This window comes from Nocardia arizonensis (genome assembly GCF_001310275.1).
GTDB lineage: Bacteria > Actinomycetota > Actinomycetes > Mycobacteriales > Mycobacteriaceae > Nocardia > Nocardia arizonensis.
In genome coordinates this window covers 1-55,378 of record NZ_LGYZ01000061.1, presented here as the reverse complement: position 1 = coordinate 55,378, position 55,378 = coordinate 1, and the positions used below count along the sequence as shown (strand labels likewise).

Genomic DNA, 55,378 nt, shown 5'->3' with positions numbered 1-55,378 from the left:
ATCTGGCCTTTCCTCTATGGTCCGGCCTCCACGATATGAGGGGAAACGCAAGAACACGTGAAGAATCATGATCGCAGGAAGAGGGCTGCGGAGGTTCTGAGCGTGGTTCCGAACCTGAAAGTTTGCTACGTTTTCGCTGTCAAGAGCGAGCTGGATCCTGCGTCGTACGTCTGCGACCCTCAGCGGTTCTACAACTATCTTGCGTTCAAGATGTACAAGTCGATCAGTTGGGCAGCGCGGAACTGGCACGGGAGCGGTACTCGTCTGTGGACTCGGTTCGGCCATGTAAGGCACCACGATCACTCCGCCACGGAGCAGTACATCCGGTCAGAGGCGCAGAAGGACCCCAAGGTCCCCTTCCACATGGAGCAGGCGCTCAACTGGGTGTCTGCGGACAAGTACCTGGAGAGTCAGGCAGCGGACCTCTACGGCGGCTTCTTGAAGGCTGCTATCTGGCCGTCCGGCGAGTTCAGCTATGTCGAGCCCGCATACCTGCTCAAAGTCTGGCATCAGCTGCTGAACAGCGAAAACTGTGCAGTGCCTCTGGGAATGATGTCGATGCCGCACAACAGCATTGTGTGCGGGATGGATTGGTTCCCGTGCCTTCGATGTCCACAAGCAAAATAACAGGTCCTCAAGAGCCTCCGCGGGCCGATCCACTGAAGGAGGGCGGTGGCAGCACCGCTGGCGTTCCGCGGCAGGCTCTTGAGGACCTGTTGGCTACCACCATAGCTCAGATGGCCGACGACTAGGGGATTTCCGATGGGTTTGTGATGCTTGACGCATGGCTCTGACCTGGGCAGATGTCGTCGTTACCCGATCGTTATCGAATGTATGTTCGGCAGAGGCCGGGCTGACGACTTGCCGGCTCTATGCCTGGATGCTGCCGGATTCACGTGGGACTACAGCCGGACGACGGCCAGCGTCTTGTCGTCGTGTCGCTTCGATCGCGGTTGATGGAAGCCGTTCGGATCGCCATCGGCTTCCCAGCGGTGACAGCGTTGTAGAAGGACGGCTAGATCGTCGGCACCAAGATGTGCAACGTATGGCCTGAACCTCAGTGGGTGGCCAAGCTGAAGAAGGCGGGCCACGAACCGAGTTACGTCTACGCGCTGCATTCGCGCCTGTCGCAGATCATGGGCGACGCGGTGAGTGATGGCCTGGTGCTTCGAAATCCGTGCTCGCGCAAGATATCTCCGCCGAACGGGAAGCAGAAGGCGTACGTGGCGACCACGGGAGCAGGTGTGGGCGCTGTACGAGGCGGTGCCCGAGCATGTTCGTCCGGCAATTCTGCTGGGCATGTTCGCTGGTCTGCGGGTGGCTGAGGTGTCGGCGCTGCGCGTGGCTGACATTGATTTCGTCCGCGGTGTCGTGTACCCCAAGCGGCAATGGCCGGACAAGCCGTTGAAGACGGCGGCCAGTGAGACGCCGATTCCGATTCCGCGTGAGCTGACGTTGCTGCTGTCGGCGGTCCACGAGAAGTGGTCGCACGATCACATGGTGACCAACGGGGAGGGTATGCCGCTGCCACCGTGGATCATCGAACGGCGTGTCCGCGAGCTGCGAGAAGCGGGGGCGGTGCCGGGCCTACCTGATGAGTTCAGCTTCCACGATCTGCGGCACTTCTTCGCGTCGCTGCTCATCTCCAAGGGGGCGCCGACATCAAGACGGTTCAGGCACGGGTTCGCCACGCCAGCGCCAAGACGACGCTCGACACTTACCGGCACCTGTGGCCGGACGCAGACGAGTCCACCCGCTTCGCGATCGGTGAAGTGATCACGAAACGGATGGACTCGCTGAAACCTACTGCGGACGAGCTGCGGACGGAGGGGGAGAACACTAGTTGCTCCGCCGCAGCTCAGACACCCGGAACGGCTTACACGTCGAAGTAGAGCTCGAACTCGTAGGGGTGCGGGCGGAGGTTGACCGGGGCGATCTCACCTTCGCGCTTGAGGGTGATCCAGGTCTCGATGAGGTCCTCGGTGAAGACGTTGCCCTCGGTGAGGTACTCGTGGTCCTGCTCGAGGCGGTCGATGACCGCCGCGAGGCTGGTGGGGGCCTGGGGGATGTTCTTGGCCTCCTCCGGCGGGAGCTCGTAGAGGTCCTTGTCGACGGGGGCCAGCGGCTCGATCTTCTTCTTGATGCCGTCGAGGCCCGCCATCATCATGGCGGCGAAGGCCAGGTACGGGTTGCCCGAGGAGTCCGGCGCACGGAACTCGAGGCGCTTGGCCTTCGGGTTGTTGCCGGTGACCGGGATACGGACCGCGGCGGAGCGGTTGCGCTGCGAGTACACCAGGTTGATGGGGGCCTCGTAACCGGGGACGAGACGGTGGTAGGAGTTCACGGTGGGGTTGGTGAACGCCAGCAGCGACGGCGCGTGGTGCAGGATGCCGCCGATGTAGTGGCGCGCCAGGTCCGACAGGCCGCCGTAGCCCGCCTCGTCGTGGAACAGCGGCTTGCCGTCCTTCCACAGCGACTGGTGCACGTGCATACCCGAGCCGTTGTCGCCGAAGAGCGGCTTCGGCATGAAGGTGACGGTCTTGCCTTCGGCCCACGCGGTGTTCTTGACGATGTACTTGAACAGCTGGAGGTCGTCGGCCGCGCCGAGCAGGGTGTTGAACTTGTAGTTGATCTCGGCCTGACCGGCGGTGCCGACCTCGTGGTGGCCGCGCTCGAGTTCGAAGCCCGCGTTCTGGAGGTTGGTGGCGATCTTGTCGCGCAGGTCGACGTAGTGGTCATACGGCGCGACGGGGAAGTAGCCGCCCTTGTTGCGGACCTTGTAGCCGCGGTTGAGGGTGCCGTCCGGGTTGAACTCCGCGCCGGTGTTCCAGGAGCCCGAGATCGATTCGATCTCGTAGAACGCGCCGTTCATGGCCGAGTCGTAACGGATCGAGTCGAAGATGTAGAACTCCGCCTCGGGGCCGAAGTACGCGGTGTCGGCGATGCCGGTGGAGCGCAGGTACTCCTCGGCCTTGCGCGCGATGTTGCGCGGGTCGCGGGAGTACGCCTCACGGGTGAACGGGTCGTGCACGAAGAAGTTGAGGTTCAGCGTCTTGGCGGCGCGGAACGGGTCGATGCGCGCGGTGCTGAAGTCGGGCAGCAGGAGCATGTCCGACTCGTCGATCGACTGGAAACCGCGAACGGAGGAACCGTCGAACGCTAGCCCTTCCTCGGCGAGGTCGGCGGTGAAAGCCTTTGCCGGGATCGAGAAGTGCTGCTGCACACCGGGAAGATCGCTGAAGCGGATATCGACGTACTCGATGTCCTCTTCCTTGATGTGCTGAATGACCTCGTCGGCCGTGCTGAACGTCACTTGTTCTCCTTACGGATCGGTTCCCAGCCAGTGTCGATTGCATGGGTTCGTCGCGTCCAGACGCTATGGACGTGGTGTTTCCCAGCTATCAAGGCTGTGTTTCGCCAGTGTTACACGTGCGGCTGGCCCGGTGTGGATGGCCACCCGGGCGCGACCGACAGTCCAATCCTGCCATTCGCTCGCGACGGCGCGACGTTGAACTCCCCTTATGCAGTGCCCGGGCGACGATGCCCGCAGCCTACTCTGGATGCCATGGCGCGTCTCACCGGTTCCTGGCTATCCGCACCCTCGGCCGAGCCCGGGGGCTCGGCTACACCCGAGTTTCCCGGCGAACATCTCGGTCTCCCCAGGACGGGCGCCGGGTCCATCGCGGGGCAGGCCCGCCGCATCGCGGCGATGTTCGCGGACTGGCTGATGGCGGTCGGAGTCTCGCTGTTGATCCTGCGGCACGTGAACGCGAACCTGCCGCTGCTGATCTGGTTCGTGGTGGGTGTGCTCGCGGTCACCCTGTTCGGCTTCACGCCGGGTCAGTACTTCCTGCGCCTTCGGGTGATCAGGGTGGACCAGTCGGTGGGCGTGGGTTTCGTGCGGGCGCTGGCGCGGCAGGTGCTGCTGATCTTCGTGGTCCCCGCCCTGTTCACCGATGCCGACGGCCGCGGCATGCACGACCGCGCGACCGGTACCGCGGTGGTCAACGCGCGCTGACCGCCGCCCGGATCAGCGCCTGCGGATGGTGCGCTGCACGCCGCGCATCTTGGCGCCCGCGGGCATGGGGCCCTTGGGCAGCGCGGGTCCGCTGCGCGCGCCGAGTGCCGACAGGCGGCCTTCGATGAGGTCGATGCGCTTGGCGTCGATATTGCGCGGCAGCTTGGTGAGATAGCGCTGCAACTCCTTGAGCGGCACCTGACCCTCGTCGTTGCCGATGATCACGTCGTAGATCGGGGTGTCGCCGACCAAACGCGCGGTGCGTTTCTTCTCCTGGGCCAGCAGCGTCTTCAACCGCTGCGGCGATCCCTCGGCGACGAAGATCACGCCGGGCAGCCCGATCACGCGGTGCACCGCGTCGAGCTGGGTGGTGGCGGCGACGCCGTTGCTCACCCGCCACTTGCCCTGGAGGTTGTCCAGCACCCAGGCCGCCGCACCCGCCTGGCCCTCGGCCTTGGCGTAGACGTTCTTCTGCACCCGGCGACCGAAGAGGATGAAGGCCGCGAGCACGCCGAGCAGGATGCCGAGCGGCAGCAGGAACCATTGCAGACCGGTCAGCAGGCCGACCACCAGGAAAACCACGGTGATGCCGACCAAGGCGCCGATCATCAAGGGCAGCAGCAGCTTGTCTTCCTTGCGCTGCATCTGGAACGCCTGCCAGAGCTGCTGACGCCGCTGCTTCGACGCGGCCTTGCGAGCCGCCTTCGCCGCGGCCTTGGCTTCCTTCGACGGCGTTGCGCCCTTACCCACTGCCATGCGTCCCAGGATAGTGGCAGCGTACGGGCCGGTCGGCGGCGGGACGCGGGGGTCGGGTGCGCCGGGCGCGGTCAGTGCGCGCGCAGGTCGGCGTCGGTGCGAACGGCTTGCGCCAGCTGGGCGGGCATCGGCTCGTGCCGGACGTAGGCGCGGCCGAACTCCCCGGAGCCGTGTGAGAGCGAGCGCAGGTCGATGGCGTAGCGGCTGAGTTCGAGTTCGGGAACCTCGGCCAGGATGCGGGTGCGTCCGTGAGCGTCGGGTTCGGTGCCGAGTACGTGCCCGCGCCGCCCGGACAGGTCGCCGAGCACCTGACCCAGATAGTCGTCGGCCACCGCCACCCACACCCGCGCGAACGGTTCGAGCAGGTTCACCCCGGCCCGCGCCGCCGCCTCCCGCAGTGCCAGCGCGCCCGCGGTCTGGAAGGCCGCGTCGGAGGAGTCGACCGAATGCGCCTTGCCGTCGAACAGCGTGACCCGCACGTCGACCAGCGGGTATCCGGCGTCGACGCCGCGTGCGGCCTGGGCGCGGACCCCTTTCTCGACCGAGGGGATGAACTGCCGCGGCACGGCGCCGCCCACCACCTTGTCCACGAATTCGATCCCCGATCCGCCCGGCAGCGGCTCCACCTCGATCTCGCACACCGCGTACTGACCGTGCCCGCCGGACTGTTTGACGTGCCGTCCGCGCGCCCGCGTCGTGGACGCGAACGTCTCGCGCAACGCGACCCGGTGGTCGATCACGTCCACGTGCACCCCGAACCGTTCCCGCAGTCGCTCCAGTGCGACATCGCGGTGCGCTTCGCCCAGACACCACAGCACCAGCTGCCGGGTCTGGTCGTTGTTCTCCAGCCGCATCGCCGGATCCTCGGCGGCAAGCCGGGCCAGACCCTGGGAGAGTTTGTCCTCGTCGGATTTGGCGTGCGCGCGAATCGCGATGGGCAGCAACGGGTCCGGTATCGGCCACGGGGCGATGAGCAGCGGCGTGCCGGTGCCGGACAGGGTGTCGCCGGTTTCCGCGTGTCCCAGTTTGGTGACACAGCCGATATCGCCCGCGATCACCTGTCCGAGCGGGCGCTGCTGTTTGCCGAACGGCGCGCTCACCGCGCCGACCCGTTCGTCGAGGTCGTGGTCGGGATGTCCGCGTTCGGCGAGTCCGTGGCCGCAGATGTGCACCGTGTCGTCGGGGTGCAGGGTGCCGGAGAACACTCGCACCAGCGACACCCGCCCGACATACGGGTCCGAGGCCGTGCGGATGACCTCGGCCGCGAGTTCGGCCGCCGGATCGCACGCCAGCGGTGTGGGTGCGCGGCCATCGGAGGCCGGTGCCGCCGACACCACGTGTTCGGCGGGGCTCGGGAAGCCGCCGACGATGAGGTCGAGCAGTTCCACCGTGCCGAGACCCTGGCGCGCGCCGTCCGGTGCGGGGGCGGCGAACAGGACCGGATGGAAGCTGCCGCGAGCGACGGCGTGTTCCAGGTCGGCGACGAGGGTGCCGAGTTCGAGAGCCTCCCGGCCGAGGTAGCGCTCCATGAGGGTTTCGTCCTCGCTCTCGGCGATGATGCCCTCGATGAGCCGGTCGCGCGCCCGGTCGAGCGTGTCCGCCTCGCCCGGAGTGGGGTCACGGCGGACCGCCTCGCCTGCGGCGTAGTCGACCGCGTAGCGCGGCAGCAGTTCGATCATGCCGGTGACCGGCCGGTGCCCGTCGGCGCTCGCGGGTCCGTGCACCGGCAGGTGCAGCGGCAGGATCGTCTCCGACGCGCCGTCGCCGAGAACCGTGTGGAAGGTGCGCACCAGGTCGTCGAAGTCAGCGCGTGCGGTGTCGAGATGGGTGACCACGATCGCGCGCGGCATCCCGACCGCGGCGCATTCCTCCCACAGCGCCCTGGTGGCCCCGCCGACGCCCTCGTGCCCCTCGGCCGCCGACACGACGAACAGCGCGGCGTCGGCGGCCCGCAGTCCCGCGCGCAGTTCGCTCACGAAATCCGCGTAACCGGGGGTGTCGATGAGGTTGATCTTGATACCGGCCCACCCCATCGGCACCACCGACACCTGCACCGACCGGTGTTGGCGATGTTCGATGTCGTCGTAGTCGGACAGCGAGGTGCCGTCCTCGACCCGGCCCGCTCGATTCACCACCCCCGCGGTGAGCGCCATGGCGTCCACCAGTGTGGTCTTGCCCGCGCCGCTGTGGCCGACCAGCGCCACATTCCGAATGTGCTCGGGCCGGTCCACCGTGATCGCCGCGCCGGTGCCCGCGGCGGGTCCGCTCGATTTGTCCACCATGTGTCACGCGTCCTTGCCTCGACACCGCGGTCCTTCGAGCTTCCCACCATCGCGGGCGCGCCGCCACGAATTGACGGGACGGGGCAACTTGACGGGACGGGGCAACTCGGTCAGGCCGTGATGACACCGCCGTAGGCGCTGAAGCTGCGGCCCTTGGCGGTGCACGTGAAGCTACCGTGGAATCCGTACTCGCAGCGCGCGCCGGCGAACTCTACATACGGTCCCCACTGGCCGTCCCCGGTGCGGACCTGGTCGAGGGGCGGATTACCGCCCGGCCGGGTGTAGTGGTCGATCGTGGTGAAACTCGGGCGCGCGGGCAGCCAGCTCTGGTCGATCACGATATCGCGCACGGTCAGGGTGATCGGGAACGTACCGTATCGCAGGGTGGTGGGGGAGACGATGTCGCAGCCCATCGAGCCGTCGGTGGCAATCGCGCACTGGAAATTCCCCGCGGAGAAATACACCGGGCCGTCGTCGGCCTGTGCCGTTCCCGTGACCAGTGCGGATGCCGCCGCCAAGAGCCCTGCCGCTGCGGCTGTGCGTTTCACCGATTTCTTCATGCGCACTCCTTCGACAAATCTCGACGATGCCGACGTCGGTATATGTGTCGGCCTTGTGACCGTTATTCGTTTCGGCGGCCCGTTCGGACCGTAACCGCCGGTATGGAATACCCGCCGACAACGTTTCGAGTCGTGGCACCCTCGGGTGGTCGGCATCCCGGCATCGTCGTGGCGAACCGGTCCCTCTCGGTTCGGCGCACTCGCGGCGTCTTCGTCGAGTTGACGAATGCCGAAGAGTCATCCCGTTGTGGCGACACTCACATTGCCACACGCCAGGCTTTCTGTCGCCAATGCCCTGCTCTTACAGTGCCTTTCGGGGTTCGGCGCGATCGACGGCTGAATACCGTTGAGTGGTCGATTGTGCGAGCGTGATGGAGGTGACCGCCGATGCTGGTCATCAACGAACGGGCGGCGATGCCGCGGTCCGAACAGCGAGTCCTCGACTGGATGCGGACCTGGAAGGGCCAATACATCATTGTCGGCCTTGCGATCTCGGGATGTCACGTTCCCCGGCGCCATCGCAAGGGCGGCGACACCCAGGAAGCTGATCTCGTGCTGATCACCCCGCGTGCCGTGGTGGTCATCGAGGTCAAGGGCACCGTCCCCGACGCGACCAGCGGCGTGCTCTCGGTGCAGGCCAACGGCCGCTGGCGGCTATCGGGCTTCGACGGCGACCCGATCCACGTGCGCGACCAGGACACCAGTCCGTTCGACCAGGTCACCGACAATGTCTTCAATCTGAAGGAACTGGTCCGCAAGCACCACTCCGACGCCTATGTCGACGGTCTGATCGTGGTGGTGCCGCCGTGGGAGTCCACGGTGACCCTCGAGGTCGAATCCCGCCGCCACGGTTGCGGTGTCGTCCTCGGGTCCACTCCCGGCGAGCTGCGCGCATGGCTGCACCGCACCTCGAACCGGAAGCTGCTGTGGACCGCCGAGGCGGTGCACGCGCTGCTCACCGACCTGAATCTCGACGATCTTCTGACGATCGAAGATCTTCTCGCCGAGGGGTTCCCGTCCGAGACCGGGCGTCGTCCCAAGCCGGCGTCGCCGGTCGAGGCGAAACCGGCTCCCGAGACGCCCGCGCGGGAGTCGGCGTTTCCCGATCATCTCTCGAAGCCGCTGTACGAGCGGGCCGCCGCGGCAGGCGCGCCAACGGGTATCGCCGCCGAATCCGCCTTCCCCGAATCGGTCTCGGAGCCTGCCGAAGCCCCGGGAGAAGTACGGACCTCGACCGGCGGCGATGCACTGCCTTCCGAGGCGCGTGGAACCGCCCCCGACGACTCGCGGCGCGAAATGGATTCGCCGTCGCCCGACCCGGATTCGGATGCGATCTCCTCCGCGCGGCAGGGTTCGCGGGTAGCCGCCGAAGGCGGCGGTGCCGAATCGGATGCCGCGGCACCGGAGTTCACGCGGCCCGAGGAAGCGGCCGAATATCGCGGCGTGCGGCTCGACCGTGTTCCGGGGCACAAGATTCGGATCTCGGAGTATCCGATCGAAGAAGGCGCGCCATCACATGTCCCGGTAGTGTCCGACGAGGCACGCGGCCCTTCCGATGCGGATATGTCCGATGACGCCGTTCGCCGGGTGCTCAACTACACCGCGCCCGCGATCGAGCCGGCGGATATCGGCGCCGAGCCCCATCGGACTACGGTTCTGCACGGCGCGTCGGCCGGTTCGACACCGGCACGCGACGGGGTGAGCGCCGCGCCCCACCCGCGCGACGACGCCCACGACGGGCACCCGGAATACCCTGGGCCGCACGGTGACCTGTCACCCGCGCAACGACGCCACGTCCCCGACTCCGGCGGGCAACGCCCGCACCACTCCGCACCGCACCGCACCGACTACGACCCACCGTGGATCGCGCCGGACGACAATGACCCACCCAGGATCGCGACACCCGACTATGTGCGCCCGCCGTGGATCGCGCCGGACGAGGAGGCCGTGCGACCGATCCGGCCCGCCCACGACCCGAGCGCCGTTCGTGAGGTCGACTTCCGGGGTGACTACGATCCGCGGTCGGAGTATCCGGCCGATCCCGAATCATCGGGAGAGTTCCGGGATGACAACGACTACGACGATCACGATCCCGACGAGGTTCTCCCGCCCGCATCGGCGTCACCCTCCTCCTACACCGACCGATGGTCGTCCTGGATCGAGCCGCGCTACGGTGCCCCCGCCGCACCGCTGCGCAGGCAGGTTCCGCTCCGCACCGTCGCGCCTCCCGCACCCCAGCAGACGGCACCGGGACTCCTGGACCCTCCGCGACCTCGGCATCAGGACTGGATGACCGCCGTCCGCGACCGTATCCCCACACGCTTGATCCCGAAGGTGAAAGCCGACGGCGATCTCCCGCAGCAAATGGGCGCGGTCATCGTCATCGCCGCCGCGATCGGCGCGATCTGGATTCTGGCCTCCGCCTGCACCGCCACCTACCGTGACGCGGTCCAACAGCAGCAACCCTCCGGCACCTCCGAAGTCGAGCCCCAGGGCGTCGAAAAGGCCAAACGGGCCCCCATCGCCACCCTGCCCCTCTGTTTCCCGCGCCCGACCGACTGCTGACCGTCGCCGAATCCTCATTCGGACACCACGGTCTTCCGCGTGACGGTATTCGGATCGTGACACACGCCCTTCGCCGGGGAAGGACACGGACCGAAACCGAGTCGTTGTTCTTCCCCGCCGACGTGCCGGTGTTCCGAAAGCGTGGATTCGCAGTAGCATTCGTGCCCGAGGCGCTCGGAATCCGCTGCGCCGCATAATCCGACGTGCGTTAACCGCGGGGCACTGTGCCGTGGGCGCGGCGTCGATGACGTGATGAAGGAGTACAGCGGTGGCATGGGAGGACTCGGACGGAACGGCCGAGGAAGTCGAAGCGCACGAGTCGAAAAACGAGATTCTGCTCGAGGTGCTGCTCGAACAGGGCGCGATTCTGGACGCACCGCGCCCCATCGACTGCCATTTCCGCGCGCACACCTACGAGTCGGCTCAAATCCTGGCGACCAAGTTACTCGACAAAGGGTTCGACAATATCTCGGTCACCTCGCCGGACAATGCGGCGCCGTGGTCGGTGGAAGGACAATTCTACGAGTCGGCGCGGGTCATGGCGGGCAGACAGGTCACGCAGATGTTCATCCGCCTGGCCGCGACCTGCGGCGGGAGTTACGGCGGGTGGGGAACCGTAGTGCACGAGACCGAACCGAGTCGGTAGCGGCGGCGAAACGGCGTCGAATGGATTTGCGATTTGCCCGCGAATAGACGGCGTCGGGTTCTGTCGACCCGGCCGCTGATTCCCGACCGCGCGGCACGCCGTGCCGATCCTGTCGTGCGGTGATCGGTTCGACGTCACCGCAGGCTCACCGGATGGTGTCGGCCACCACTCGGTGGTTCGAAAGGTGGGTCAGCAGAGCTTGATTGGCTTCCCAGCCGTCGGGGAACTTCACCTCGACACCGAGGTGCACCGGTTCGGCCGACGGGTGGGCGTCCAGTAGTTCGGGGATGCCCGCTCGGCCGACCACGACGCAGGCGTGGCGGTGGCGGGAGGTGAGCACGCACAGGCGGCCCGCTTCGAGGTGGAAGGCTCCGGCGTCGCGGCGGCCGGACAGGGGATGCAGGACGAAGGTGACGTCGTATTCGCGGCCCTGAAGACGGTTGGCGGTGTCGACGGTGACGGTGGCGGCGGGGGTGTCGCGCAGGGCGGTGCGCAGGGCTTCGGCTTGGTCGCGGTGTGCGGTGCCGATGGCGATCCGGTCGGCGGTGACGGGGCGGGTGCCCTGTTCGGAGTGTGTCGTGGCGCCGCGGGCGAGCAGACGGTTGGCGAGGGCGGCCAGGGCGCCGACGGCCTCGGTGTCGGTGCGCAGGGTGTGGCGGGCGGGCAATTCGTACCATGCCCAGCCGGAGCGGGCGGCTTCGTCCAGAGCGTCGTCCAGTGGGCCGAGGAAGCCTGCGGTGGTGAATTCCATTCGGCGCGTGCCGGGTTCGGTGCCCGCTCGGAAGCCGGTGAAGGGGTAGAAGGCGGCCGAGACGACGGGGGCGGCGGAGGCGGGCAGCCGCCAGGAGACGGGGAGTCGGTGGATGGGGATGCCGGGATTGTTCGCGAGCATGACGCTGACGGCGCTCATGGTGGGGTCCCATGACAGGCCCTTCCAGCGGTCGACCTCGACGGTGGCGAACGGGTCGAGTTGGCCGGGATCACCCACGAACAGGCCGTGTTCGAAGCGATTCGCTATGCGCAGCAACATATCCGAGCGCATCTGATACGCCTCGTCGATGATGGCCCACTCCCAGGTGCCGTCATCGACGGTGGCCCACTTGGCGGCGGTGCCGATGACGATGGCGCGGTCGGCGAGATCGGCCGCACGAGAGGCGACCGTGACATTCGGGTGGGCGGCAACGCGGTCGGAGGTGACGTAGTTGGCGGCCGAAAGACGGCCGATGCGCAGGACGGCGTCCGCCTGTGCGAGACGGTCGACGAGATCGTCGACCTGTTCGTTGGTCTGGGCGACGATCACCCGCTGCGCGCCGTCGGCGGCGAGACGGCGGGCCGCGCGCACCACCAGCGTGGATTTGCCCGCACCGGGCGGGGAATCGACCACGATCGCGCGATGCGAGGGATTGTCGAGGTCGGCGAGGATATCTGTGGTGACATCATCGGCGGATACGGTCACCAGTGCTCCTCGGTGTGGTCGGGCTCGAACTCCGGTGGGGGACCGCCGTGGGTCCACGGGGTGTCCTCGGGCTCGGGGAGCACGAGTTTGCCGCCGGAGGAGCCGAGGGTGAAGCGGGTGAAACCGACCGAGTCGCCGACCTGCGGGACGCTGCCGGGTTTCGCGGTGCGGCCGTTGCCCATGCCGCCGGACAGCTCGAGAGTCAGTGCGCCGCTCTCGAAGTCGAGGACCCTGGCCTTCTGGTTCGGGCGTTCGGCGCTGTGCAGGGTCTCCCCGGGCGCGGGGGTGAACGGATCGGTGGTCTCGACGCGGATCAGCGGGCGCAGCACGGGGCGTTTGCCGGAGGTGTCGACACGGTCGGGTTCGCAGGCAACCACCGTGGCGCGCAGGGCGGAGCCGGCCAGGCGATATTCGGCCATGACACGCGGGTCGTCGTAGGCGCGCTGGGCCTGGAATGCCTCGGCGGCGGCCTCGCGGTCGAGCAGGCGGCGCACGGCCGAGACGGCGGCATCGCGGCGGGCCTGGGCGAGGCCGTCGTCGATCGTGTCGGCGAAGTAGGTGAACGAACCGCGGTCGCGTTGCCAGCGGGTGGGGACGTTCGCGGCCTCGGGCAGCTCGGCGAGCAGGTCGAGTCCGCGCCACATGAGCCGCCACGTCGGTTCCAGCTGGGCGCGCAGTGCCTGTTCCAGCCGTTGCGCGGCAACGGTTTTCGCCGTTCCGTCGATATCGTCGACGGCGGTGTCGTACGCGTCGACGAGCGGGGCGAGTTCCTCGTTGTCGAAGCCCGGATCGGTGGCGGGGCCCGCGGGCGGGCTGATCAGCGGGTCCTCGGCGAGTGCGGCGGCACGCGCGCCCGATAGTCCGGGCGGCGGTGCGATCCAGCCGAGCAGGGCGGCGAGGTTGGCGTCCTCCAGTGCGGATTGACCGGTGGCCCAGTGCATGGCGAGAACCGATGTCATGGGCAGGAGAACCGCCGATCCGGGACGTTCGGCGCGTTCGGCGAACCATGTCAGCCACCGGCCGAGCAGCGGGATCTCCGGCGGCACCGGATTCGGCCCGTCCACTCGGTGGTAGCGCACCGAACGGCCGAGCAGGCGAAGGAAATCCACGCCGCCGGTGTTCGGAACCCACAACTGCGCGGCATCCAGGCATCGCCGACCCACCACCTCGCCGGACCGGTCGGTGATGTCCTCCGCGGCATCCAGATACGAGGCGATGTGGGGCAGTACGTGTCCGGCCAGTGCCTCGACGAAACGCAGCCGCAGCACGCGGTCGCGGGGCTGGGGCACGATCATGACCGTCGGATCGTCGCGGTCGGTACCGAGCATGACCGCGAGCGGTGCGGCCGCCTCGCCCGCCAGTCGCAAGGGGATCAGCACCAGCGGACGGTCCGCGAGATGGTAGTGCCGCACCGTGGCCAGCGGTTCGGCGCGACCGGCGTGCGCGGCCCGCACCCGGGCCAACGCGGTCAGCACACTCATCCGGCGACCTCCAGCCGCAGCCGGTGCGCCGCGCGCAGGACCGCCGCGATATCCGCGTGCTCGGGACCGGGAGCGAAGGAACCGTCGGCCAGGCCGAGTGCCGTGGCGATACTGTCGATGCCCCCGAGGTCGTCGCAGACGCCGCGGCCGAGCGCGTCGACCGAACCCGCGGCGCGCGCCTCGTCGCGGCACGCGAAGGCCAGATCGCAGTGCGACATGCAGTCGGGGGCGTAGCGGGCGGGAACGGCGGCGACGGTGTCGGCCAGATCCGGACCGGGGGCCAGGGTGGCCCCGGGCGGCAGCAGGTCGAGCAGGTTCTCGACGGAGGTCATACGCGAGAGCTGCCGCGACACCACCGCCAACTGTTTGCGCAGGTCCACCACCGCGGCCGTCGGCCGGTTGGAGAAATCGCGGGCGCAAACCAGGATCGCGTTGTGCGACACCAGTTCCGTACTCTCGCCTAGTTCGGTGAACAACTGCCGCAAGGCGAGCGCGTATACTGCGGCCTGCTTCGCGGCGGTCGCGACCTGGGTGGGATCGGCCTGCTGATCGATGACCGGGAACGACTTGATCTCGATCACGTGGAACTGCCCCTCGATTTGGACGGCCACCACGTCCGGCTCCAGATAGGCCGGGGCGCCCGCGATGTCGAGCCGCAGCAGCGGGTGGTCGAAAAGGGTCGCGTCGTTGTCGCGGACGGCGCGGCCGAACAACTGGCGGGTGCGCTGGTGGCGTACGGCATTGGAGGCGTTGTCGCCCACCGTGTTCAGGTCGAGATAGCCGACCTCGGGAATCGACAGGCCCAGCGTCTCGCGCAGCAACGCCACCAGTTCCGCACAGCCGTTGGCCTTCACCATCGCCTCGAAGGTGTTGCCGCGGGTGATGGCGAACTGTGACTGACCGAACCGCGGTGGATCGCCAAGCTCCCGAGCCAGCGCCGCCTTGTCGACCGCCGCCGCGTCCAGCAGCGCGCGGCGCGCGCATCCGGGATTGGTGGTCAGCGCCGCGATGGTGCGGGCATTGTGCCTGCACGTCGGTGCCGTATCGCGAACCCGCTCCAACCTGGCCGAGAGATCGTTCATCACAACTCGTTTCCGCGACGGTCGGCCGCGCGCAGCCGAACACCGAACAGTTGGCCCGCCGCGTCGTCGAGCTGACGGGCCACTCGTCGTGCCGCCTGCTCGCGATGATCGGCGTCGGTGTCGGCGTGCACGGCCAGCTCCCGCCGCGCCGCCTCCGATACCGCCCCCGGGTCCAGCGCGTCCGGCGACCCGGCCACCCCCGGCACCGATACCGCCAGCCGCCACAGCACCCGCCGCGCCGCCGCACCCGTCCGACCCTGATCGACCATGTGGTCGCAGAGCCGGATCACCGCGGTCAGCAAATCCACGCGCGGACTGAGCGGCCCGATCATCCGGCGCGACAAGGGCCACGTGCTCACGGCCAGCAGCCCGCGTGCCGGTGCGACCAGGTCCGTGGTCAGCGCCGCGCAGATGTAGAACGGCCTGCCGAAGGGGGCGGCGCGGAACGAACGCTCCTCGTCGCGGCGCAGACTGGTCAACCGGGCGGCCACCAACTGACCCGAGAAGAACCCCTCGTGCACCGCCATCACGACCTTCGGCGAGGCGGGCGCCGACAGCAGGGTCAGCGCCCGGTGCACGTGGTCGCGCACCGCCACCACGGGCGCACCGTCACGCGGCCCCTCCTCGACCACCTCGCCCGTTGACCCGGCCTCGCCGAGCACCGCCGTCTCCCACAGGTTCTCCACCCGCCGCAACTCCGCCCGCAACCTCCGCGCGGTCGCCCGATCGCCCCCCGCCGCGGCCCGCCGGACCTCCGCACGCAGCCCGGCGATCCGCTCCTCGAGTTCGACCGCGGAATCCGTCATGCGGGCAACGTACGCACGGGTTCCAGTGAAGTCCAGTATTTACCAGTCTTCTGCGTGTCGCCGGTTGCGGGAGTTCAGCTGCCTTCCGGCGGGTGGGAATCGGTCGCGCCGTTCGAGGGAGCGGCGACGAAGGATTCCTCGGCGACCATGTCGCGGAAGAGGCTGTCATCGATGGCGGACATGACAGACGCGGTCTGACTTGCCATGGCGCGCAACGCGGTGATCTTGCGGTCGATGGCCGTTCCACGCAACTCCACGTGCACCGTGAGTTCCTCGCGCGTGACGCCTTTCGGGCGTTCGTCGCTCATGTACATGTCCCACTCTTCGTAGAGCGGCATGAAACGCTGTAGCTTCTCGACCGTCGCGGCCGCGTAGAGCAGCGTGCCGCGGCATCCGGCCTCATGCCAGGCGTGGGTGACCCAGCGATGGACGGCGATGTGGTCGAGGTGGAAGGTCATGCCGTCGGGCCCGAAGGTGAGAATCGTGTCGGGGCGGACCTTCTCGATCAGACCTCGTGTCCAATCCATGCCCGCCAGATCGTGCCGCGGCAATTCGCCGTCGGGCAGGTCGTAGACCTCGTGCTCGTCGACGCCTAGCACGGCCATCGCCGCCGCGGCCTCCCACCGGCGGATGCGGCCGAGCCGGACGGGAGTCCAGGTCGCGGGGTCGGAGGCCCCCATCTCGCCGGCGCTGGCCGTCGCGCAGACCACCCGTTGGCCGTTCTCCCGCGCCGCCGCCATGATTCCGGCGGCCAGATACGTTTCGTCGTCGGGATGGGCCCAGATGGACAGTATCGTTCCGAGTTCGGTGCTGTGAATCATGTTCCGACTGTGGGGTGCGCCCATGTCACCGCGCTGTCGGCGGACGATGTCGCGCCGCACACGGCTGACAGTGAGCTGACAGGGGCGACCGCGACGCTGTGCCCATGACGAACACCATCGCAACCAAGTCCATACCCACCGAAATGCTGGAAGGCTTCCGTGCCCGTGCGGGGGGACACGACCGCGACAACACCTACTTCGCCGAGGACCTCGCCGAATTGCGTGCCATCGGCTACCTCGCCGCGGCGGTGCCGGTCGAACGCGGCGGCTGGGGACTGACCCTGCCGGAGTTGGCGCACAGTCAGCGTCGCCTGGCTCGCTACGCGCCGGCTACCGCGCTCGCGATGACCATGCACTCGTATTGGATCGGCGTCGCCAACGAAGTGGAACGCGCGGGCGACCGATCACTGGAGTGGATCCACCGGGCGGCGCTCGCGGGTGAGGTCATCGCGGCCGGGCACGCCGAGGCGGGTAACGATCTTCCGGTGCTGATGTCGACCTGCCGGGCGCGGCGGGTCGACGGCGGCTACCTGCTCACCGGCCGCAAGCAGTTCGGCTCGAACGGTCCGGCCTGGGCCTGGCTCGGCGCGCACGCCATCGACGTCGACGCCGACGGCGGACCGCACATCGTGCACGCCTTCGTGGCGCGCGAGAGCGCCGGTGTCGAGGTCGTCGACACGTGGGACACCCTCGGTATGCGTCCCACCCAGAGCCACGACACCGTGCTCACCGATGTCTTCGTGCCCGACGCGCGCGTCGGCTGCGTGGTGCCCGCGGGTGACGGCACCCATCCCTTCCTGGTCGGCATGACGATGTGGCCGCTGTCGCTGATGGCCGCGGTGTATCTCGGCATCGCGGACCGGGCGCTGGAGTTGGCGTGCGAGGATGCGCGACGCAAGAAGTCGGTCGCGATCGAACGCGGCGCCTACGCGTACAACCCGTTCGTGCAGCATCAGGTCGCCGAGATGTACCTGGAACTCGACGCCGCCTCCGCGTTGCTGGAGTGCTTCGTGCGCGACTGGGTCGGAGGAGTCGACCACGGTGCGGAATGGGTGTCGAAGGTGTATTCGATGAAGTGGCGGGCCGTCGAGGCCGCCAAGCGGGTGGTCGACACGGCGCTCGACGTCAGCGGCGGTGCCGCGATGTTTCGCGGCAACGAGTTGGAACGGCTGTATCGGGACGTGCGGTGCGGCGGATTCCATCCGGCCAACGACGCGTTGACCCACGAAATGGTCGGCAAGGCGGCACTCGGCGTGCTCGGTGAGCAACCGCGCTGGTGAAGGGAGCCGTCACAGGCAGTCGAGGACGTGACCGACCAACCGGTCGTTGTCCAGGTCGGCGCCTCGGCGGCGAGCGGTCTCGAACCTCTCGTCGCCGAGCGCGGCGCGCAGTCGGGCGGCGAGTTCGTCCAGTGCGGCTTGGTCCGCGCCCGCCACGCGCTGCCCGGTGGATGCCGCGCGGATCGCGCCCTCCAACAACGCGGCGTCCTCGGGCCGGTCGAGACCCTCGAACAGCAATGCGATCGAACGCAGCATCACCCACTGCTTGGCCCACATCCCGACTCGACGCCAATGGTCGACGAGTGGTCTGTATGCCCGTGTGGCGGCGGCCAGTCGCCCCGCGCGAACCTCCAGCGAGGCGCGCGAGGCGGTGGCGACACCGGTGACCAGCGCGGTGTCGGTCGATTCCGCGATGCGGATGGCGCGATCGAGCCGGTGCGCGGCCGCGTCAGGATCGGTGTCGAGCACCGCCTCCCCGGCGCAGTACAAGGCGTAGGCCGCGTAAGGCGATGTGCTTTCGCCGATTTCGGCGACCAGGTCCGTCGCCGCACGCGGGGTCTCGGGATCGCCCGTGTAGCCGCGCACCATGAGATGGGTTCCGCGCGGGATCAGGCGATAGAACTCGTCACCCACGGCGACGGACGCCTCCTCGGCCTGCCGGTACCGTAGCGCGGCCGCGTCGAGCCGTCCGGCGAACAACTCGTACACCCCATTCGCGCTGAATACCCGGGTGGGCGCCGTCCCGTTCGGGGCGACGGCGATCTCGAGCGATCGGCGGGCACGCGCGCCGGCGGCCTCGACATCGCCCACCATCCACGCCGCGTACGTCGCGGCCGCCCACATCGTCGCCACCAGTGACGTGTCCTCGGGCGGCGATGCCGTGCCGCCTGCCCGCGGTGCCGCGTCCGCGTCCGGCAGCGCCGCGATCACCCGCTCCGACCAGCCGAGCACATCCGGGCGGAGCCGCAGCACCCCGTAGTCGAACAGCGCGTCGACCAGCCGGCCCGCGGTCCTGGCGTCGCCGTGCGCCAGCAGCCAGTCCAGCGCTCGACGCAATTCGCTGACGGCCTCGTCGATCTCGCGTATCGAGGAGCTGTCCGACAGCGCGAGCCGTTCGTGCGCTCGCCGCGCCCAGGCCAGCATATGCCGGGCATGTCTGCCGCCGACGGCATCCAGTTCGTCGTTCTCGCGCAACCGGTCGCGCCCGAACGCGCGCAATGTCTCCAACAGCACGTACCGCCGCCCCGGATAGCGCATCACCAGCGAGCGCTCCACCAGTTGCGCGAGCAGGTCCGCCGCCTCGGGCGGCGGCAGCGCGCACACCGCGGCCGCCGCGGCGGTGTCGAACGGTCCGCCGAGGATCGACAGCGCCGTGAAACCTCGCTTACGCGGCTCATCCAGCAATGTGTACGACCACGCCACCGTGGCGAGTAGGGAGCCGTGCCGCTGTGAGGTGCGATATCCCATCGACAGGAAATCGAATCGACTCTCCAGACCCGCCGCGATCTCGGTCAGGTCGTGTGAGAACATCCGCGCCGCAGCCAATTCGATCGCCAGCGGGAGCCCGTCCAGGCGCGCCACGATAGCGGCGATCGCCTCGGTGTCGCGGGTCGGCTCCGCCACCGCCCGCGCCCGGTCCACGAACAACCGCACGCCGGGGGAATCCGGTCCCGCACACGCCAGCGGCGGAATGTGGCGCACGTACTCGCCCGGCGCGCGCAGGCGTTCCCGACTCGTCGTCACGATCCGCAGACCGGGGCACCGCGCCATTGCCTCCCCGACGAATTCGGCGACCTGGTCAACGACATGCTCGCAATTGTCGAGCAACAGGACCAGCTCGGTGTCACGGAGCACGCCCGCGATCCGGTCCACCAGCGGCACGCCCGGGCGCACATCGATGCGCAGGGCCGCCGCGATCGCCGCGTCCGCCGCCGTGTCGATCCGCCCCAGTTCGCACAGGACCACCGCGACATCCGTCCGCGCCGCCGCGAGCCGGTGCCCGAGCTCGAGCAACAGCCGAGTCTTGCCGACCCCACCCGGTCCGACCAGCGTCAGCAGACGACATTCCGCCGCGAGCGCCCGCAGGTCGGTCAGTAGCTCATCACGACCGATCAGCGAGGTCGCCGGTACGGGCACCCGGCTGCGCGGCTCCCACTCGCCCAGTCCCGCGGAGTCGAGGATCGCGCGGTGGCGCGCCATCAGCTCGGGCGACGGATCGACCGCGAGTTCGTCGGCCAGCAGACGGCGGAACTCGTCATAGACGCGTAGGGCCTCGGCCTGCCTGCCGGTCGCCGTCAGGACATCCATCAGCAACGACCGCGGTCGCTCACGCAACGGGTACTCGTCCGCCAGCGCGCGCAAGCGAGCGGCCAGACCGTCGGTCGCGCCCTCGGCCAATCTGTATTCGGCCACGAATTCGCGGGCACGAGCGCGCAATTCCTCGAAAACCGTGACATCGGCTCGTGCTTCGTCGCATTCCTCCAGTTCGGGGAGGACCGGACCGTGCCAGCGATCGAGTATTTCCTCGACCAGTCGGACCGAGTCCGAATCGGCCGCTTCCGCCAGCAAGGAAGTGAGCAGATCGGCATCCACTTCGATCCGCGTCGGGTCGAGACGGTAACCGGTCGGCACCGACACGATCACACCCGGCAGAGATCGCCGCAACCGCGCCACATGGCTGTGCAGCGCCGCCACCGGATCCGCGGGCCCGTCGCCGCGCCACAACAACTCCACCGCGGCGTCGACCGTGACCGTAGTGTCGCGCCGCAAAGCGAGGAAGGCGAGCAGCCTGCGGGGCAACCCGCCACCCGGTGTCACGTCGACGCCGTCGGGAGTCCGGGCTCGGAGCGGACCGAGCACATCGATCCGAGACCGACCAGATTGCTTCACCGAGCTGCCACTCCCGGGTTGCTGCGAAGGACGAGAACGAGTCTATCCGGATGGCGCTGTGGCCGACGAGCGCGCCGTCGGGTTGTTCACCGAGGGGATTTGTCGCGGTAGATCGTGGTCTTGCCCATCGACCTGTCCACCAGATCCACCAGCCGTCGGGAGCGGTCGGCGTAGAAGGCGTCGAAATCGGCGGCGCGGAGGGTGGCGGGGTCGATGAGGTGGGTGGCGAGCGCGGCGTCGACCCACGCGGCGTTCGCGCCGGTATCCGAGGCGAGGACGTCCAGATAGGAGGCGGGGGAGCCGACCATGCCGCGGCCCGCTCGATAGGACAGGGGGGATTTGTTGACGATGGAATTCGCCCTGGTGTGGCCGCCTGCCTGGCGTTGCAGCCATGCCTTCGGGAAAATCTGACGGATGTCAACGGCGTACTGGAGCACGGCTCCCGGATTCAGCGGTTCGTCGCTGTAGTACCAGTCGACGGCACCGTGTTTGATCAGCAGGGCGTATATGCCCTTGTAGGCCGCGCTGTTACGGGTGGTGAGGGTGTCGAGGCGGTCGGCGACGAAGACCGCCTCGGCGACGGTGTCGGGTTCGGGGGCGTCGGGGTCGGTCCAGGCGATGAGTTGTTCGACGTCGCGGGCGAAGCGGCTCTCGGTCGCCCCGCTGTACATTTCGCCGAGTACACCGCACCAGTACCAGCGGGTCACACGTTCGCGCATGGCCGGGTCGTCGATGGTCTCGCCGAGGATGGCGCGCACGGCCGCCAATGGGATGAGCTGGCTACGGTAGGGCAGGTCGTTGACGCGGACGATGCATTGTTCGGTGAGGAAGCCGCCGACCCATTCGAAGGCTTCGGTCAGGCGCGGGGTCAGGCGGTCGAAGTCGGCGAGGGGGAGTTCTAGCAGGTCGCGGCGTTTACAGGAGATGGCCGCGGTCGGGCGGTCGCGGCGGCGCTCCCAATTGCGGACCAGGGTCACCGCTTGGAGGAAATCGCTGGTGCTCAGACCGTCGTCGACGCCGGCTTCGATGCGGCCCAAGACCGGATAGGCGGTGGCGAGCCCCTTCTTCACGTCCTGCCAGATATCGGGCAGCCGGTAGTAGTCGCCGTGGCTGTCCTCGTAGGCGCGGTCACCGGCGTAGGTGGCGGTGAGCAGTTCGAAGACATTGAGCGGCACACCCCCGGTATTGACCCGCTCGAATACAGAACACACCGCGTCCGGTGTGGTGTGCGTGCCGAGTTTGATCATCGGGATCAGGAACGAGCGGACATGCTGGATGACATCCTGCTCGAAACGCGACCACAGATCCCAGTTCTCGTCGTCCACGCCGACGAACGCGCGCTGCCACCTGTGCACGCGCCGCACGTCGAAGACGATGTTCAGTGGGAAATAACCGGTGCGGCACTCGGCTTCGACATCGGTGAGGTCGAGCGGCTCGCGGCGCGCGGCATCGCGGCGCAGCACCCGGTCGGCGGGCACGGAGACGATGGCCTCGTCCCGATCCGACGGCGAGTACACCGATTTGGCGATGTCCAGGTAGTACCAGCGCTGCAACTCGTTGCCGCGGCCGTCGACGGTCTGCACCGGGCGATCCAGGTAGAGGGCCTGGAACAGCGAGGTCAGGCGCTGCTGACCGTCGAGCAGCAACATGCCGGGATCCACCGGACCGGCGGTGGACGCGCCGGTCAGCGGCCGCGCCCGGAACCGTGACCGGGCACCGGTCTCGAGGGTCATCACCACACCGAGCGGATAGTCGAGGGTGACGGTGGCGAGAAGTTCGCGAATCCGCTGATCGTCCCATTTCCACTCGCGCTGGAAATCGGGCAACTGCATGAAGCCGGACCTGATCTGCTCCAGCACGTCCTGCAACTTCGGACTGTCAAGTGCCACTTGGGATCCCTCGTCGAAGTCGATGTGCGGGCCCGGTGACGGCTTCGGTACCGGGCACCACATTGCATCAACAATCGAAGGCGGCCGTCAAGGCGAAGGGCCTTGGCTGCCTGCGCGAATGCGCGAAACGGCGGTGTCAGCTCCCGAAACGGGCCAGCACCGAACTCGCTTCCTGCGACGCGCTGCCTTCCTCGGCGAGATGGGCCATGGCGGAGGGGATTTCGCGACCGTGGTGGGTCATCGCCTGCGCGTAGAGCCGACCCGCGCGATACGAGGAGCGCACCAGCGGACCCGCCATGACACCCGCGAAACCGATCTGCTCGGCGACCGCCGAGTGCTCGACGAACTCCTCCGGCTTGACCCAGCGGTCGACCGGATGGTGGCGCGGGGACGGGCGCAGGTACTGGGTGATGGTGAGTATGTCGCAGCCAGCCTCGTGCAGGTCGCGCATGGCCTCGGTGACCTCGTCCGGTGTCTCGCCCATGCCGAGAATCAGATTGGACTTGGTGACCAGGCCGGCCTCGCGGGCGGCGGTGAGCACGGCCAGGGAGCGCTCGTAGCGGAAGGCCGGGCGGATGCGCTTGAAGATCCGCGGCACCGTCTCCAGATTGTGGGCCAGCACCTCGGGGCGGGCGGAGAACACCTCGGCCAGCTGCTCCGTATCGGCGTTGAAATCGGGGATGAGCAGTTCCACGCCGGTGTGCGGATTCAAAGCCTTTATGGCGCGGACGGTTTCGGCGTAGAGCCAGGCGCCGCCGTCATCGAGGTCGTCGCGTGCGACGCCGGTGATGGTGGAGTAGCGCAGGCCCATCGCCTGGACGCTCTCGGCGACCCGGCGCGGCTCGTCGCGATCGAGCGCCGCGGGTTTGCCGGTGTCGATCTGGCAGAAATCGCAGCGGCGGGTGCACTGCTCACCGCCGATGAGGAAGGTGGCCTCGCGATCCTCCCAGCATTCGAAGATGTTGGGGCAGCCCGCTTCCTCACAGACCGTGTGCAGACCCTCGCGTTTGACCAGGCCCTTGAGTTCGGTGTACTCGGGGCCCATCGTGGCGCGCGTGCGGATCCACTTCGGCTTGCGCTCGATGGGGGTCTGGGCGTTGCGCGCTTCGATACGGAGAAGTTTGCGTCCCGCAGGTACTTGAGCCGAGGTCACGAGTCCGACCTTACGCCTGCCGCACTCGGGACCGTCTCCGGTGTGCGGTGCGCGATGTCGTGGGCGGCCACCGGCAGGTCGCCGTCGAGCGCGCGCACGATCGCCGCGGCCACCAAGGGCTTGACCTCCGCGACCGTGACCTCGCGGCCGAGTTCGCGGGTCAGGGTGGTGACCCCGGCGTCGCGGATACCGCACGGCACGATCGCCTGGAAGCCGTCCATCGCCGAATTGCAGTTCAGCGAGACGCCGTGCAGGGCGACGCCGCGCTGCACGCGCACGCCGATCGCGGCGATCTTGCGTTCGGCCTGCGCGTCGGTGGCGGGCAGCCAGACCCCGGAGCGGCCGTCGACACGCCCGCAGGTCAGGCCGAAACCCGCGACCACCGAGATGAGCGCCTCCTCGAGCCTGCGCACGTAGTGCACGACGTCCACCGGTTCGGCGAGTCGCACGATGGGATATCCGACGAGCTGCCCCGGGCCGTGCCAGGTGATCTTGCCGCCGCGGTCGACCTCGATGACGGGGGTGCCGTCGATCGGCAGATCCTCGGCCTCGGTGCGGCGCCCCGCCGTGTACACCGAGGGGTGTTCGAGCAGCAGCAGGTGATCGGCGCCGACGCCATCGGCGCGTTGCGCCGCGTAGGCGCGTTGCACATCCCAGGCCGCGTGGTAATCGATGAGTCCGAGATCCTCGATCACGACCGGGGTGGTGTCGAATCGAGCGGACACCGCGGTGCGCGTGTGGTTCACGGTGGTGCGCGTGTCGTTCACGGTGCCGACGTTACGCCGACCCGGCACGGCGCTGAATCCGGTGTCCGGCGTCGTGTGCGCAATGCCACAGGTCGCTAACCGTCGGGGTCGACGGGCAGGGTGAGCTGCATGAGGGTCAGATCCATCCACCGGTCGAACTTGTAGCCGACCTCGGGCAGCTGCCCGACCACCGTGAATCCGAAACGCCTGTGCAGGGCCACCGACCCGGTATTGCCCGATTCGATGGCCGCGATCATGGTGTGCACGCGGCCCGAGCGCGCGGCGCGGTCGATGAGTTCGGTGAGCAGGGCGGTGGCGAGTCCGCGGCGATGGAAGCGGTCGGCGACGTACACCGAGTTCTCCACGCAGAAGCGGTATCCGACCTTCGGCCGCCATTGACCGTAGCCTGCGTATCCCGCGACCGCACCGTCGATCTCGGCGACGACGATCGGCATACCGGCGGCGGTGCGATCGCGGAACCAGGCCATGCGGTCCTCGATGCCGACCTGTTCGACATCCCAGATGGCCGTGGAGGCGGCGATGTTCGCGTTGTGGATGTCGAGGATGGCGGGCAGATCCTCGGCGCGCGCGTCCCGGATCACGGCGCCGGTCACCGGTCGTCGCTCTCGTCGCCGAACGCCGCGGCCAGCGCCGCGCCGATGGTGGGATGGCGGAAGCGGTAGCCCGCCTTCTCCAACGCGGCGGGAATGGCGCGGGGACCGGTCAGCAGCGCTTCGTCGGCGATCTCCCCGACCAGCGCGCGCAGCGCGAATCCCGGGACCACCAGCGGGACCGGACGGTGCAGCGCCCGGCCGAGCGCGCGGGTGAACTCGGCATTGGTCACCGGGGCCGGACCCACCGAATTGACCGGACCCGACAGGGAGTCCTCGGTGAGGGCGAAGACGATCGCGCCGACCTCGTCCGCCAGGGAGATCCACGGCGAGTACTGCCGTCCGTCACCGAGGCGCCCGCCCAGACCGAGCGAGTACAGCGGACGCAGCGCTTGCAGCACCCCGCCGCTGCCCGAAAGCACCACCGCGCTGCGCATCAGCACGGTGCGGACGCCCGCCGCGGCGGCGGGTTCGGTCGCGGCCTCCCAGTCGCGGCACAGAGAGGCCAGGAAACCCGTTCCGGCGGGGGAGGATTCGTCGACGACGCGGTCACCGTTGCCGCTGCCGTAGTAGTGCACGCCGCTGGCGTTCACCAACACCGGCACCTTCGCGGCGGCGACCTCGGTGGCCAGGACGTCGGTCGCGACGATGCGGCTGTCGCGCAACTGCTGTTTGTAGCGGCCGTTCCAGCGTTGCCTGCCGATACTCGCACCGCACAGATTGACCACGGCCTCGGCATCGCGCAGGGCCCGCCCGTCCACCTCGGCGCGGGCGGGGTCCCAGACGAATTCGTCCGGCGCCGCCGCGGGGCGGCGCACCAGGCGGGCCACGTCGTGCCCGTCCCGGCGCAGAGCCGCGACGAGCGCCGTCCCGATCAGACCGGACGAACCGGCGATCACGACCTTCATACGTGACAGCAGACCTTTCGGACTTACAGGCCCAGATCGGCCTCGAACGCGGCCTCCTCGAGCCGGTGCCGGATGGTGGTCACGAAGCGACCGGCATCGGCGCCGTCGATGAGACGGTGATCGTAGGTGAGCGGCAGATAGCACATCGATCGGACGCCGATGGACTCGCCGCCGGCCTCGTCGGTCACCACCGTCGGACGCTTGACGATCGCGCCGGTCCCGAGCATGGCCGCCTGCGGCGGAAGCAGGATCGGGGTATCGAACAGTGCGCCCTGGCTGCCGATATTGGTGATGGTGAAGGTGCCGCCCGCCAGTTCGTCCGGCTTGAGTCCGCCGTTGCGGGCCCGGTTGGCGATATCGGCAATGGCGCGGGCCAATCCCGCCAGCGACAGGTCGCTGGCGTTGTGGATCACCGGGGACAGCAGACCCTGTTCGGTGTCGACGGCGATGCCGAGGTGCACGGAGGCGTGGTAGGTGATCTCCTTGCTCGCCTCGTCGTAGCTGGCGTTGACGTTGGGGTGCACGCCGAGCGCCTCGACGACCGCCTTGGCGAAGAACGGCAGGAAGGTCAGGTTGACGCCCTCGCGGTTCTTGAACCCGGCCTTGGCCTGGCCGCGCAGCGCGGCGATCTTGGTGACATCGGCCTCGTGGACCTGGGTCAGCTGCGCGGTGGTCTGCAACGACTCCCGGGTCTTGGTGGCGGTGATCTGCCGGATCCGGTTGGCCTTCTGCACGGTTCCGCGCAGGTGCGCCAGGTCGGACGCGGGCGCGGCGGCGGTCGCCTTGGCCGTACCCGTCGCCACGGCGGCGGCCGGTGTCGGCGCGGGCGCTTCGGCCGGTGCCTTGGTGGCCTCGGCGGCGGCGAGCACGTCCTGCTTGCGGATGCGTCCGCCGACGCCGGAACCGGTGAGGCTCGCGAGGTCGACGTTGTTCTCCTCGGCCAGCTTTCGGACCAGCGGGGTGACATACGGGGTCGCGCCGTTGCCGGAGGCAGCGGCGGCCGGTGCTGGTGCCTTGGGTGCTGGTGCCTTGGGAGCGGGAGCCGCGGCCGCGGGCGCCGGCGTAGCAGCCGGTGCGGGTGCCGGGGCCGGTGCGGGTGCCGGTGTCGGCGCGGGTGCTGGTGCCGGGGCCGGTGCTGGTGCCGGTGCGGGTGCCGGGGCCGGTGGGGCCGCCGGTGTGCCGCTGCCGATCACGCCGAGCTGACCGCCGACCGCGATCACGTCGTCCTCCTGCGCGGTGATCTCGAGCAGGGTGCCCGCGACGGGGGAGGGGATCTCGGTGTCGACCTTGTCGGTGGAGACCTCGAGCAGCGGCTCGTCGACGGCGACCTCGTCACCAACGGCCTTGAGCCAGCGGGTCACGGTCCCCTCGGTGACCGACTCGCCGAGCTCCGGCATCGTCACCGGAGTGCCCGAACCGTCGGACGGCGCGGCGGCCGCGGTGGCCTGCTGCCGCGCGGGTTCGGGGGCGGGCTGCGGCTGCGGTTCGGGCGCCGCCTGCGGTTCGGGTTCGGTGGCGGCGGCCTCGGGGGCGGGCGCGGCGGCGGGAGCGGGTTCCTCACCGGCTTCGCTGATGACACCGAGTTCGCCGCCGACCTCGACGACATCGTCCTCGTTGGCGACGATCTTCGACAAGACGCCCGCCGCCGGGGACGGGATTTCCGTGTCGACCTTGTCGGTGGAGACTTCGAGCAGGGGCTCGTCTACCTCGACCGTGTCTCCTTCCTGCTTCAGCCACCTGGTCACCGTTCCCTCGGTGACGCTCTCACCAAGAGCCGGCATCTGGACGGAGAAGGCCATGTCCGTTGACTCCTCTGACTGCTCGACGGGTTCTACAACAGTTGTTCTCGCGGCGGACGCGCACCGCGGGTCGCGGAGAGAGTCCTGAAGCCACCGATCATTGTGGGGCACCGGAGATCCGTGTGTGGTTCTTGTACCGCGAACCATCCTTGCACTCGTCCGCGTGGCACGTAGCACAGGGCAGCGATCTGCCTGCGAGCCGGCACCGCGCGAGCAACGGCGGTGAGCGGCCGCGCGGGCGCACGCGAGCGGACCCGCGCGGGTCTGTCGGATCGATTCGGTGGCGCTGTGACCAGGGTGGCCCCCGCGGACGCGTGGTGACCTCGGGTGATGCCCGTACCCGCGATCCGGCGGCATGGGTGCGCGCGCACGCGGGGGCGGAATGGTACGTCGAGCCCGTCGTGACAGTGACCACGGCATGACAGTGACCGATGTCACTGGCATGCCGGTTGCCGCCGACGGTGAACGGACCCGGCGCATCGTCGGCGAACGCTCCCGGTTCAGCGCGGGCGGCTCACTCGGCCGCGATGTCCTCGATCACCGCGATGAGGGTGCGCACCGGAACGCCGGTGCCGCCCTTGCCGATGTAGCCGAAGGGACCGCCGGTGTTGTACGCCGGACCCGCGACATCGAGATGGGCCCACTGCACGCCCTCGGGGACGAACTCCTCGAGGAACAGCGCCGCCGAGAGCATGCCGCCCCACCGGTGCGGCGCCACATTGGCCAGATCGGCGATCTTGGAGTTGAGATCCGCGCGCAGTTCGGCGGGAAGGGGCATGGCCCAACCGTTCTCGCCGACCTCACGGGAGATTCGCGCGACCCGGTCGCGGAAGTCGTCGGTGCCCATCACCCCTGGGGTGCGGGTGCCGAGCGCGACCATCTGCGCGCCGGTGAGGGTCGCGACATCGATGATGTACTGCGGATCGTCCTCGCTCGCGCGCACGATGGCATCAGCCAGGATCAGCCGTCCCTCGGCGTCGGTGTTGAGCACCTCGACGGTGGTGCCGCCGTACTGGGTGAGCACGTCGCCGGGCCGCTGGGCGGTGGCCGACGGCATGTTCTCGGCCATCGGCACGGTCGCGGTGACGGTGACCGGGAGACCGAGCCGGGCCGCGAGCAAGGTGGTCGCGACGACCGCGGCCGCGCCCGCCATGTCCGAGGTCATGTTCTCCATGTTCTGCGCGGGCTTGATGGAGATGCCGCCGGTGTCGAAGGTGATGCCCTTGCCGACCAGCGCGACCTTCTTCGCCCCACCCGCGTAGGTCAGACGCACCAGCCGCGGCGGCCGCGAGGACCCCTTGCCGACGCCGATCACGCCGCCGTAGCCGCCCGCCTCCAGCGCACGCTCGTCGAGTACCTCGACCTCGAGTCCGGCCGCCTCGCCCAGTACCGCGGCACGGGCGGCGAATTCGGCGGGGAACAGATGGCTCGGCGGGGTGTTCACGAAATCGCGGGCGGTGGCCACGGCCTCGGCCACCAGCTGCGCGCGCAGCAATTCGGTCTCGCCGGACTCCGGCTCGGGTACCAGCAGTTCGACGCGGGCGACCGGGCGTTCCTCCGGCTTGGGCGCCGACTTGCCGGACTTGAACGGGGTGAAGGTGTAGGCGCCGAGGTAGAAACCTTCCGCGGCGGCGCCGAGGTCGAGGCCCGACAGCGTGGTGGCGACCACCTCGGTGCCGGTGAGCGCGCGCGCCGCGACTCCGGCGGAGCGCCGGATCTGCTCGGCGTCGAGTTTCTCGTTCGGGCCGAGTCCGACCGCGAGCACGCTGGTCACCCCGGCGAGGGCGGCGGGCGCGGGCAAGCGGGTCAGTTCCTCCGCCTTGCCCTTGGCTCCGACGGCGCCGAGCCCATCAAGCAGCTCCGCGCGCATATCGGCGTCGAGGACGTCACCGAACAAGTCGTCGGGCACGACGGCCGGGCCGTTCTCCGAGGACGTCAGGCCGATGACGAGGACATCGGTATCGGGTCCGAGGGATACGGTACGTGCCAGTTCGGGTCCGAGCGAGCGATCTGCAACAGCGGTCATGGGCTCAGGCTATTCGGTCCGCTCGCGGTCCGTCGCGTTCGGATCATCGCGCGCGGCGGGTTCACGGCCGCGGTGTGACGCACGCCCTGCCCGAGCGCGGTCCGACCCTGATACCCATGTGGTTTCGCGGCCGAGTGGCCTCGGCGGGCTCGTGTGGCGCCCCGGCGGTTCGCCGCGGACGGTTAAGCTCGCCCGGTGACCGAGACGAAGCCGCGGCAGGGGCCGATCCACGATGTGCACGTCGAGTTGGGCGCGAGTTTCGCACCCTTCGGCGGGTGGGAGATGCCGGTGTCGTACGCGGGCACGGTGTCCGAGCACACCGCGGTGCGCACCACCGTCGGACTCTTCGACGTGAGCCATCTCGGCAAGGCGACGGTGGCGGGTGCGGACGCGGCGGATTTCGTGAACTCCGCGCTCACCAACGATCTCGGCAAGATCCGGCCGGGCAAGGCGCAGTACACGCTGTGCTGCGCCGCCGACGGCGGGGTGATCGATGATCTCATCGCCTATTACGTCGGCCCGGAGGAGATATTCCTCGTCCCCAACGCCGCCAATGCCGCGGCTGTGGTGGCGGCACTACGCGAGGCGGCCCCGGCCGGCGTCACGGTGACGGATCAGCACACCGACTTCGCGGTGTTCGCGGTGCAGGGTCCGAGGTCCGCGGAAGTGCTGACCTCGCTCGGACTGCCCACCGACCTCGAGTACATGGCCTACGCCGACGCCGACTGGGCGGGCGCGCCGGTACGGGTGTGCCGCACCGGCTACACCGGCGAACACGGATACGAACTGCTGCCGCGCTGGGAAGACGCCGCACCGCTGTTCCGCGCCTTGGTCGAGCGGGTGCGAACCGCGGGCGGCGAACCCGCCGGACTCGGCGCGCGCGACACACTGCGCACCGAGATGGGCTATCCGCTGCACGGTCACGAACTGTCGCGCGAGATCACCCCGGTACAGGCGCGCTGCGGCTGGGCGGTCGGCTGGAAGAAGCCGCAGTTCTGGGGCAAGGCGGCGCTGGAACAGGAGAAGTCGGCCGGGCCGCGTCGAATCCTTGTGGGGCTGAAGGCCATCGATCGCGGGGTGCCACGCCGGGGGCAGGACGTGCTGCTCGACGGTGAACCGGTTGGCACCACCACGTCGGGCACCTTCTCCCCGACACTGAAGGTCGGCATCGCCCTGGCACTGCTCGATTCCGAGGCCGATGTGCGACCGGGCGCGGAGGTCGAGGTCGACGTGCGCGGTCGCAGGCTGCGCTGCGAGGTGCTCCGGCCGCCGTTCGTCGAGTCGCATACCGCCTGAGAGCGCCCGATCGGGGTCGCCTGCCATTGCGTGACCAACGCGAGGAACATCGGAAATCGCTGCCCGATAGGATCAGCCCATGACCGTTGCCGCACAGTTCACCCGTATCTCCCATCCCGCGCCCACCCCGGCGCAGCGGGTACAGGAGATCCTGACGGCACCCGGCTTCGGACGCTTCTTCACCGATCACATGGTCTCCATCGATTACACCGAAGGCCAGGGGTGGACGAACGCCCGCATCGAGCCGTACGGTCCGCTGGCGATGGACCCGGCGACCATGGTCTTCCACTACGGTCAGGCCATTTTCGAGGGACTGAAGGCGTATCGCCAGAGCGACGGCGGCGTCTCCTGTTTCCGTATCGACGCCAACGCCGCGCGCTTCGCCCGCTCCGCGCGTCGGATGGCGATGGCCGAACTTCCCGAGGATCTGTTCATCGAATCGGTGCGGCAGTTGCTCGAGGTCGATCGCGGCTGGGTGCCCGCGGCGGGCGGTGAGGAATCGCTTTACCTGCGGCCGTTCATGTTCGCCACCGAGGCCGGACTCGGCGTGAAGCCCGCCTCCGCCTACAGGTACCTGCTGCTGGGTTCGCCCGCGGGCGCCTACTTCCCGCGCGGGGTGAAACCGGTGCGGGTGTGGTTGTCCACCGAATATGTGCGCGCGGCCCCCGGCGGCACCGGTGAGGCCAAGGTCGCGGGCAATTACGCCGCCTCGCTGCTCGCCCAGGCGCAGGCCTCGGCGCAGGGCTGCGATCAGGTGGTCTGGCTCGACGCGTGCGATCGCCGCTACGTCGAGGAGATGGGCACCAACAATCTGTTCTTCGTCTTCGGCTCCGGCTCCGAGGCCCGGTTGGTGACCCCGGAGCTGTCCGGTTCGCTGCTGCCCGGTATCACCCGGGATTCGCTGCTCACCCTGGCCGCCGATTCCGGTTACCCGGTGCAGGAACGCAAGGTCTCGGTGGAGGAATGGCGCCGCGGCGCCGAATCCGGTGAGATCACAGAGGTTTTCGCCTGCGGCACGGCCGCGGTCATCACACCGGTCGGCTGGGTCCGTTCGGAGTCGGGTGAATTCACCATCGGCGGCGGCGAACCCGGCGAGGTCACCATGGCCCTGCGCGACACACTGACCGGTATCCAGCGCGGCACCTTCGCCGATATCCACGGGTGGATGCGCGCCATGTAGTCCGCGCGGGGCGTCAGCCCGGCATGAGCGTGCGCCACTGTTCGAGTGTCTGCGGGCGCATGACGTAGTTGTTCTCCTTGACCGTGGACAGCGGCGCGCTCGGCTCGTCGGAGTACCAGTGGCCGGGGTAGACGACCGGATTGCCCTCCAGCGCGGCCAGATTGCGCAGACTGCGGAACATCGCGTCGGTGTCGCCGCCCGGGAAGTCGGTGCGGCCGCAGCCGTCGATGAACAGCGTGTCGCCCGCGACGAGTCGGTTGTCGAACAGGAAGCACTGGCTGCCGGGGGTGTGGCCGGGGGTGTGCAGCAATTCGATGTCGATGGGTCCGACGGAAATGACGTCGCCGTGTTCGTGACCGGTGAGTTCACTGCGGGCGATACCGGTGACATTGGCGACCCAGTCCAGTTCCTCGGCATTGACGTGGACCGGGACGCTGGTGGTACGGAGTAGCTCCGCGACGCCGCCGAGGGTGAAGCCCATCATGGTGCCGCCGACGTGGTCGGGATGGTGGTGGGTGGCGAGCACACCGGTGATCCGCAAGCCGTCGGCTTCGGCCACGGCGACAAGATCCGCGGCGGCGTAGGCCGGATCGACCACGACGCATTCACCCGTCTCCCGATCGCCGATCAGGTACGCGAAATTTCGCATCTGCGTCGCGATGGGGTCGCCGACGGCGTAGTCGCGGCCTGACAGCAGTTGGCGGAAATAGAGGCGCTCGGAAGACATGGACCCACCTTATGTCGTGGCTGAGACGGTTGGCATCCCGGTGCCACGAGGCACGAGCAAACGCCATATCCGTTGTGCCATTCGACAAACGGCGAGCGAGCAAAGTCATGCTGGACAGTCGCTCGAGTTGTCAGGGCTGTAGACAGAAGCCGACCGCCGTGACCGCGACGCAGATCTCCACGATCGCGCCGAGCACATCACCGCCGAGGCCACCGAAACGGTGCACGGTGTGGCGGGCGGCGACGACCGATGCCGCGAGTGCCACGGCCACCGCCACCGGACCCTGCCACGGCCGCTCCGGCACGGCGACGACCGACGCGGTCACGGCCGCGAGAGCCCACAGCGCACCGGCCACCGGCGACTGCGTGCCCGCCACCAGTGCGCCGAAACCCGTTCCCGGCGCGGCGGCGACGCCACGGCGGCAGGCGGGCACCACCGCGACTCGGCCGATCGCCGCCGCGAGCGCGATCGCCGCCCACCGCCCTTCCCCGGCCAGCGCTGCGACCGCGCTCGCCTGGATGCCGACGGCGAACACGATGGCGGCGACGCCGAACGGACCCGCGGATCCGCCTTTCATGATCTCCCTGGCCCGTTCCGGCGGCCCATAGCTGCCGAGGCCGTCCGCGGTATCCGCCAGACCGTCCAGATGCATCCCTCGGGTCGCCAGGGCGAGCACGGCGACGGTGAGTAGACCCGTCAGCGGCAGCCCCGCCCCGACCCGGTCGGCCGCCCAGGCGAATCCGGCCGCGGCGAGCCCGAGCAGCGCGCCCACCGCGGGCGCGAATGCGATGGCGCGTCCGGCGGCGGCGCGGTCGACATCGGCGGGGCCGCGCACCGGCAGCACGGTGAGCCAGGACAGCGCCAGCCGCAGTCCGGTCACCGTGTCGGCCTCTCACGCACCGGGTACATGGTGACCGCCGGCGGCGACGCCCACCGGTGCGGTGCCGTCCGGCGCGGGCGCGAGAGCGTGCGCGACCGGGACGAATCCGCCCGTGGGGCGCACGGGCGCGGCCGGACCGTCCGATCGTCTCGACCGCGGCAGGGGCGGCCGGGCGGCCCGAGGTTCACTTGGTGAGATTCGGGCGCGAGTCGGCGTCGCCCGCGGTGCTGACGCCCGCCTCGGCGAAGGTCGACATCTGCGCCAGCGCGGCCACGGCCGCACGCAGTACGGGCAGCGCGGTGAGCGCGCCCGACCCTTCGCCCAGCCGCATGCCGAGGTCGACGAGCGGTTCCAGGCGCAGGTGCGTCAGCGCGAGGGCGTGGGCGGGTTCGGTGGAGCGATGTCCGGCCAGCCACCAGGCCCGCGCGCCTTCGGCGAGATCCTCCGCGACCATGGCGGCCGCCGTCACGACGACGCCGTCGAGCAGTACGGGGGTGCGGCGCGCGGCGGCCTGGGCCAGGAATCCCGCCATCGCCGCGAAATCGGCGCCCGCGGCCACCCGCAGCAGCTCCACCGGTTCCTTGGCCACGCGGCGGGCGCGCCGCATACCGTCGCGGATCGCGGCGACCTTGCGCGCCCAGCCCGCGTCGTCGACGCCGGTGCCGCGGCCGACCGCGCGCACCGGTTCGGTGTCGGTGAGGACGGCGACCAGCACCGTGGCGGGTGTGGTGTTGCCGATGCCCATATCGCCCGCGATGAGCAGATCCGCGCCCGCGTCGATCTCCTCGTCGGCGATGGCGCGGCCCGCGACGAGCGCGGCGGCGACCTCCTCGGCGGTCAGTGCGTCCTCGCGGTCGATGGATCCGCTGCCGCGGCGCACCTTGTGCTTGCTCACCGACGGGTCGGTCTCGGCGTCGACGGCGATATCTACCACCCGCACGGTGGCCTCGGCGACCGCGGCCAGGGTGTTCACGGCGGCGCCGCCCGCGAGGAAATTGGCGACCATCTGCGCGGTGACTTCGCTCGGATAGGCCGATACGCCGTGTCGCGCGACGCCGTGGTCGCCCGCGAACACCACCACCCGCGCGCGTTCGAACTGCCGGGGCGGGCACTGCGCCTGGCAGGCGGCGACCCAGTTGCCGATCTCCTCGAGCCGTCCGAGCGATCCGGCCGGTTTGGTCAACTGAGCCTGCCGCTGCTCGGCCGCCGCGCGAAATCGCGCGTCCGGTGGCGCGACCGGTCCGAATCCGTGTGTCACTGTTCGAGCCTCTCGGTCGGGGCAGGCTTGCCCGCACGTACTTCCGCCGACCAATCTTGCCCGCCGCGCCGCCCGAGGCGAACACCCGATGTCACTTCAGACGCAGCGGCAGTCCCGCGACGACGAGATACGCCTCGTCGCACACCGCGGCCAAGCGCTGGTTCAGTGCGCCGATCTCGTCGCGGAACAGTCGACCCGAGCGGGTCGCGGGTATGACGCCCATACCGACCTCCGGGCTCACGATGACCAGCCGCGCCGGAAAGTCCGCGACCGCGGTCACCAGCCGGTCGGTGTCGGCGGCGATCGTGCCGGGCGGGGCGTCCCAGGCCGCGCGGGCGTCGATGCGGGCGGTGAGCCAGGTGCCGAGGTCGTCGACCAGGGTGGCGCCCGTCGCGGGTTCGGCCAGGATGTCCGCGAGATCGGAGTTCTCGACGGTGTGCCAGTCGGCCGGACGGCGCTCCCGGTGGGTCGCGACGCGCGCGGCGAAATCGCGGTCCTCGGCATGCGGGAGCGCGGTCGCCACGTAGCGCACCGGTGCGTATTCGGTGACCAGCGCCTCGGCGTACGCCGACTTGCCGGAACGGGCGCCGCCGAGGATCAGGGTGCGTGCCGGACGGTCGGATGCGGAGGCCACGCGCGGCAATCTATCAACCGCGCGCGGCCGTGCTCGCGGTCAGCCGCCGGGAGTTCCGTGCGGTCCCCGGCTCACGCGGGCGGATCGGTTTCGCGTGTGTCCCCGAAACGGCGGCGGTACTCGGCGGGGGCGATGCCGACGGAACGCTGGAAATGGTGGCGCAGCAGTGCGCCCGACCCGAAACCCGCCCTGTCCGCGACTTGTTCGAGTCCGAGATCGGAATCCTCCAGCAGATGCTTGGCGTAGAGCACGCGCTGATTGGTCAGCCACTTCACCGGTGTGGTCCCGGTCTCGGCGGCGAAGCGCCGGGCGAAGGTGCGCGTCGACATGGTGGCCCGCGCGGCGAGCTCCTCCACGGTGTGCCTGCGGTCGAGGTTCTCGCTCATCCACTGGAGGGTCCCGCCGAGGCTGTCGGTATCGCAATCGGCCACCGGCCGCTCGATGAACTGGCGCTGGCCGCCGTCGCGCTGGGGCGGGACCACCATGCGCCGGGCGATGGCATTGGCCGCCGCGCTGCCGAGTTCGCGCCGGACCAGGTGCAGACAGGCGTCGATCCCCGCGGCGGTGCCCGCGCTGGTGACGAGATCACCCTCGTCGACGAACAGCACGTCGGGATCGATGGTGGCCGACGGGAATCGGGCGGCGAGTTCGTCGACGTACTTCCAGTGCGTGGTGCACTTGCGACCGTCGAGCAGTCCCGCGGCGCCCGCGAGGAAGGCCCCGGAACAGACGGTGAGTATGGTCGCGCCCGCCTCGGCGGCGGCCCGCACGGCCTCGATCACCGGGCGGTTGCGCGGATGGTCCACGGCGGAGTACTGGAAGGCCGCGATGGCGACCAGATCGGCGTCGACCACGTGCTCGAGTCCGTGCTCGGGGGTGATGCCGACGCCGGGGGTGGTCGAACGCATGGGGCGGCCCGGTTCCGCGCCACAGACGCGGAAGTCGAAGGCGGGCAGGCCGTCCGCGGTGCGGTCGAGACCGAAGACCTCGCAGACGACGCCGAACTCGAACATGGCGAGCGGTTCGGACAGCGCGACCGCGACCTTGGACAACATGTGTCGAGGGTAGCTGGCCGGATTTTTGCGAACAACGGCAGAACCGCCACTTTCGGCGGTAAATTTACGAGCGAAAAATTGCTGCCATGACAATTCCGCTGTTCGGCCTGGCCATCGTCGTCGTCTTCGTAATCTTCATCGCCCGCGGCCGTGGACGCGCCGGATCCACCGATGTCACCGATCGCGACGCCGAACGCGTCCGCGCCGAACTGTCGGCCATGCGCATCGCCGACCATCGGTGACGGTAGACCGGACGCCGCGGGCGGACCCGCGGCGTCCGAGAGTACGTCTCAGACGGCGTCGCCGGGGGCCACGCGCGGCTTGGGCGCGCGCATCTTGCGGATCTGGGAGGCCCGCACGAATGCGTACCAGCCCAGTTTGAATCCGCTGTCGGTGTTGTTCGGGAAGCGTTCGCGCACCCGCTTGCTGACTATGCGACCGAGCAGCACGCCCTCGATCGCCATGAACAGCATCATCACCAGCATGGCCAGGGTCACGATGGTCTGGAGTCGCGGCGCCGCGAACATCGACAGGATAAGCACCAGCGCCATCGGCATGAACAGCCCGACCAGATTGCGCCGGGCGTCGACCACGTCGCGGACATAGGCGCGCACCGGACCCTGGTCGCGCGGCAGCAGGTATTTGTCCTCGCCCGCGAGCATGCGCGCGCGGCGATCCTGCGCGGCCAGTTTGCGCTCGGCCGAGGCCGCCCTGCGATCCTCCTTGGTGCCGCGCGTGGCCTTGCGCCGTGCCCTGGCCTCCTTGGCGGTCAGCGGCGCCGGGGCGATCGGCCCCCGGCGCTTGCCCTGCGCGTCACGACGTTTGGGGGTTGGGCGGCCCTTGCCGAGGGTCGCCGTGGTCGAACTTCGGGTGGGACTTGCGGTCAGGTCACCGTTCGCGTCCGCCGTGGTGTCGGCGGTCGCGTCGGTGCTGCTGGACTCGCCGCGACGGAACAATTTCACACCGACCAGGCTATTCGATGGCATACCGCACGGGAAATGCGGTCGGGCGGCGAATGTGTGACATGTCTCCGACCTGCCCGCCGCGATGCGGGACACGGGAGGTCTCGCCCGGCCGGCGACGCGGAAGTGGCAAGATGGGAATAGCAGCCCGCCGGACGGTGTTGCTCACCAAGGAGCCGTGCGCTGTTCACGGGTTGACCACAGCTGTCCCTTTAGGAGAGTTCATGACTGTGCAGAACGAGACGACCACCCACGGTGTGACTCTGACCGAGGCTGCCGCAAGCAAGGCCAAGGCGCTGCTGGACCAGGAAGGGCGCGACGATTTGGCGCTGCGTATCGCGGTACAGCCGGGCGGATGCGCCGGCCTGCGTTACCAACTCTTCTTCGACGACCGCACCCTCGACGGCGACCTCACCGTCGACTTCGGCGGTGTCACGCTGGCCGTCGACCGGATGAGCGCGCCGTACGTGCAGGGCGCGTCCATCGACTTCGTCGACACCATCGAGAAGCAGGGCTTCACGATCGACAACCCCAACGCCACCGGCTCCTGCGCCTGCGGCGACTCCTTCAACTGACCGGGGTCCCCTGATCCGGGCCGAGTTCAACTAATCTGGGCTGAGTTCCCGTGGTGACGTCGGTGCGCGCGGTTGGCGCACCGACCGATCTCGTGCATTCGGGTAGCTCGCAGGGAACACCGGACCATTGTCATGCTCCCCGCTGTTTCTCGGCACGAGTCGTCGCGGCGTTCCGCCGACATCGCGGGCCACGGGTGGCGGGGAGCCTACCGTTGAAGGGCTCAGCCTCGTGTCAATCGCCGTGTCCGCGTCCATCGCGACCGACCACCTCATGCGTTTCCCCGGACGGTTCGCCGATGTGCTTCTGGCCGATCAGCTCGACCATGTGTCGCTGAGTTTTCTCGTCGACGACCTCCAGATCCGCCGCGGCGGAGTGGCGGGCAACATCGCCTACGCCATGGGCATACTCGATCGCGCGCCCCTGCTCGTCGGGGCCGTCGGCGCCGATTTCGGCGAATACCGCGCCTGGCTTGAGAAGCACGGCGTCGACTGCTCCACGGTGTCGATCTCGGAGAAGGCGCATACCGCGCGCTTCGTCTGCACCACCGACGACGACATGGCCCAGATCGCCTCGTTCTACCCGGGTGCGATGAGCGAGGCCCGCGACATCTCGATCGCCGAGCTGGCCGAGTCCAACGCCCTCGACCTGGTACTGGTCGGGGCCAACGATCCCGAGGCCATGCTGCGCCACACCGGGGAATGCCGTGAACTCGGCATCCCCTTCGCCGCCGATCCGTCCCAGCAGTTGGCCCGCCTCGACGGCGACCAGGCCGTGCGGCTGATCGAAGGCGCCGCCTACCTGTTCACCAACAAGTACGAGTGGGCGCTGCTGTTGCAGAAGACCGGTCTGAGCGCGGCCGAAGTCGCCTCGAAGGTCGGCATCAGGGTCACCACCCTTGGCGCGGGCGGCGTGGAAATCGTCGACCGCGACGGCACCGAGGTGCGCGTGGGTGTGGTGCCCGAAATCGAGAAGGTCGATCCCACCGGCGTCGGCGACGCCTTCCGGGCCGGATTCCTCACCGGTCACACCGCGGGTCTGAGCCTCGAGCGGTCCGCCCAACTCGGTTCGCTCATCGCGGTGCTGGTACTCGAGACCATGGGCACCCAGGAATGGACACTCAACAAGGACGACGCGCTGGAGCGGCTGGCCAAGGCATACGGCGCCGACGCCGCGGCCGAGATCAAAACGCTGCTCTGAACGCGCGGCGCCGACCCCCGAACCGGATGACGCGGCCCCCGGAACCACGGTTCCGGGGGCCGCGTCCGTACGGCGAGCGGATTACAGCGACACCGGGTAAACCGGCTCCTGGATCTCCGGCTTGATGCGCTCCTCGACGAAGATGCCGTGCCACACCATGAACACCAACAGCGTCCACAGTCGCCTGCTGTGATCCGAGCGGCCCGCGCGGTGGTCGTCGAGCATGGTCTTGATCACCGTCTTGTCCAGCAGGTGATCGGTCTGCGAATCGGCGATCTGCGCCTGTGCCCAGTCGAACAGTTCGGCGCCGCGCAGCCAGTGCCGCAGCGGCACCGGGAAACCCAGTTTGGCGCGGTGCAGCACGTGGGCGGGCACGATGCCCTCCAGCGCCTGGCGCAGCGCGAACTTGGTGGTCTCCTTGGTGATCTTGCTGTCGTAGGGCAGGCCCTCGGCGACCTTCAGGACCTCCGGGTCCAGGAACGGCACCCGCAGCTCCAGCGAATTGGCCATCGTCATCTTGTCGGCCTTCACCAGGATGTCCCCGCGCAGCCAGGTGAACAGATCCAGATGCTGCATCCGCGCCACCGGATCCCAACCCGCGGACTCGGCGTAGATCGGCGCGGTCACGTCGCGATGAGTCCATTCGGGCCGGAACTCGCGCAGCACGGCGCGCAACTGGGCGTCGCTGAAGCTGCGGGCGTTGCCGTAGTAGCGCTCCTCGAGGGTGAGCGAACCGCGGTGCAGCAGGCTCTTGCCCCGCGTGCCGTCCGCGATCCGGTCCGAGAGCCGTCCCGCGAGCCTGCGCAGCCCCCTGGGCAGGTATTCGAAGGGCTTGAGCGACAGCGGCTCCCGGTAGATGGTGTAGCCGCCGAACAACTCGTCGGCGCCCTCGCCCGACAGCACGACCTTGACGTGCTTACGGGCCTCCTTCGCGACGAAATACAGCGGGACCAGGGCCGGATCGGCCACCGGATCATCGAGGTACCAGACGATCTCAGGAATGGCCGCCGCGAATTCGGCCGGCGAGACCACCTTGACGATATGGCGCGCGCCGATGGCCTCGGCGCTCTCGGCCGCCACATCGACCTCCGAATAGCCCTCGCGTTCGAAACCGGTGGTGAAGGTGATGAGCTTCGGATTGTGCCGCATGGCCAGCGCCGCCACCGCGGTGGAATCGATACCGCCGGACAGGAACGAACCGACGGTGACATCGGCGCGCATATGCTTGGCGACCGAATCCTCGAGCGCCGCGGCGATCTCCCGATAGCGCTCCTGCTCGGCGCCCGCCGCAAAGGACCGCGCCCGGAAGTCGGGACGAAAATAGCGGGTGACCACCGGCTCCGCGCCCGCCCGCACGGTGGCGTATGTCCCCGACTCCAGCCGCCTGACGCCCGCGTGCAGTGTCTCTGGCTCCGGCACGTACTGCAAAACCGTGTAGTGCTCGAGCGCGCGCGGATCGAGTTCGTCGCCCAGCCGCAGAGCGGGCAGGAGATCCAGTAGCGACTTCTTCTCGCTGCCGAAGGCGGTGCCGCCGGGGCCGGTGGCGAGGAACATCGGCTTGATGCCGAACGGATCGCGCGCGAGGAACAGCTCCCGGGTCTCGGTGTCCCAGATGGCGAACGCGAACATGCCGCGCAGTTTCCGCACGGCCTCGGGACCCCAGTAGTGGAAGGCCGCCACGATGGCCTCGGAGTCGCCCTCGGTGGCGAAGATCCCGCCGTCGGGGAATTCCGCGCCGTGCGCCTCGGCGAGCTCGGCGCGCAATTCCAGGTAGTTGTAGATCTCGCCGTTGAAAGTCAGCGCGTAGCGCTGCGGATTGTCCGCCGGTCCCCAGCGCAGCGGCTGGTGCGAATGTTCGATGTCGATGATCGACAGCCGGTTGAAGCCGAAAATCATATGGGCGTCGTGCCAGGTGCCGCGTTCGTCCGGTCCGCGGTGGCGCATGCAGTGCAGGGCGTCGTAGACCTGGTCCACCACATCGGATGTCGCCGCGTCAGCTGTCAGGAATCCGAGCAGTCCGCACACGGTGTCGGCAACCTCCTGTGTCTATGGCCGCGCCTTCGGCGCGGCGGGTTCGCGGCCCTTTGTGTCTCGCGCCCGAGCGGCCGATACTCGCGACTTCGTCGCATTGTATGGCTGTGTCTCTGGCCGTGCCTCCGGCACGGCGGGGTTCGCGGCCCCTTATGTCCCGCGTCCGAGCGGCCGATACTCGCGCCTGCGGCGCATTGTCTCGACCGCTCGGACGCGAGACGGCCGCGAACTGTGTCTCTGGCCGTGCCTTCGGCACGGCGGGGTTCGCGGCCCTTGGGGTCTCGCGTCCGAGCGGTCGATGCGGGGGTGTTCGGGGGAATCCGGGTGCTGTCGACAGGGTTTCCAGGGGTTTTGCCCGGTGGTCGTTCCTCGGTCGCGGGGTGGGGGTTCGCCGGCGGAGTGTCGAATCCGACCCGACGACATACGGTGCGCCGGTTTGGTCTACGCTGCGTAGTACTCAGGTCGTTCTCAGGCGGCGTGCGCGCATCGCGCCGCGGCCGGTGGGCGACCGGAACGTGCTTGGAACGTGTCGCCGGGAAGATCGCATCCGGTGGCGCATATGTCGGAATGTGTGGCGACCAGGAAGGCGTGAGCGTGGCGCACAAGGCGAGCGAAGAGATCGGGGCGCGACCTGTCCCGGGTCGGGGCCGCATGCTTCGGCGGGCCGGGCTGGCGGTGTCCCTCGGGATCACCGCGCTGCTCGTCTCGGGCTGCTCGATCGACAATCCGTGGCTGCGGTTCGGCTGGCCGTCAGGAGTCACCCCGCAGGCCACCCGCATGCGGGAACTGTGGACCTGGTCGATCGTCGCCGCGCTGGTGATGGGCGTGCTGGTGTGGGGCCTGACCTTCTGGACGGTCACCTTCCACCGCAAGAAGAAGGACTCCCCGGAGTTCCCGCGCCAGACCGGCTACAACGTGCCGCTGGAGCTGACCTACACCGCCATCCCGTTCGTCATCATCGCGGTGCTGTTCTACTTCACCGTCGTCGTGCAGAACTTTGTGAACGAGAAGGTGGCCGATCCCGACGTCACCGTCGACGTGACCGCCTTCCAGTGGAACTGGAAGTTCGGTTACCGCGAGGTCGACTTCAAGGACGGCTACAAGTTCGCCGGCATCGACACCGTGCGCGAGGATCAGGCCAAGGCCCAGCTCGCGGAGTACGCCGAACTCACCAAGGACGGGCATCCCCAGCCGGGTCCGGTCCATGGCAAGCCCGCCAACGACATCCTGTCCTACCTGCACTACGACACGGTCGAGACCGTGGGCACCTCCAGCGAGATCCCGGTACTGGTGCTGCCCACCGGCAAGGTCATCGAATTCCAGCTCGCCGCCATGGACGTCGTCCACGCCTTCTGGGTGCCGGAGTTCCTGTTCAAGCGCGACGTGATGCCGAACCCGGCGGAGAACCACTCCGACAACGTCTTCCAGATCACCAAGATCGAGCGTGAGGGCGCGTTCGTCGGTCGCTGCGCCGAAATGTGCGGCACGTTCCACTCGATGATGAACTTCGAGGTCCGCGCGGTGTCGCCGGAGAAGTTCACCAAGTACATCGACGGCCGCAAGTCGGGTATGACCAATGCCGAGGCCCTCGAGTCCATCGGTGAGTCCCCGGTCGCCACCTCGACCCGGCCCTTCAACACCGATCGCACCACCAAGACCGCGGCCGAGGCAAAGTAAGGGACTGATCTGATATGAGGATCGAAGCGCGGATTTTCGAGCTGCTCACGGTGTTCTTCGTCATCGTGGCGGTCGTGTACGGATTCTTCACCGGCCAGTCGCGCACCGGCGTCGAATGGGCGGGCACCACGGCCATCGTGCTGACGGCCGGACTGTCGCTGATCATCGGCACCTACTTCAGGTTCGTCGCGCGTCGCCTCGACCTGCGTCCCGAGGACTACGAGGACGCCGAGATCGTGGACGGCGCGGGCGACCTGGGCTTCTTCTCGCCCGGCAGCTTCTGGCCCATCCTGCTCGCGGGTGCGGGCTCGATCACCGCGCTGGGTCTGGCCTTCTTCCAGTTCTGGCTGATCGGCATCGGCGTGGTGTGCGTCCTGTCCGCGGCCGCCGGTCTGGTCTTCGAGTACTACCTCGGCCCCGAGAAGCACTGACGGCGACAGGTACGAACGACGACGCCCCATCGGGACCATTCCCGGTGGGGCGCTTCCGTGTTCGCGAAGCGCGGGTTCAGCCGCCGTGCGGTGATATTCCGCCCGGACCGCGCGGAGCGCGCGACCGCCGGGACGCGGACGGGCGGTGTCGCTCACGGATGGCTGTTTCCACCCCGTGCGCGGCGATCGTGGCGCGCTCGTTCGATGCCGGGGCCGTATCTACCGCGCACACACGGATGCCTTGCTGCGCCAACTCGGCATCGGCGCAATGGCCGAAGGTCGACCATGCGGCCGTCGCCCCCGCGAAACATGTCTCGGCGAGCGGTCGCGGACCCACATTGACCACCAGACCCGAGCGTGCGAGCCGCAGGGCCGGAACGAGTCCGAGCGTCAGGCGCAACGGACCGAAGTAGTTGGCGGCCATACTGCGCTGATAGTCGCGGAAGCGATCCGGTGACGGCGCGACCGCGCGCAGCGTGGCGTCGGCATTGTTGACCAGCACGTCCACCGCGCCGAATTCGCCGCGCACCCACTCCACCAGCTGATCGATATCGCCGAGCGCCGACAGGTCGCAGCGGCGCTCGCGAGCGAGGCCGCCCGAGGCGGTGATCCGCTCGCGCACCTCGGCCAGGCGGTCGGCGTGCCGGTCCACCAACACCAGACGCATTCCGCGCCCGGCCAATCGGGTCGCGGTGGCGCGGCCGATGTCGGAACATGCCTCGGTGACCAGCACGCACAGACCGGCGGGACAGGTAGCCGCGGGATCGCGGCGGCGCAGGCGATCGGTGAGACGCCCGGGGGCGGCGCGGAATTCGAGCATTGTCGACAGCAACCTTCACGTGGATGAACGCTGATCACATGCATCGACACCCCGGGCGACGGTGTCGTCCCGCGGCCGCCGAACCGGCAGCGTCCCGGGTCGGGAGCTATCGCTGGGCGACTATTGCGGTGCGGCAGAGTCTAATCGGCCGAGTCGTAGCGCAGGGCGTGTTCGGAGAGGCAGATGTCGTCGATGCCCGCGACGATGTCGCGCAGCAGTTCCGAGGGCAGCGCCGAGGGCCGCAGGCGGCAGGTGAAGGTGATGAGGCCGTGATCCTCGACCGGCAGGTTGCGCGCCTCGGATTCGGCGCGCAGATACGCCGAGCGCACGCCGTAGGTCATGGCGGAGATGACGGTGAAACAACCGCTGCGCTCGCGGTGTCCGGCGAACAGGTCGTGCAGGCGGTAGAACACCGAACTGTAGCTCGACAGCGACGCGAAGATGCCGACACGGTAGGCGGGACCGCGCTCGGAGGAGCTGATGACGGTGTCGGCGAGATATTCCGCGTCGCGCAGGGTCAGCACCTTGGGGGCGAACATGAGCGCGCCCGCCGCGGCGTTGCGCACCGGCATACCGGCGCGCCCGCCCGCGGCCGAGGCGATGGCGCCCAACGACTTCCGGGTGCGCGTGCCGACCTCGCGCCGCGCCCGCAGTGACCGGGTGGGTGTGGTGGGGTAGAGGCTCGACCATTGGCCGAAGCGGACCGTGCCGAGCTGTACGTGGCCGGTGCCGACCGGACGCGACACCTTCAGCGGCGCGGTGTCGACCCAGCGACCCACCTGGAGCACGGCGTTGCCCGGTCGCACGATCTCGGCGTGCGCGTGCTCGACGAAGGAGTCGAAGTCGAGGAAGCGATCGGCGTCGGTGGTGAGCCAGGTGTGGTCCTTGTCGATATCGATCGCGTCGAGGGTGAGCGCGGTGATGATGCCCGCGCGTCCGCCCGCGCCGAGGATACGGTGGAACCGGTCGGTGTGGTGGCTGCGGCCGCAGGTGCCGATGCGCCCGTCAGGGTCCACGTATTCCAGATCCACGATCTGGTCGGTGAACAGGCCGTAGCGGTGCGAGGCGCTGCTCACGCCGCCGACCGAGGCGAATCCGCCTGCGGTGATGTCGCGGTGGTCGCCGACGATGGGCAAGCCGAGTCCGTGCGCGCCGAGACGGCGGTCGATATCGGAGAGCTTGGCGCCCGCCTGCACCCGGACGGTGCGGCGGCCCAGGTTGATGTCGAGCACCGAGTTCATCCGCCGCAGCGAGACGACGGCGCGCTGATCGGGCAGCGCGAGCCCTTCGTCGAGCGGCTCGCCGCCGCGCACCATGAGGCGCTCGGCGCGTCCTCGTGAATCCCGCACCGTGCGAACGACATCCGCGGTGTCACGCGGGAGGAATTCTGCGGAGGAGACAGTGTGCGGCGTGCTCATGTCACGAAAGCTAACCACAGCCGCGCCCGCCACGCGCACCCGAAGTCAGGGAGACTTGAAACGCCTCCCGCACACCGACTCCGACCTGCGGTGATCGGGTTCGCCGCGGGCGCCGTGGCCGGTTTCCGCGAACCCACGTGTGCGTATCGCGCGGGCGTCCACTGGGCGGGAACCGAAACCGCGGATTTCTGGACCGGCTACATGGACGGCGCGATCCGCAGCGGTGAGCGCGCGGCCGCGGAGGTCCTCGCCGCCTGAACGACGCTCAAGGACGGTGGATTCGAACGTTCTCGAGGATTTCGACCACCTCCGGGAACCAGCGTCCGAACTCCTCGGCCAGCGGCAGCGTGGTGCGCAACTGACCGAGCAGACCGAGTCCGGCCACGGCCGTGCGCGCGACCGTGGTGTGCGGTGAGGGCATGGTCATCTGACGGACCACGTTGGTCACGCGCAATTCGGTCAGTGTCGTCAGATGGGTGCGCAACCACCGCGGGTCCAGGTCGATGGTCGGCGCGATCACCGCGTCGCGTACGGGGGCCAGTTGCGCGGCCGCGGTGTCGATATCGATCGCGCGATCCGGTGCGATGTAGCCGTTGCGCCGAATCGCCGCCTCGAGCGCGCGGGGTTCGCACGAGAGCAGGGCGGGCGCGATGTCATTGACCATGTCAAGGAAGCCCGACGGCCAGGGCGCGCACGCGCCGAAATCCACCACGCCGAGACGCCCGTCGGGCATGACCCGGAAATTTCCGGGATGCGGGTCGCCGTAGAGCAGGCCGGCTCGGGTCGGTCCTGAGAACAGGAACCGCAGGATCAGCAGCCCGATCCGATCGCGTTCCAACGGGTCGCCGCGCACGATGACCCGCGACAGCGACACGCCTTCGAGCCATTCGGTGATCAGCACATCGGGGTATTGCGCGACCACCCTCGGCACCACGAAATCCGGGTCGTCGGCATATGCCTCGGCGAAGCGCGACTGGTGGCGCGCTTCCAGCGCGTAGTCGAGTTCCTCGCGGATATAGGCGCACAGCGCGTCGATCACCGACCGGGCGTCCGCGCCCGGCAGCAGCGCGTTGAACAGGGGACTCAGCCTGCGCAGGGTGTGCAGGTCGTCGTCGATCGCCTCGCGCGCACCGGGATACATGACCTTGACCGCCACCGGACGTCCGTCGTGCCAGACCGCTCGGTGCACCTGCCCCACCGAGGCCGCGGCCGGACCGCGGTCGTCGAACTCCCGGAAGCGCGCGCGCCAGTCCGGTCCGATCTGGTCGGCGAGGACCGCGTGCACGCCCGCGGGCAGCATGGCGGGTGCCGAATCCTGGAGTTTGCCGAGCGCTTCGCGGTACGGTGCGGCCACCTCGGCGGGCAGCACGAATTCATAGACCGCCAGCACCTGCCCGAGTTTGGCGATGCAGCCCTTCAATTCGCCGAGTACCGCGAACATGTGCTGCGCGGTCCTGGCGCGGATCTCGCGATCGACTTCGGCGGCGGACCGGCCGAGCGCGCGCTTGCCGACACCGGCGACCCGGCGGCCCGCGAAGGCGACCGGCACCGCGGCCAATTTGGCGCCGCGCACCATGCGTCCGGTGGGCGGCGCGCCCGCCGGACGACGCGGCAGCTGGAAGATTCGACCACCGGTGTCGCGGCGGACCATACTCACCTCACCTCGCGCCGACTCGACGCGGCCTCGTCGGCGGCTCGGCGTCCGTGCCCGCCCCACGCTATCAATGTCGTCGCCCCGTACCCTCCCCGGTCAGGACCGCAATCCGTCGAGTGCCGCGAGGAATTCCGCGGTCGGATGGATGCACAGTTGATCGGCGTCGTAACCGATGGCGGCGGCCCGCTCGATGGCGCCGTCGCGCCACCAGTAGACGTCCTGGCTCACCGGCCACGGGCGCTGCGTGTATTCCAGGGCAGCCAGTTGGGCCAGCAGCGTGGTGGCGCGAACTACTCGGGCATCGGTGACCGGATAGGCGTAGATGTGGCGCTGGGAGGGCACGACGAAGACCGTGCCCGCCGTGCCGGCCACCGGATAGTCCTCGCCGAGCCACCTGGCGTGCGCGGTGATGTAGTCCGACAGGCCGCACAGCATGGTGATGTCGACCCGCTCGGCGTGCGGACTCTCGAAGCCGTGGGTGACCACGTCGAGTGCCCCGTCGCCGCGGGTGTTGGCCTCGGCCAGCGCGAACAGCTCCGCCGTGCCGAGCGGCCACCGGCTCGCCATCGCGCGGGTGACGGGCGCCATCGTGTGCACGCGGTCGATGAGCACCCGCTGCACGAGTCCGGGCGCGATCTCGCGACGCACCACGTCGGGTCCGCCCGCGTCGGCCGAATACAGCCGCGTGCGGATGAGGGTGCGCATCATGGTGAAATCATCGGTGTCGAGGGCGTCGGGGTCGACGTCGAGTTCCACCAGGCCGGTGCTGAGATAGTCCGCGACCAGGGCGGGCCACTGCTCGCGCGGCTCGCCCGCGGCCATTCTGCGCAGATTCGCGAGTTCGACGAGGATCTGTCCGCTCGGGCCGGACAGGACCACGTCGTCGTCGGCCGCGACCCGGCAGGTGTATCCCAGCTGGTGCGCGGCCGCGACCGCCAGCGACATGAGTGGATCGGGCGATGCTTCGGACACGACGGCCCCCTCGCTCGTAACGCGGGACATCGGGCGCCACGCGCGCGCCGACGCCCGCGAAGTCAGGACCCGGAAATGGCTTCTCAGTGATTGTGCACCGAGGGTCCGGGTCACGGTTGGATTACGGTCGGATCAATCGGGATCGTTCAGTGGCGCGATGACATACCGACCAATCGGTTATGCAACTCCGCGGTCCAGTCCCGGTGGCCGAGTTCGGCGAAGTCGACCCACAGTGACTCGAAGACATCGCTGCCCTCGGAGAACCAGGTCCCGCGCTTGTCGCCCTCGAGCACCACGCTCATCCCGTGCTCGGTGGCGACGAAGGTGACCTCGAGCTGATTCAACTGCGGGTAGTGGTGCGAGCGGCCGAATTCGATCTCCTGATAGAACGGCAGCCGCTGCGGGCTGCCGGAGATGTGGCCCGCCTCGACATCGGCGCTGTGCAGCGGGAATCCCAGACGCTCCAGCGCTTCCAGCAGCACGTGCTGGGCGGGCAGCGCGCCGACGCCGATGGGGTCGGTGTCGGCGGCGTCCACGGCCCCCTGAATCTCGACCACAGTGCGCACGGCGACCGTCGTGCCCGGCAGATGTCTGCCGTTGTAGAAGGTAATGGGCGTCTCCATCGGCGCACGCGCGGCGAAGCGGAACTCCATCGGCGCGCCCGCGGGCAGATGCAGCGGGCCGTGCACGTCGGTCCACCCGAAGCCCATGTCACGCACCTCCTCGTGATCGTCGTACTCCCGCTCGACGCGGGTCACGAACTCCACCGCGATACGCGAGATCTCCTGCGCCACAGTGCCGCCCCGCAGCCGGATCACACCCTCGACGATGCCGCCCGGCTGCACGCCCGGGGTGAACAGCTCCGTTTCGACCTCGGCGCCGCCGACTCCCGCGGCAACCAACAATTTCCTGAACATGTTCGGAAGTCTCGCTGCCGCACCATAAAAGTGTCTTGTCGTTTGCTTGGCCTGTGACCGAGCTCATCGGTGTCCGGCAAACGAAAAGTCCCGCACCCTGTTCGGATGCGGGACCCTCGCGGAGATCCGGGCGGGACTAGCCCGCGGCGGATTCGGGGATGCGGGTTGCCTCGGGGGCGCTGCCCGATGGCACGCCCTTCTTCAGGCTGTGGGCGTAGACGTCGACGTATTCCTGGCCGCCGAGCTGCATGAGCTCGTACATGACCTCGTCGGTGACCGATCGCTCGACGAAGCGGTTGCCGCCCATGCCGTCGTAGCGGGAGAAATCGATGGGGGCGCCGAACTTCACGATGACCTTGCGACGGCGCCAGCGGAACGGTCCGGGCGGGGAGACCTCGTCGGTGCCGATGACGGCGACCGGAATGACCGGGACGCCGGTCTCGAGGGCGAGGCGGGCCATGCCTGTCTTGCCCTTGTAGAGGCGGCCGTCGGGGGAGCGGGTGCCCTCCGGGTAGAGACCGACCAGCCTGCCCTGGTCGAGCAGGCGGCGCGCGGCGTTGAGCGCGTCCTCGGCGGCGTCGGCGCCCGTGCGGTCGATCGGGTACTGGCCGGTGGTGGTGAAGAACCACTTCTGGAAACGGCCCTTGAGACCCGGGGTGTTGAAGTACTCCGCCTTGGCCAGGTAGTTGATCCGGCGCGGGCTCAGCAGCGGGGCGAAGAGCCAGTCGGCGAAGGAAAGGTGATTACCCGCCATGATGGCGGGTCCGTCGGCGGGGATATTCTCCACGCCTTCGACCGTCGGCCGGTTGTAGAGATGCATCAACGGTCCCAGCAGCACGTATTTCAGTAGCCAGTAGAACATGACGTCCTTCCCCCGGGACCGGGATAGAAGTGGGCAACCTGCGTTGTTGCCGACTTTACCGCTGGTCGGAGATCACATCCAATCCCAGCGGGGTATCTCGCCACAATGCGGCGAGCCGTAACGTCCGGGATACGTGTCAGGGCACTTGACGGACACCGTGTTTCGAACATATGTCCGTTTCCGTATTTTTTCTGTCCGCACATGTCAATGGGCGGTGCGCGCCACCCGATCCGGTTCCGCGAGTACCGCGCGCGCGAGTTCGGCCGCACCGATCATGCCCGCCGCCTCACCGAGTTGGGTGGTGCGAATGCGCGCCAGCGGACGGTGGCCCGCGCCGGTGACCGCGCGGGCGTACTCCTCGCGCGCCTCATCGAGGAACAGCGGCGCCGAACTGCTCACCCCGCCCGCGATCACCACCAGATCGGGATCGAAGATGTCGCTGACGAAGGCCAGTCCGAGGCCGAGCCAGCGGGCGAAATCCGTCATCGCGCGCATCGCCACGGGATCGCCGTCCTGCGCCGCTCCCGCCACCCGACGACCGGTGAGCGAACCCGGATCGCGCGCCACCTCCCGAGCCAGTACGGTCGAGGGCGCGGGATCGGTGGCGAGCAGTTCGATCGCGGTCTCGGCCAGTGCGGTACCGCTGCAATAGCGTTCCCAGCAGCCGCGTTTGCCGCACGGACACGACCGGCCCTGCGGCACCACCTGGAGGTGGCCCAGTTCGGGTGCGACGCCGTGACTTCCGCGATAGAGCCTGCCGTCGATGAGCAGCGCCGCGCCGATGCCGGTGCCGATCGCGACCAGCACCACATTGTGGCCACCCGCCGCCGCCCCGAACCGGTACTCCGCCCAGGCCGCGGCGTTGGCGTCGTGTTCGAGAATGACCGGCAGTTCGAGGCGTCGGGTCAGGCGCGCCGCGACCGGGGTGTCCTGCCAGGGCAGATGCGGGGCGAAACGCACGGTCGAACGGTCGGCGTTGATGAATCCGGCCACCGCGAGTCCGACCGCGCCGATCCGGTGGCGCGGCAGCAGTTCGCGCACCGCCCGTTCCAGCGCGTCCTCGAGCGCGCGCGCCGAATGCGGGGTCGGGGCCTGCACGGTGTCGAGCACGTCGCCGTCGCCGTCCACCACCGAGGCGCGGATATTGGTGCCGCCGACATCGATACCGACGGTCAGCGGGCGGGAGGCTGGTATCCGGTCGGTCATCCCTTGATCGTCACCGGAATGCCGACATATGCCGCACGAGGACGACCCCCCGCCGCGGCGGCGCGCGGTCGGCGCGAATGTCGTTGTGCCTCACCGGATTCGGCATCGTCATCGGGTAGGACCGGTTCGACGGGCACACCCGCGAGCGCCTCGCGCAACACCGTGACGATCGCGGTGCCGTGATCGGCGATGGCCGCCATCACCTCGTGATGCTCCCCGCGCACCAGCGCCGCCGCCGCGCACACCGGACACCAGCTGCAACTCGACCACTCCGTACCGCCCTCCGCGGCATGGCGCAGCACCGGCTCGACCCGCTCCAACACGGTCTCGGCCAGCAGCTTCAACTCCTCGGCGAATTCGGCCAAGCCGTTGGGGTCGCCGCCCGCGCGCGGGCCCGTCATCGAGGCCACATCTGCGGATCAGGGCGGAAACGCACGACCAGACAGTCGCCGTCGAGCTCGGCGGCCTCGACCGTGCACCGCTGCAATACCGGAGCCAGACGCACCCGGCGCCGCACCCCGTCCGCTCCCACGATCAAATCGTCCTCCACTCGTCCCAGTCGCAGCGTCGCCGAATCGACGACGGGCAAGGGCATGCGCATCGTGTACACCGAATGCAGACCGGTGCCCGATTCCAATCGAACCACCGGTTCACCGGAACTCGCGCGAACCTCAGCCGGATTGTCGCCCAGCATAGAAGGCGCGTCCACCGCGCGGGACAGGGCCGACAGTGGTTCGACACCGACCGGTTCCGTACCGGTGTGCGGGATGAGGACGACCGCCACCCCGTGCGCCCGCGCGCGCAATTCCTCGACCACCTCCACCTGTTCGGCGCGACGGCTCAGATACCAGTGCACCGCCGGATGCTCGGAAGGCCCCGACGGCGGCGGCACCGGCGGCAACACCTTGTTGACGATCACCTCGTCCAGCCGCAGACCCAGCAGCGCCGCCGCCGAACGCACCCGGTCTGCCTCCGCCACCGCGACCCGCTCGGCCACCGTGACCAGCCTGGCCCCGGTGCGGCGATGGTCGGCCAGCAGATCGCGCACCCCGCTCACCGCCGCCACGATCCGGTCAACCGTCGTCGCCAACACCGCGCGCCGCAGATCCGTACCGAGTGCGCTCATTGCCCGCGCGTGCGGCGGCCACACCCGCTCCAGATAACCGAGCATGGTGTCCGGCGCGGTGAGAATGCGCAGCATATCGGCCGTGGGCGGGCAGTCGAGGACGATGACGTCCCATTCGTCCTCCTCGGCGAGCTGGGCCACCTCCACCAGCATGAGCAGTTCCTGCACACCCGGCAGACCCGTCAGCTCCGCGGGATCGAGCGCGGCGATATCGACGCCGTGCTCGTGACCCGATTCCGCGTCGAGCATGCGGACCACCTCGCGGAACCGATCCTCCAGCAGCGCAAGGGAATCCAACTCGATCACATCGAGTCCGGGCAGCACGCGGGCGATCCCGGGCACGGTGCCCGCGTCGTGCGGGAAACGGAAACCGAGCGCGTCGCCGAGCGAATGCGCCTGATCCAGCGACGCGATCAGCACCCGGCGCCGCGCGCGCCGATGCGACATCGCCGCGGCGCACGCCAATGTCGTCTTGCCGACCCCACCTTTGCCGACGAACAGTTCCAGATGGGTCCGTCGCCCGGTCAGCCTTCGACCCGTTTCTTCAGTTCCTTCAGCGCGGTATCGGTGATGACCTTCTCGGCCTTGCGTTTGAACATGCCGATCATCGGGATGTTGAGGTCCACCGTGAGCTCGTAGACGACCTGGGTGGTGCCGTCGGGCCGATCCAGTAGCTCGTAGGTGCCGTCCTGGGCCTTCTGGAGCTCACCGCTCACCAGATGCCAGCTGACGGCCTTACAGTCGGCGCGCCAACTGTAGGACAGCACGTAGGTGTCCTTGACGACACCGGCGTCGAGCACGAAACGGGCCGTCCTGGCCCGGCCACCCACACCGGTCTCCAACACCTCCACCGACTTCGCCGCCGACACCCACTCCGGGTACGACTCCAGATCGGCGATGACGGCCATCACCCGCCGCGAGGGTGCCTCGATGAGGATCGACCTCTGAGTCCGGTCGGCCATGATGGTCAACGGTTCCTTTCCAGCGACGATGCTCGACACGTCGACGGTATGCCGTGGACGGTCGGCGGAATGCGGCGGGTGCGCGAGATCAGGCCGCGGGCGTCACGCCCGCGGGGCGACCGGCCTCCAGCCGCGCCTTGATCCCGAACGACATCTCCCTGCCCGCCACCCGGCGCACCCGATTCGCGGCGAGCAGCCCACGCGGCGACATCCGCTGCGCGCCCTGGGGTTCGGCATGCAGGAAATAGTGCAGGATCACCCCATCCAGGCACGGCTGCAACCACACCTCCATGGTGCCGGACAACGCGCCGCTCACCGACCAGCGAATGCCCTTGTCGCCGCGATCCTCCCGAACCTCGAGGGTGAGATCCGGCCACCACGCGCGCCAATTGTTCGGACCGCCGAGCACTGCGGCGACCGCGGCGCCGTCGGCGGCGACGAAAGTCTCATCCGCGACCTGAATGCTGCTCACATCGGTGAGCGTAATAGATGCGCCCACCCGCGCACCGCCCGCCATCAGCGCAACAGATGCCGCAACCGCGCGCCCAAGGTGTCCCAGCGCCACCGCTGCTCCACCCACGCGCGACCCGCCGCGCCCATGCGCGCCGCCGCGTCCGCGTCCGACAACACATCCACCACCGCCGCCGCGATCGCCGCCGTGTCACGACCGTCCACCACCCGGCCCGTCTCACCCTCGATCACCGTCTCCGGTGCGCCCCCCGACTTGCCCGCGATCACCGGAACACCCGACGCCGACGCCTCCAGGTACACGATGCCGAGACCCTCCACGTCCAGACCCGCGCCCCGAGTACGCGACGGCATGGCGAACACATCGGCGATCGTGTGATGCGCGGCCAACTCCGCCGACGCGACCCGGCCGGTGAACACCACGTCGTCGGCCACACCGGTAGCCGCCGCCAGGGCGCGCAGACGCTCCTCGTAGGGGCCGCTGCCCGCGATCACCAGCACCGCGCCGTCCACCCGGGAGCGGATCTCGCGCATCGCGACGATCAGGGCGTCCTGGCCCTTCCTCGGCACCAGACGCGACAGGCACAAGACCGTCGGCCGCTGCCCGAGGCCGTAGCGGGCGCGCAACTCCGCGCGCGCCGCCGGATCCGGGCGGAAGACCTCGGTGTCGACCCCCGGTGGCAGGTACTCCAACGCCGCGGACGGACCGAACGCGGACGCGAACCTGGCCCGGGTGTACTTGCTGACGTAGGTCACGACATCGGTGTTGTCACCGATCGTGCGCAGCGCCTGACGCGCCCCGGGCAGCATGGACCAGCCGACCTCGTGGCCGTGAGTGCTCGCCAGGATTCGTTGCGCGCCCGCGCGGCGCAGCACGGGCGACATCAGCGCCAACGGCGCGGCCGCGCCGAACCACACGGTGTCGCAGTGTTCGTCGCGGAGCAACCGCGCCGCCCGCCGCAACACCAACGGGGTCGGCAGCATCAAGGTCGTGGGATGGCGAACCACCTGGTACTTCTGCTCGGCGTCGAACTCGAGATGGCTGTCGCCGCGCCAGCGGGGGGCGTAGACGACCAGATCATCGGGGGGGAGTTGCCCCGCCAACGTTTGCAGATAGGACTGGATACCGCCCGGCCGCGGCGGGAAATCATTGGTAACCAGCAGAGTTCGGGCCATGTACTCAAACCTACTGTGTCTATGGCGGCGCCTTCGGCGCCGCGGGTTCGCGGCCCCTTATGTCTCGCGTCCGAGCGGTCGATACTTGCTCCTTCGTCGCATCGTCTCGACCGCTCGGG

Annotated in this window: 49 protein-coding genes and 1 pseudogene; 14 read left to right on the top strand and 36 right to left on the bottom strand. The window is 68.9% G+C overall.

Annotation, left to right across the window (positions count from 1 at the left end):
- Positions 1-102 precede the first annotated feature (102 nt).
- Both APZ21_RS11600 and APZ21_RS35545 read left to right on the top strand, forming a co-directional pair.
- Positions 103-627 carry a hypothetical protein gene (locus APZ21_RS11600; RefSeq protein ID WP_054813284.1) on the top strand — a complete coding sequence of 175 codons (525 nt, stop codon included), beginning with the start codon at positions 103-105 and terminating at the stop codon, positions 625-627.
- A 615-nt stretch (positions 628-1,242) separates the two neighbouring features.
- Entirely contained in the window at positions 1,243-1,776 is a 534-nt protein-coding gene (locus tag APZ21_RS35545) for a tyrosine-type recombinase/integrase (RefSeq protein ID WP_054813283.1), read from the top strand.
- Positions 1,777-1,876: 100 nt separating this feature from the next.
- On the opposite strand, the gene glnA is transcribed toward APZ21_RS35545, so the two are convergent.
- The gene (gene glnA, locus APZ21_RS11590) at positions 1,877-3,313 is read right to left on the bottom strand and encodes a type I glutamate--ammonia ligase (RefSeq protein WP_054813282.1); all 1,437 of its coding nucleotides are present in this window, start codon (positions 3,311-3,313) and stop codon (positions 1,877-1,879) included.
- 252 nt (positions 3,314-3,565) lie between these two features.
- Here glnA and APZ21_RS11585 point away from each other — a divergent pair, with 252 nt between their 5' ends.
- The gene (locus tag APZ21_RS11585) at positions 3,566-4,018 is read left to right on the top strand and encodes an RDD family protein (protein WP_054813281.1); all 453 of its coding nucleotides are present in this window, start codon (positions 3,566-3,568) and stop codon (positions 4,016-4,018) included.
- Between the two features lie 12 nt (positions 4,019-4,030).
- Here APZ21_RS11585 and APZ21_RS11580 read toward each other — a convergent pair whose 3' ends face one another.
- The 3 genes from APZ21_RS11580 to APZ21_RS11570 form a co-directional block, all read right to left on the bottom strand.
- A complete protein-coding gene (locus APZ21_RS11580) occupies positions 4,031-4,774 on the bottom strand; it encodes a DUF4191 domain-containing protein (RefSeq protein WP_054813280.1) in 744 nt (247 codons plus the stop codon).
- Between the two features lie 71 nt (positions 4,775-4,845).
- The gene (locus APZ21_RS11575; protein WP_054813279.1) at positions 4,846-7,056 is read right to left on the bottom strand and encodes an elongation factor G-like protein EF-G2; all 2,211 of its coding nucleotides are present in this window, start codon (positions 7,054-7,056) and stop codon (positions 4,846-4,848) included.
- A gap of 110 nt (positions 7,057-7,166) precedes the next feature.
- Positions 7,167-7,616 carry a hypothetical protein gene (locus APZ21_RS11570; protein ID WP_054813278.1) on the bottom strand — a complete coding sequence of 150 codons (450 nt, stop codon included), beginning with the start codon at positions 7,614-7,616 and terminating at the stop codon, positions 7,167-7,169.
- 387 nt (positions 7,617-8,003) lie between these two features.
- On the opposite strand from APZ21_RS11570, the gene APZ21_RS11565 reads away from it, so the two are divergent.
- Both APZ21_RS11565 and APZ21_RS11560 read left to right on the top strand, forming a co-directional pair.
- Positions 8,004-10,181, top strand: a complete 2,178-nt coding sequence (locus APZ21_RS11565; RefSeq protein WP_054813277.1) for a nuclease-related domain-containing protein — start codon at positions 8,004-8,006, stop codon at positions 10,179-10,181.
- A 268-nt stretch (positions 10,182-10,449) separates the two neighbouring features.
- The gene (locus APZ21_RS11560; protein ID WP_054813276.1) at positions 10,450-10,827 is read left to right on the top strand and encodes a ribonuclease E inhibitor RraB; all 378 of its coding nucleotides are present in this window, start codon (positions 10,450-10,452) and stop codon (positions 10,825-10,827) included.
- A gap of 145 nt (positions 10,828-10,972) precedes the next feature.
- On the opposite strand, the gene APZ21_RS11555 is transcribed toward APZ21_RS11560, so the two are convergent.
- From APZ21_RS11555 to APZ21_RS11535, 5 genes are all read right to left on the bottom strand, one after another.
- Positions 10,973-12,283 (bottom strand): AAA domain-containing protein, encoded by a 1,311-nt coding sequence (locus APZ21_RS11555; protein ID WP_204249087.1) that lies wholly within the window; start codon positions 12,281-12,283, stop codon positions 10,973-10,975.
- The gene (locus APZ21_RS11550) at positions 12,280-13,764 is read right to left on the bottom strand and encodes a hypothetical protein (protein ID WP_054813275.1); all 1,485 of its coding nucleotides are present in this window, start codon (positions 13,762-13,764) and stop codon (positions 12,280-12,282) included. The genes APZ21_RS11555 and APZ21_RS11550 overlap by 4 nt, the downstream gene beginning before the upstream one ends.
- Positions 13,761-14,846 carry a hypothetical protein gene (locus APZ21_RS11545; RefSeq protein WP_054813293.1) on the bottom strand — a complete coding sequence of 362 codons (1,086 nt, stop codon included), beginning with the start codon at positions 14,844-14,846 and terminating at the stop codon, positions 13,761-13,763. Before APZ21_RS11545 ends, APZ21_RS11550 begins: the two co-directional genes overlap by 4 nt.
- A complete protein-coding gene (locus APZ21_RS11540; RefSeq protein WP_054813274.1) occupies positions 14,846-15,652 on the bottom strand; it encodes a hypothetical protein in 807 nt (268 codons plus the stop codon). Before APZ21_RS11540 ends, APZ21_RS11545 begins: the two co-directional genes overlap by 1 nt.
- Before the next feature lie 74 nt (positions 15,653-15,726).
- Positions 15,727-16,473 carry a PIG-L deacetylase family protein gene (locus tag APZ21_RS11535; RefSeq protein WP_054813292.1) on the bottom strand — a complete coding sequence of 249 codons (747 nt, stop codon included), beginning with the start codon at positions 16,471-16,473 and terminating at the stop codon, positions 15,727-15,729.
- 104 nt (positions 16,474-16,577) lie between these two features.
- Between APZ21_RS11535 and APZ21_RS11530 the strand changes: the two genes are divergently transcribed.
- Complete coding sequence (locus APZ21_RS11530) at positions 16,578-17,753, top strand: acyl-CoA dehydrogenase family protein (RefSeq protein WP_054813273.1); 1,176 nt, start codon at positions 16,578-16,580, stop codon at positions 17,751-17,753.
- A 9-nt stretch (positions 17,754-17,762) separates the two neighbouring features.
- On the opposite strand, the gene APZ21_RS11525 is transcribed toward APZ21_RS11530, so the two are convergent.
- From APZ21_RS11525 to APZ21_RS11490, 8 genes are all read right to left on the bottom strand, one after another.
- Positions 17,763-20,642, bottom strand: coding sequence for an AfsR/SARP family transcriptional regulator (locus APZ21_RS11525; RefSeq protein ID WP_054813272.1), 2,880 nt, complete (start codon positions 20,640-20,642; stop codon positions 17,763-17,765).
- A gap of 86 nt (positions 20,643-20,728) precedes the next feature.
- Positions 20,729-22,531: a GmrSD restriction endonuclease domain-containing protein gene (locus APZ21_RS11520; RefSeq protein WP_204249086.1), complete on the bottom strand. Its 1,803-nt coding sequence runs from the start codon at positions 22,529-22,531 to the stop codon at positions 20,729-20,731.
- A gap of 136 nt (positions 22,532-22,667) precedes the next feature.
- A complete protein-coding gene (gene lipA / locus APZ21_RS11515) occupies positions 22,668-23,684 on the bottom strand; it encodes a lipoyl synthase (protein WP_054813271.1) in 1,017 nt (338 codons plus the stop codon).
- A complete protein-coding gene (gene lipB, locus APZ21_RS11510; protein WP_054813290.1) occupies positions 23,681-24,430 on the bottom strand; it encodes a lipoyl(octanoyl) transferase LipB in 750 nt (249 codons plus the stop codon). Before lipB ends, lipA begins: the two co-directional genes overlap by 4 nt.
- A 95-nt stretch (positions 24,431-24,525) precedes the next feature.
- Entirely contained in the window at positions 24,526-25,044 is a 519-nt protein-coding gene (locus APZ21_RS11505; protein WP_082393022.1) for a GNAT family N-acetyltransferase, read from the bottom strand.
- On the bottom strand, positions 25,041-25,949 hold the full coding sequence (locus tag APZ21_RS11500) for a TIGR01777 family oxidoreductase (RefSeq protein ID WP_054813270.1): 909 nt from the start codon (positions 25,947-25,949) through the stop codon (positions 25,041-25,043). The genes APZ21_RS11505 and APZ21_RS11500 overlap by 4 nt, the downstream gene beginning before the upstream one ends.
- Before the next feature lie 23 nt (positions 25,950-25,972).
- Entirely contained in the window at positions 25,973-27,748 is a 1,776-nt protein-coding gene (sucB, locus tag APZ21_RS11495; RefSeq protein ID WP_054813269.1) for a 2-oxoglutarate dehydrogenase, E2 component, dihydrolipoamide succinyltransferase, read from the bottom strand.
- Positions 27,749-28,262: 514 nt separating this feature from the next.
- Positions 28,263-29,774: a leucyl aminopeptidase gene (locus APZ21_RS11490; RefSeq protein ID WP_054813268.1), complete on the bottom strand. Its 1,512-nt coding sequence runs from the start codon at positions 29,772-29,774 to the stop codon at positions 28,263-28,265.
- A 195-nt stretch (positions 29,775-29,969) separates the two neighbouring features.
- Here APZ21_RS11490 and gcvT point away from each other — a divergent pair, with 195 nt between their 5' ends.
- Both gcvT and APZ21_RS11480 read left to right on the top strand, forming a co-directional pair.
- Complete coding sequence (gene gcvT, locus APZ21_RS11485; protein WP_054813267.1) at positions 29,970-31,070, top strand: glycine cleavage system aminomethyltransferase GcvT; 1,101 nt, start codon at positions 29,970-29,972, stop codon at positions 31,068-31,070.
- A 79-nt stretch (positions 31,071-31,149) separates the two neighbouring features.
- Positions 31,150-32,250, top strand: a complete 1,101-nt coding sequence (locus APZ21_RS11480; RefSeq protein ID WP_054813266.1) for a branched-chain amino acid aminotransferase — start codon at positions 31,150-31,152, stop codon at positions 32,248-32,250.
- 13 nt (positions 32,251-32,263) lie between these two features.
- On the opposite strand, the gene APZ21_RS11475 is transcribed toward APZ21_RS11480, so the two are convergent.
- The 5 genes from APZ21_RS11475 to APZ21_RS11455 form a co-directional block, all read right to left on the bottom strand.
- Positions 32,264-32,977, bottom strand: a complete 714-nt coding sequence (locus tag APZ21_RS11475) for an MBL fold metallo-hydrolase (protein WP_054813265.1) — start codon at positions 32,975-32,977, stop codon at positions 32,264-32,266.
- A 130-nt stretch (positions 32,978-33,107) separates the two neighbouring features.
- On the bottom strand, positions 33,108-33,857 hold the full coding sequence (locus APZ21_RS11470) for an adenosylcobinamide-GDP ribazoletransferase (protein WP_054813264.1): 750 nt from the start codon (positions 33,855-33,857) through the stop codon (positions 33,108-33,110).
- A 184-nt stretch (positions 33,858-34,041) separates the two neighbouring features.
- Entirely contained in the window at positions 34,042-35,115 is a 1,074-nt protein-coding gene (gene cobT, locus APZ21_RS11465) for a nicotinate-nucleotide--dimethylbenzimidazole phosphoribosyltransferase (protein WP_054813263.1), read from the bottom strand.
- Between the two features lie 91 nt (positions 35,116-35,206).
- Positions 35,207-35,758 (bottom strand): bifunctional adenosylcobinamide kinase/adenosylcobinamide-phosphate guanylyltransferase, encoded by a 552-nt coding sequence (cobU, locus tag APZ21_RS11460; protein ID WP_054813262.1) that lies wholly within the window; start codon positions 35,756-35,758, stop codon positions 35,207-35,209.
- 62 nt (positions 35,759-35,820) lie between these two features.
- On the bottom strand, positions 35,821-36,804 hold the full coding sequence (locus APZ21_RS11455) for a helix-turn-helix domain-containing protein (protein WP_054813261.1): 984 nt from the start codon (positions 36,802-36,804) through the stop codon (positions 35,821-35,823).
- An 86-nt stretch (positions 36,805-36,890) separates the two neighbouring features.
- Between APZ21_RS11455 and APZ21_RS33925 the strand changes: the two genes are divergently transcribed.
- Positions 36,891-37,046: a hypothetical protein gene (locus APZ21_RS33925; protein WP_156370993.1), complete on the top strand. Its 156-nt coding sequence runs from the start codon at positions 36,891-36,893 to the stop codon at positions 37,044-37,046.
- A 48-nt stretch (positions 37,047-37,094) separates the two neighbouring features.
- Here the strand turns inward: APZ21_RS33925 and APZ21_RS11450 are convergent, their stop codons facing one another.
- Positions 37,095-37,766, bottom strand: a complete 672-nt coding sequence (locus APZ21_RS11450; protein ID WP_054813260.1) for a DUF3043 domain-containing protein — start codon at positions 37,764-37,766, stop codon at positions 37,095-37,097.
- A gap of 224 nt (positions 37,767-37,990) precedes the next feature.
- Here APZ21_RS11450 and APZ21_RS11445 point away from each other — a divergent pair, with 224 nt between their 5' ends.
- Complete coding sequence (locus APZ21_RS11445; RefSeq protein WP_054813259.1) at positions 37,991-38,341, top strand: HesB/IscA family protein; 351 nt, start codon at positions 37,991-37,993, stop codon at positions 38,339-38,341.
- Positions 38,342-38,570: 229 nt separating this feature from the next.
- A complete protein-coding gene (locus tag APZ21_RS11440) occupies positions 38,571-39,539 on the top strand; it encodes a carbohydrate kinase family protein (RefSeq protein WP_054813258.1) in 969 nt (322 codons plus the stop codon).
- 81 nt (positions 39,540-39,620) lie between these two features.
- On the opposite strand, the gene asnB is transcribed toward APZ21_RS11440, so the two are convergent.
- Entirely contained in the window at positions 39,621-41,564 is a 1,944-nt protein-coding gene (asnB, locus tag APZ21_RS11435) for an asparagine synthase (glutamine-hydrolyzing) (RefSeq protein ID WP_054813257.1), read from the bottom strand.
- 657 nt (positions 41,565-42,221) lie between these two features.
- On the opposite strand from asnB, the gene ctaC reads away from it, so the two are divergent.
- Positions 42,222-43,247, top strand: coding sequence for an aa3-type cytochrome oxidase subunit II (gene ctaC / locus APZ21_RS11430; protein WP_054813256.1), 1,026 nt, complete (start codon positions 42,222-42,224; stop codon positions 43,245-43,247).
- Positions 43,248-43,261: 14 nt separating this feature from the next.
- Positions 43,262-43,678 carry a cytochrome c oxidase subunit 4 gene (locus tag APZ21_RS11425; RefSeq protein WP_054813255.1) on the top strand — a complete coding sequence of 139 codons (417 nt, stop codon included), beginning with the start codon at positions 43,262-43,264 and terminating at the stop codon, positions 43,676-43,678.
- Between the two features lie 76 nt (positions 43,679-43,754).
- Here APZ21_RS11425 and APZ21_RS11420 read toward each other — a convergent pair whose 3' ends face one another.
- Both APZ21_RS11420 and APZ21_RS11415 read right to left on the bottom strand, forming a co-directional pair.
- Positions 43,755-44,498: an SDR family NAD(P)-dependent oxidoreductase gene (locus APZ21_RS11420; RefSeq protein ID WP_054813254.1), complete on the bottom strand. Its 744-nt coding sequence runs from the start codon at positions 44,496-44,498 to the stop codon at positions 43,755-43,757.
- Between the two features lie 140 nt (positions 44,499-44,638).
- Positions 44,639-45,916: an FAD-binding oxidoreductase gene (locus APZ21_RS11415; RefSeq protein ID WP_054813253.1), complete on the bottom strand. Its 1,278-nt coding sequence runs from the start codon at positions 45,914-45,916 to the stop codon at positions 44,639-44,641.
- Positions 45,917-46,069: 153 nt separating this feature from the next.
- Here APZ21_RS11415 and APZ21_RS33920 point away from each other — a divergent pair.
- Positions 46,070-46,174: pseudogene (locus APZ21_RS33920) on the top strand (FAD-dependent oxidoreductase); the annotation flags it as partial.
- 7 nt (positions 46,175-46,181) lie between these two features.
- Here the strand turns inward: APZ21_RS33920 and APZ21_RS11410 are convergent.
- From APZ21_RS11410 to APZ21_RS11365, 10 genes are all read right to left on the bottom strand, one after another.
- Positions 46,182-47,567 (bottom strand): ABC1 kinase family protein, encoded by a 1,386-nt coding sequence (locus tag APZ21_RS11410; RefSeq protein WP_063125199.1) that lies wholly within the window; start codon positions 47,565-47,567, stop codon positions 46,182-46,184.
- Between the two features lie 99 nt (positions 47,568-47,666).
- Positions 47,667-48,542, bottom strand: a complete 876-nt coding sequence (locus APZ21_RS11405; protein WP_156370989.1) for a hypothetical protein — start codon at positions 48,540-48,542, stop codon at positions 47,667-47,669.
- Between the two features lie 146 nt (positions 48,543-48,688).
- Positions 48,689-49,459, bottom strand: coding sequence for a sporulation protein (locus APZ21_RS11400; protein ID WP_054813251.1), 771 nt, complete (start codon positions 49,457-49,459; stop codon positions 48,689-48,691).
- A 136-nt stretch (positions 49,460-49,595) separates the two neighbouring features.
- Positions 49,596-50,321, bottom strand: coding sequence for a lysophospholipid acyltransferase family protein (locus APZ21_RS11395; protein WP_054813250.1), 726 nt, complete (start codon positions 50,319-50,321; stop codon positions 49,596-49,598).
- Between the two features lie 204 nt (positions 50,322-50,525).
- Entirely contained in the window at positions 50,526-51,527 is a 1,002-nt protein-coding gene (locus APZ21_RS11390; RefSeq protein ID WP_054813249.1) for an ROK family glucokinase, read from the bottom strand.
- On the bottom strand, positions 51,524-51,928 hold the full coding sequence (locus APZ21_RS11385) for a hypothetical protein (protein ID WP_054813287.1): 405 nt from the start codon (positions 51,926-51,928) through the stop codon (positions 51,524-51,526). Before APZ21_RS11385 ends, APZ21_RS11390 begins: the two co-directional genes overlap by 4 nt.
- Entirely contained in the window at positions 51,925-53,154 is a 1,230-nt protein-coding gene (locus APZ21_RS11380; RefSeq protein ID WP_082393020.1) for an ArsA family ATPase, read from the bottom strand. Before APZ21_RS11380 ends, APZ21_RS11385 begins: the two co-directional genes overlap by 4 nt.
- Positions 53,155-53,177: 23 nt before the next feature.
- Positions 53,178-53,615 carry an SRPBCC family protein gene (locus APZ21_RS11375; RefSeq protein WP_054813285.1) on the bottom strand — a complete coding sequence of 146 codons (438 nt, stop codon included), beginning with the start codon at positions 53,613-53,615 and terminating at the stop codon, positions 53,178-53,180.
- A gap of 88 nt (positions 53,616-53,703) precedes the next feature.
- Positions 53,704-54,087 (bottom strand): hypothetical protein, encoded by a 384-nt coding sequence (locus tag APZ21_RS11370; protein ID WP_054813248.1) that lies wholly within the window; start codon positions 54,085-54,087, stop codon positions 53,704-53,706.
- 44 nt (positions 54,088-54,131) lie between these two features.
- A complete protein-coding gene (locus APZ21_RS11365) occupies positions 54,132-55,259 on the bottom strand; it encodes a glycosyltransferase family 4 protein (protein WP_054813247.1) in 1,128 nt (375 codons plus the stop codon).
- Positions 55,260-55,378 lie beyond the last annotated feature (119 nt).

Bases quoted from the DNA above. Each gene is read 5' to 3' on its own strand.
- APZ21_RS11585 (WP_054813281.1), top strand. From the start codon at position 3,566: ATGGCGCGTCTCACCGGTTCCTGGCTATCCGCACCCTCGGCCGAGCCC.
- APZ21_RS11580 (WP_054813280.1), bottom strand. From the start codon at position 4,774: ATGGCAGTGGGTAAGGGCGCAACGCCGTCGAAGGAAGCCAAGGCCGCG.
- APZ21_RS11575 (WP_054813279.1), bottom strand. From the start codon at position 7,056: ATGGTGGACAAATCGAGCGGACCCGCCGCGGGCACCGGCGCGGCGATC.
- APZ21_RS11570 (WP_054813278.1), bottom strand. From the start codon at position 7,616: ATGAAGAAATCGGTGAAACGCACAGCCGCAGCGGCAGGGCTCTTGGCG.
- APZ21_RS11565 (WP_054813277.1), top strand. From the start codon at position 8,004: ATGCTGGTCATCAACGAACGGGCGGCGATGCCGCGGTCCGAACAGCGA.
- APZ21_RS11550 (WP_054813275.1), bottom strand. From the start codon at position 13,764: ATGAGTGTGCTGACCGCGTTGGCCCGGGTGCGGGCCGCGCACGCCGGT.
- APZ21_RS11545 (WP_054813293.1), bottom strand. From the start codon at position 14,846: ATGAACGATCTCTCGGCCAGGTTGGAGCGGGTTCGCGATACGGCACCG.
- APZ21_RS11540 (WP_054813274.1), bottom strand. From the start codon at position 15,652: ATGACGGATTCCGCGGTCGAACTCGAGGAGCGGATCGCCGGGCTGCGT.
- APZ21_RS11535 (WP_054813292.1), bottom strand. From the start codon at position 16,473: ATGATTCACAGCACCGAACTCGGAACGATACTGTCCATCTGGGCCCAT.
- APZ21_RS11530 (WP_054813273.1), top strand. From the start codon at position 16,578: ATGACGAACACCATCGCAACCAAGTCCATACCCACCGAAATGCTGGAA.
- APZ21_RS11500 (WP_054813270.1), bottom strand. From the start codon at position 25,949: ATGAAGGTCGTGATCGCCGGTTCGTCCGGTCTGATCGGGACGGCGCTC.
- sucB (WP_054813269.1), bottom strand. From the start codon at position 27,748: ATGGCCTTCTCCGTCCAGATGCCGGCTCTTGGTGAGAGCGTCACCGAG.
- APZ21_RS11490 (WP_054813268.1), bottom strand. From the start codon at position 29,774: ATGACCGCTGTTGCAGATCGCTCGCTCGGACCCGAACTGGCACGTACC.
- APZ21_RS11480 (WP_054813266.1), top strand. From the start codon at position 31,150: ATGACCGTTGCCGCACAGTTCACCCGTATCTCCCATCCCGCGCCCACC.
- APZ21_RS11475 (WP_054813265.1), bottom strand. From the start codon at position 32,977: ATGTCTTCCGAGCGCCTCTATTTCCGCCAACTGCTGTCAGGCCGCGAC.
- APZ21_RS11455 (WP_054813261.1), bottom strand. From the start codon at position 36,804: ATGTTGTCCAAGGTCGCGGTCGCGCTGTCCGAACCGCTCGCCATGTTC.
- APZ21_RS33925 (WP_156370993.1), top strand. From the start codon at position 36,891: ATGACAATTCCGCTGTTCGGCCTGGCCATCGTCGTCGTCTTCGTAATC.
- APZ21_RS11445 (WP_054813259.1), top strand. From the start codon at position 37,991: ATGACTGTGCAGAACGAGACGACCACCCACGGTGTGACTCTGACCGAG.
- ctaC (WP_054813256.1), top strand. From the start codon at position 42,222: ATGCTTCGGCGGGCCGGGCTGGCGGTGTCCCTCGGGATCACCGCGCTG.
- APZ21_RS11425 (WP_054813255.1), top strand. From the start codon at position 43,262: ATGAGGATCGAAGCGCGGATTTTCGAGCTGCTCACGGTGTTCTTCGTC.
- APZ21_RS11420 (WP_054813254.1), bottom strand. From the start codon at position 44,498: ATGCTCGAATTCCGCGCCGCCCCCGGGCGTCTCACCGATCGCCTGCGC.
- APZ21_RS11415 (WP_054813253.1), bottom strand. From the start codon at position 45,916: ATGAGCACGCCGCACACTGTCTCCTCCGCAGAATTCCTCCCGCGTGAC.
- APZ21_RS11410 (WP_063125199.1), bottom strand. From the start codon at position 47,567: ATGGTCCGCCGCGACACCGGTGGTCGAATCTTCCAGCTGCCGCGTCGT.
- APZ21_RS11400 (WP_054813251.1), bottom strand. From the start codon at position 49,459: ATGTTCAGGAAATTGTTGGTTGCCGCGGGAGTCGGCGGCGCCGAGGTC.
- APZ21_RS11395 (WP_054813250.1), bottom strand. From the start codon at position 50,321: ATGTTCTACTGGCTACTGAAATACGTGCTGCTGGGACCGTTGATGCAT.
- APZ21_RS11390 (WP_054813249.1), bottom strand. From the start codon at position 51,527: ATGACCGACCGGATACCAGCCTCCCGCCCGCTGACCGTCGGTATCGAT.
- APZ21_RS11385 (WP_054813287.1), bottom strand. From the start codon at position 51,928: ATGACGGGCCCGCGCGCGGGCGGCGACCCCAACGGCTTGGCCGAATTC.
- APZ21_RS11375 (WP_054813285.1), bottom strand. From the start codon at position 53,615: ATGGCCGACCGGACTCAGAGGTCGATCCTCATCGAGGCACCCTCGCGG.
- APZ21_RS11365 (WP_054813247.1), bottom strand. From the start codon at position 55,259: ATGGCCCGAACTCTGCTGGTTACCAATGATTTCCCGCCGCGGCCGGGC.